Annotated in this window: 54 protein-coding genes, 1 tRNA gene and 2 pseudogenes (2 of these 57 running past the window's edge); 31 read left to right on the top strand and 26 right to left on the bottom strand. The window is 58.9% G+C overall.

Annotated elements, in window-relative coordinates:
* The 3 genes in view from IEQ42_RS09790 to IEQ42_RS09780 are tightly spaced (each overlapping or abutting the next) and all read right to left on the bottom strand, a layout consistent with a single transcriptional unit that may run on beyond the window.
* Positions 1 to 1542, bottom strand: partial view of a DUF4129 domain-containing protein gene (locus tag IEQ42_RS09790; protein ID WP_210703370.1) — the 5' portion only. The gene continues 6 nt to the left of window position 1, outside the view; 1542 of the gene's 1548 nt are visible here — the first part of the coding sequence; the start codon lies at positions 1540 to 1542; the stop codon falls past the left edge of the window.
* Positions 1529 to 2506, bottom strand: a complete 978-nt coding sequence (locus IEQ42_RS09785) for a stage II sporulation protein M (RefSeq protein ID WP_210703369.1) — start codon at positions 2504 to 2506, stop codon at positions 1529 to 1531. The genes IEQ42_RS09790 and IEQ42_RS09785 overlap by 14 nt, the downstream gene beginning before the upstream one ends.
* Entirely contained in the window at positions 2503 to 3216 is a 714-nt protein-coding gene (locus IEQ42_RS09780; RefSeq protein WP_210703368.1) for an RDD family protein, read from the bottom strand. Before IEQ42_RS09780 ends, IEQ42_RS09785 begins: the two co-directional genes overlap by 4 nt.
* A 181-nt stretch (positions 3217 to 3397) precedes the next feature.
* On the opposite strand from IEQ42_RS09780, the gene sbcB reads away from it, so the two are divergent.
* Positions 3398 to 4828, top strand: a complete 1431-nt coding sequence (sbcB, locus tag IEQ42_RS09775) for an exodeoxyribonuclease I (RefSeq protein WP_210703367.1) — start codon at positions 3398 to 3400, stop codon at positions 4826 to 4828.
* A gap of 97 nt (positions 4829 to 4925) precedes the next feature.
* On the opposite strand, the gene mvaT is transcribed toward sbcB, so the two are convergent.
* Positions 4926 to 5303 (bottom strand): histone-like nucleoid-structuring protein MvaT, encoded by a 378-nt coding sequence (gene mvaT, locus IEQ42_RS09770; protein ID WP_007933316.1) that lies wholly within the window; start codon positions 5301 to 5303, stop codon positions 4926 to 4928.
* A gap of 337 nt (positions 5304 to 5640) precedes the next feature.
* Here mvaT and purU point away from each other — a divergent pair, with 337 nt between their 5' ends.
* Together purU and IEQ42_RS09760 are read left to right on the top strand one after the other, a co-directional pair.
* Positions 5641 to 6489, top strand: coding sequence for a formyltetrahydrofolate deformylase (gene purU, locus IEQ42_RS09765; protein WP_042560661.1), 849 nt, complete (start codon positions 5641 to 5643; stop codon positions 6487 to 6489).
* A 102-nt stretch (positions 6490 to 6591) separates the two neighbouring features.
* Positions 6592 to 6768, top strand: coding sequence for a hypothetical protein (locus IEQ42_RS09760; RefSeq protein WP_210622681.1), 177 nt, complete (start codon positions 6592 to 6594; stop codon positions 6766 to 6768).
* Here IEQ42_RS09760 and IEQ42_RS09755 read toward each other — a convergent pair.
* The 5 genes and pseudogenes from IEQ42_RS09755 to IEQ42_RS27720 form a co-directional block, all read right to left on the bottom strand.
* Positions 6752 to 7750, bottom strand: a complete 999-nt coding sequence (locus IEQ42_RS09755; RefSeq protein WP_210703366.1) for a glucosaminyl phosphatidylglycerol flippase — start codon at positions 7748 to 7750, stop codon at positions 6752 to 6754. The genes IEQ42_RS09760 and IEQ42_RS09755 overlap by 17 nt on opposite strands.
* Entirely contained in the window at positions 7747 to 8523 is a 777-nt protein-coding gene (locus tag IEQ42_RS09750; protein WP_210703365.1) for an N-acetylglucosaminyl phosphatidylglycerol deacetylase, read from the bottom strand. The genes IEQ42_RS09755 and IEQ42_RS09750 overlap by 4 nt, the downstream gene beginning before the upstream one ends.
* Positions 8516 to 9637: an N-acetylglucosaminyl phosphatidylglycerol synthase gene (locus tag IEQ42_RS09745; protein WP_210703364.1), complete on the bottom strand. Its 1122-nt coding sequence runs from the start codon at positions 9635 to 9637 to the stop codon at positions 8516 to 8518. The genes IEQ42_RS09750 and IEQ42_RS09745 overlap by 8 nt, the downstream gene beginning before the upstream one ends.
* Positions 9638 to 9974: 337 nt before the next feature.
* Positions 9975 to 10739, bottom strand: coding sequence for a methyl-accepting chemotaxis protein (locus IEQ42_RS27725; RefSeq protein ID WP_390896373.1), 765 nt, complete (start codon positions 10737 to 10739; stop codon positions 9975 to 9977).
* 93 nt (positions 10740 to 10832) lie between these two features.
* A pseudogene (locus IEQ42_RS27720) lies at positions 10833 to 11864 on the bottom strand (HAMP domain-containing protein); the annotation flags it as partial.
* A 188-nt stretch (positions 11865 to 12052) separates the two neighbouring features.
* Here IEQ42_RS27720 and IEQ42_RS09735 point away from each other — a divergent pair.
* Positions 12053 to 13540 carry a helicase HerA-like domain-containing protein gene (locus IEQ42_RS09735; RefSeq protein WP_210703363.1) on the top strand — a complete coding sequence of 496 codons (1488 nt, stop codon included), beginning with the start codon at positions 12053 to 12055 and terminating at the stop codon, positions 13538 to 13540.
* A gap of 159 nt (positions 13541 to 13699) precedes the next feature.
* On the opposite strand, the gene IEQ42_RS09730 is transcribed toward IEQ42_RS09735, so the two are convergent.
* Positions 13700 to 14155, bottom strand: a complete 456-nt coding sequence (locus IEQ42_RS09730) for a DUF721 domain-containing protein (protein ID WP_042560657.1) — start codon at positions 14153 to 14155, stop codon at positions 13700 to 13702.
* 307 nt (positions 14156 to 14462) lie between these two features.
* Here IEQ42_RS09730 and secA point away from each other — a divergent pair, with 307 nt between their 5' ends.
* From secA to IEQ42_RS09710, 4 genes are all read left to right on the top strand, one after another.
* A complete protein-coding gene (gene secA / locus IEQ42_RS09725) occupies positions 14463 to 17198 on the top strand; it encodes a preprotein translocase subunit SecA (protein WP_210703362.1) in 2736 nt (911 codons plus the stop codon).
* Between the two features lie 122 nt (positions 17199 to 17320).
* Complete coding sequence (gene argJ / locus IEQ42_RS09720) at positions 17321 to 18538, top strand: bifunctional glutamate N-acetyltransferase/amino-acid acetyltransferase ArgJ (protein WP_210703361.1); 1218 nt, start codon at positions 17321 to 17323, stop codon at positions 18536 to 18538.
* A gap of 176 nt (positions 18539 to 18714) precedes the next feature.
* Positions 18715 to 19347 (top strand): glutathione S-transferase family protein, encoded by a 633-nt coding sequence (locus IEQ42_RS09715; RefSeq protein ID WP_210703360.1) that lies wholly within the window; start codon positions 18715 to 18717, stop codon positions 19345 to 19347.
* Positions 19344 to 20288, top strand: a complete 945-nt coding sequence (locus tag IEQ42_RS09710; RefSeq protein WP_210703359.1) for a Nudix family hydrolase — start codon at positions 19344 to 19346, stop codon at positions 20286 to 20288. The genes IEQ42_RS09715 and IEQ42_RS09710 overlap by 4 nt, the downstream gene beginning before the upstream one ends.
* Before the next feature lie 131 nt (positions 20289 to 20419).
* On the opposite strand, the gene IEQ42_RS09705 is transcribed toward IEQ42_RS09710, so the two are convergent.
* The 3 genes from IEQ42_RS09705 to IEQ42_RS09695 are packed head-to-tail and all read right to left on the bottom strand — an operon-like array spanning position 20420 to position 24006.
* A complete protein-coding gene (locus IEQ42_RS09705) occupies positions 20420 to 21004 on the bottom strand; it encodes a cob(I)yrinic acid a,c-diamide adenosyltransferase (protein WP_210703358.1) in 585 nt (194 codons plus the stop codon).
* 11 nt (positions 21005 to 21015) lie between these two features.
* On the bottom strand, positions 21016 to 23043 hold the full coding sequence (locus IEQ42_RS09700) for a HAMP domain-containing sensor histidine kinase (RefSeq protein WP_042560651.1): 2028 nt from the start codon (positions 23041 to 23043) through the stop codon (positions 21016 to 21018).
* Between the two features lie 45 nt (positions 23044 to 23088).
* Positions 23089 to 24006, bottom strand: coding sequence for a putative 2-dehydropantoate 2-reductase (locus tag IEQ42_RS09695; RefSeq protein WP_047302768.1), 918 nt, complete (start codon positions 24004 to 24006; stop codon positions 23089 to 23091).
* A gap of 139 nt (positions 24007 to 24145) precedes the next feature.
* Here IEQ42_RS09695 and IEQ42_RS09690 point away from each other — a divergent pair, with 139 nt between their 5' ends.
* Both IEQ42_RS09690 and IEQ42_RS09685 read left to right on the top strand, forming a co-directional pair.
* On the top strand, positions 24146 to 24631 hold the full coding sequence (locus IEQ42_RS09690) for a YajQ family cyclic di-GMP-binding protein (protein WP_042560649.1): 486 nt from the start codon (positions 24146 to 24148) through the stop codon (positions 24629 to 24631).
* Positions 24632 to 24783: 152 nt separating this feature from the next.
* Complete coding sequence (locus tag IEQ42_RS09685; RefSeq protein WP_210703357.1) at positions 24784 to 25626, top strand: mechanosensitive ion channel family protein; 843 nt, start codon at positions 24784 to 24786, stop codon at positions 25624 to 25626.
* Between the two features lie 228 nt (positions 25627 to 25854).
* Here IEQ42_RS09685 and IEQ42_RS09680 read toward each other — a convergent pair whose 3' ends face one another.
* Positions 25855 to 27126 carry an OprD family porin gene (locus tag IEQ42_RS09680; RefSeq protein WP_210703356.1) on the bottom strand — a complete coding sequence of 424 codons (1272 nt, stop codon included), beginning with the start codon at positions 27124 to 27126 and terminating at the stop codon, positions 25855 to 25857.
* A gap of 896 nt (positions 27127 to 28022) precedes the next feature.
* On the opposite strand from IEQ42_RS09680, the gene IEQ42_RS09675 reads away from it, so the two are divergent.
* Complete coding sequence (locus IEQ42_RS09675) at positions 28023 to 28448, top strand: HIT domain-containing protein (protein ID WP_047302764.1); 426 nt, start codon at positions 28023 to 28025, stop codon at positions 28446 to 28448.
* A 3-nt stretch (positions 28449 to 28451) separates the two neighbouring features.
* Positions 28452 to 28658, top strand: a complete 207-nt coding sequence (locus tag IEQ42_RS09670) for a SlyX family protein (RefSeq protein WP_042560646.1) — start codon at positions 28452 to 28454, stop codon at positions 28656 to 28658.
* Between the two features lie 71 nt (positions 28659 to 28729).
* On the opposite strand, the gene IEQ42_RS09665 is transcribed toward IEQ42_RS09670, so the two are convergent.
* Positions 28730 to 28951 carry a cold-shock protein gene (locus IEQ42_RS09665; RefSeq protein WP_210703477.1) on the bottom strand — a complete coding sequence of 74 codons (222 nt, stop codon included), beginning with the start codon at positions 28949 to 28951 and terminating at the stop codon, positions 28730 to 28732.
* 60 nt (positions 28952 to 29011) lie between these two features.
* Positions 29012 to 29332, bottom strand: a pseudogene (locus IEQ42_RS27530) (cold shock domain-containing protein membrane protein); the annotation flags it as partial.
* Positions 29333 to 29643: 311 nt separating this feature from the next.
* Here IEQ42_RS27530 and IEQ42_RS09660 point away from each other — a divergent pair.
* The 19 genes from IEQ42_RS09660 (at position 29644) to nadA (ending at position 44737) form a co-directional block, all read left to right on the top strand.
* Complete coding sequence (locus IEQ42_RS09660; RefSeq protein WP_042560644.1) at positions 29644 to 30114, top strand: Dps family protein; 471 nt, start codon at positions 29644 to 29646, stop codon at positions 30112 to 30114.
* A 181-nt stretch (positions 30115 to 30295) separates the two neighbouring features.
* Positions 30296 to 30634, top strand: coding sequence for a ribbon-helix-helix domain-containing protein (locus IEQ42_RS09655; protein ID WP_210703355.1), 339 nt, complete (start codon positions 30296 to 30298; stop codon positions 30632 to 30634).
* A 131-nt stretch (positions 30635 to 30765) separates the two neighbouring features.
* A complete protein-coding gene (locus IEQ42_RS09650; protein ID WP_042560642.1) occupies positions 30766 to 30987 on the top strand; it encodes an FmdB family zinc ribbon protein in 222 nt (73 codons plus the stop codon).
* 107 nt (positions 30988 to 31094) lie between these two features.
* Positions 31095 to 32870, top strand: a complete 1776-nt coding sequence (gene aspS, locus IEQ42_RS09645) for an aspartate--tRNA ligase (protein ID WP_210703354.1) — start codon at positions 31095 to 31097, stop codon at positions 32868 to 32870.
* Between the two features lie 133 nt (positions 32871 to 33003).
* On the top strand, positions 33004 to 33750 hold the full coding sequence (locus tag IEQ42_RS09640; protein ID WP_042560640.1) for a YebC/PmpR family DNA-binding transcriptional regulator: 747 nt from the start codon (positions 33004 to 33006) through the stop codon (positions 33748 to 33750).
* Between the two features lie 158 nt (positions 33751 to 33908).
* Positions 33909 to 34436: a crossover junction endodeoxyribonuclease RuvC gene (gene ruvC, locus IEQ42_RS09635; RefSeq protein WP_007912737.1), complete on the top strand. Its 528-nt coding sequence runs from the start codon at positions 33909 to 33911 to the stop codon at positions 34434 to 34436.
* A gap of 115 nt (positions 34437 to 34551) precedes the next feature.
* Positions 34552 to 35160, top strand: a complete 609-nt coding sequence (gene ruvA, locus IEQ42_RS09630; RefSeq protein WP_042560639.1) for a Holliday junction branch migration protein RuvA — start codon at positions 34552 to 34554, stop codon at positions 35158 to 35160.
* Positions 35161 to 36222, top strand: coding sequence for a Holliday junction branch migration DNA helicase RuvB (gene ruvB / locus IEQ42_RS09625; RefSeq protein ID WP_115146137.1), 1062 nt, complete (start codon positions 35161 to 35163; stop codon positions 36220 to 36222).
* Between the two features lie 127 nt (positions 36223 to 36349).
* A complete protein-coding gene (gene ybgC, locus IEQ42_RS09620; RefSeq protein WP_042560637.1) occupies positions 36350 to 36817 on the top strand; it encodes a tol-pal system-associated acyl-CoA thioesterase in 468 nt (155 codons plus the stop codon).
* A complete protein-coding gene (tolQ, locus tag IEQ42_RS09615; RefSeq protein ID WP_008080223.1) occupies positions 36807 to 37502 on the top strand; it encodes a protein TolQ in 696 nt (231 codons plus the stop codon). Before ybgC ends, tolQ begins: the two co-directional genes overlap by 11 nt.
* Positions 37503 to 37525: 23 nt before the next feature.
* Positions 37526 to 37978 (top strand): protein TolR, encoded by a 453-nt coding sequence (gene tolR / locus IEQ42_RS09610; RefSeq protein WP_161806672.1) that lies wholly within the window; start codon positions 37526 to 37528, stop codon positions 37976 to 37978.
* Positions 37978 to 39057: a cell envelope integrity protein TolA gene (tolA, locus tag IEQ42_RS09605; RefSeq protein ID WP_210703353.1), complete on the top strand. Its 1080-nt coding sequence runs from the start codon at positions 37978 to 37980 to the stop codon at positions 39055 to 39057. The genes tolR and tolA overlap by 1 nt, the downstream gene beginning before the upstream one ends.
* Positions 39058 to 39074: 17 nt before the next feature.
* The gene (gene tolB, locus IEQ42_RS09600; protein ID WP_210703476.1) at positions 39075 to 40355 is read left to right on the top strand and encodes a Tol-Pal system beta propeller repeat protein TolB; all 1281 of its coding nucleotides are present in this window, start codon (positions 39075 to 39077) and stop codon (positions 40353 to 40355) included.
* A 52-nt stretch (positions 40356 to 40407) separates the two neighbouring features.
* Entirely contained in the window at positions 40408 to 40905 is a 498-nt protein-coding gene (gene pal, locus IEQ42_RS09595; RefSeq protein ID WP_003178634.1) for a peptidoglycan-associated lipoprotein Pal, read from the top strand.
* 6 nt (positions 40906 to 40911) lie between these two features.
* Positions 40912 to 41748, top strand: coding sequence for a tol-pal system protein YbgF (gene ybgF, locus IEQ42_RS09590; protein ID WP_210703352.1), 837 nt, complete (start codon positions 40912 to 40914; stop codon positions 41746 to 41748).
* Positions 41749 to 41927: 179 nt separating this feature from the next.
* Complete coding sequence (gene queE / locus IEQ42_RS09585; RefSeq protein WP_210703351.1) at positions 41928 to 42575, top strand: 7-carboxy-7-deazaguanine synthase QueE; 648 nt, start codon at positions 41928 to 41930, stop codon at positions 42573 to 42575.
* 1 nt (position 42576) lies between these two features.
* Positions 42577 to 43269, top strand: a complete 693-nt coding sequence (gene queC, locus IEQ42_RS09580) for a 7-cyano-7-deazaguanine synthase QueC (RefSeq protein WP_042560633.1) — start codon at positions 42577 to 42579, stop codon at positions 43267 to 43269.
* Between the two features lie 62 nt (positions 43270 to 43331).
* Positions 43332 to 43407: transfer RNA gene (locus IEQ42_RS09575), tRNA-Lys, on the top strand.
* 271 nt (positions 43408 to 43678) lie between these two features.
* Positions 43679 to 44737, top strand: a complete 1059-nt coding sequence (gene nadA, locus IEQ42_RS09570) for a quinolinate synthase NadA (protein WP_210703350.1) — start codon at positions 43679 to 43681, stop codon at positions 44735 to 44737.
* Between the two features lie 134 nt (positions 44738 to 44871).
* Here the strand turns inward: nadA and IEQ42_RS09565 are convergent, their stop codons facing one another.
* The 10 genes from IEQ42_RS09565 to IEQ42_RS09520 all read right to left on the bottom strand — a co-directional run.
* Positions 44872 to 45360, bottom strand: a complete 489-nt coding sequence (locus IEQ42_RS09565; RefSeq protein WP_042560631.1) for an RDD family protein — start codon at positions 45358 to 45360, stop codon at positions 44872 to 44874.
* A 97-nt stretch (positions 45361 to 45457) separates the two neighbouring features.
* Positions 45458 to 45670, bottom strand: a complete 213-nt coding sequence (locus IEQ42_RS09560; protein ID WP_003227496.1) for a cold-shock protein — start codon at positions 45668 to 45670, stop codon at positions 45458 to 45460.
* A gap of 404 nt (positions 45671 to 46074) precedes the next feature.
* Positions 46075 to 47199 carry a glycine cleavage system aminomethyltransferase GcvT gene (gene gcvT / locus IEQ42_RS09555; protein WP_210703349.1) on the bottom strand — a complete coding sequence of 375 codons (1125 nt, stop codon included), beginning with the start codon at positions 47197 to 47199 and terminating at the stop codon, positions 46075 to 46077.
* A gap of 138 nt (positions 47200 to 47337) precedes the next feature.
* On the bottom strand, positions 47338 to 48714 hold the full coding sequence (locus tag IEQ42_RS09550; protein WP_210703348.1) for an L-serine ammonia-lyase: 1377 nt from the start codon (positions 48712 to 48714) through the stop codon (positions 47338 to 47340).
* Positions 48715 to 48919: 205 nt separating this feature from the next.
* Complete coding sequence (gcvP, locus tag IEQ42_RS09545) at positions 48920 to 51772, bottom strand: aminomethyl-transferring glycine dehydrogenase (protein WP_210703347.1); 2853 nt, start codon at positions 51770 to 51772, stop codon at positions 48920 to 48922.
* Between the two features lie 11 nt (positions 51773 to 51783).
* A complete protein-coding gene (gcvH, locus tag IEQ42_RS09540) occupies positions 51784 to 52167 on the bottom strand; it encodes a glycine cleavage system protein GcvH (RefSeq protein WP_042560627.1) in 384 nt (127 codons plus the stop codon).
* 429 nt (positions 52168 to 52596) lie between these two features.
* Positions 52597 to 54105, bottom strand: coding sequence for a sigma-54-dependent transcriptional regulator (locus tag IEQ42_RS09535; protein WP_150592874.1), 1509 nt, complete (start codon positions 54103 to 54105; stop codon positions 52597 to 52599).
* Between the two features lie 246 nt (positions 54106 to 54351).
* Positions 54352 to 54714, bottom strand: coding sequence for a DUF5064 family protein (locus IEQ42_RS09530; RefSeq protein ID WP_210703346.1), 363 nt, complete (start codon positions 54712 to 54714; stop codon positions 54352 to 54354).
* Between the two features lie 62 nt (positions 54715 to 54776).
* Positions 54777 to 55706, bottom strand: a complete 930-nt coding sequence (arcC, locus tag IEQ42_RS09525; RefSeq protein WP_210703345.1) for a carbamate kinase — start codon at positions 55704 to 55706, stop codon at positions 54777 to 54779.
* 192 nt (positions 55707 to 55898) lie between these two features.
* Positions 55899 to 56127 carry the final stretch of an ornithine carbamoyltransferase gene (locus IEQ42_RS09520; protein WP_042560622.1) on the bottom strand. It continues 782 nt past the right edge of the window, so 229 of the gene's 1011 nt are visible here — the last part of the coding sequence; the start codon falls outside the window, past its right edge; the stop codon is at positions 55899 to 55901.

The raw sequence follows: 56127 nt of genomic DNA, 5'->3' as shown, positions 1-56127 counted from the left end.
GGACGCTCCATGGCCGAATAACGCGCGCCAGCCATCGCACAATTCCTGTTGCAGGTGCACCGCCGGTTCGCGATGCCCGTAGGCCATGTTCTGCCAATGGGTGGTCAGGGTGCGGCTGAAAGCGAGCAGCTCCGGACGCTGGAGTTGTTCGACTCGCGCCAACACCTGATTTTCGGTGTCGGCAGCTTTCAGGGTCAGATCGAAGTCGTGGAGCAAGTGACTGAGCAGGCCACGATAGAGCAGGCTCAGGGCCGCGCGTGGCTGACTCTGCCAGAGTTGTTCGGCGTGGGCGGCAATATCGTCGGGCAAGGTGTCGCGGTTCAGATCCAGGCCGAAGGCTTGCTGCGGCGCGGGCCGTTTTGCCCGGGCGGGCAGGGCCGGCCGGCGGCTGACGAACGCTTGCAGAAACTCGCGGTAACGCCAGATCAGCCAGCCAAGCGCAGCGATCAATGTGCCCCACAGCAATACTTCGATGATCGTGGCCAAGGCGTTGAAGTGCTGGCCATCCAGCCAGCCCAGCAGGGTTTTGAGCCACTGCGGGGCTTCACCGGGTTGTTCTTCTTTGGCAGTGTTTGCCGGGTCATCGCCAAAGCGGTAACGGGTGACGGATTCCGGGTTCTTGAAGGGTGGTTGTTCGAGCAGTGCCTTGATGCTGTCGCGTGATGCCTGACTGGTCAGTGGCTGATTCAACAGCCGTGGAGCGTCCGGTGCATTAACAGGCTCGGCAGCCCAGACCGGTTGCACAGGTGGCAGCAGCAGACACACCGCCAGCAGCACGCCGAGCACGCTGCTGCTCAGCCGTTGGCGCAAGCGTCGGAACACCAGTTCAATGTCCCACGCTTCCAGTTGCGTGCGCCGGTTCAGATAAAGGCTGAACCCGCAGGCCACGTAGATCGGCTCCCAAACCACCAGCACCAGCGCATAAAAGACATTGGTCAGGTGCTCCAGCCAGCGCCATTCGTGATCCGCCGCGAGAATCAACGACTGCCAGTCCCAATCGGTTTCAATCTGCTGCGGCAACAGCAGGTAGAACAGCACCAACAGGCCGATCCACAGCGCCGTTTCCAGATGCACGCCGATGATGGTCAGCCACTGCGCGGCGCCGGCGTTGCGTTGCAGCAGCACCTGTAGACGTTGTTGCCGTGCACTGCCGTCCAGGCCTTCGAGTTGCACCACGGGCATCAGGAAACTGCGGCTGAAACTCAGCCGTCGCCACGTCAGGCTGGCCAGCAATTGTGGCTTGAGCAGGCGCGGCCACTCGCGCAGGGCTTGCTTGAGTGTGGGGGTTTCGCCGAACAGGGCTTTGGACAGAATGTACAGCGGCAGGCGTTCGTAGGCCGGCTTCAGCCACCAGAAGATAAACACCGCCAGGGATGGCGAGTCCCACAACAATACGCTGAGCAGGGCGAACAGCGGCAGGGTGACGATTGCCCAACTGGTCATCAACAGGCGCCGGTGTTGCTGGCTCATGAGCACGCCCAGATCCATGGCTTCCCATGTTGTGCGCGGGCGGATCACCACGGTGGCATCACTCAGGCGCATGACGGGTCCTTCCTGCGAACAGCAAATAGCTCGCGACCAATATCCACAGACCGCCGCCGACAAGGTATTTGGTGAGCGGCGCGACGCTGGTTTTCGACGACCAGTACGCTTCAATGAACGCTGCGATCAGTAGGAACAGCATGACCCCACAGATCAGCAGCACACTCTTGCGTGCGGCGCGTTTCAACGCTTCTGTGCGGGTCAGGCGCCCCGGTGCAATCAATGCCCAGCCCAGTTCCAGCCCCGCGGCGCCGGCCAGGGCGATGGCCGTCAGTTCGAAAGCGCCATGGGCGATGACGAATGACCAGAAAGTCTGGCCGAAACCGATTTCGCTCAGGTGCCCGGCCACGGCACCGATGACCAGACCGTTGTAGAACAGGAAAAACGCGCTGCCCACGCCCATCAGCAAACCGCTGGCGAACGTCTGAAAGGCAATGCCGATGTTGTGCATCACGTAGTAACCGAACATCACCCAGTCCTCGCTGGCAGCTCGCTCGGCCGGGCGCCCGAGGTGGCCGGCCACCGGGTCGTACATGCTTTGCATTTCACGCACTTGATCGGCGGGGATGAGGTTGTAAACCAACTCGGGGAACATGTAGACCAGCACGCCGACACCGATCAGGCTGCCAAAAAACAGCAGGCCGGCGACAAGCACGAAGGGCCATTCGCTGCGCACCAGCCGGGGGAAACCGGCGAGGATGAAGCCAATCAGGTTGGCGCCCAGTCGACTGCGATGCCGGTACAGCTGTTGATGGCCGCGCAACACCTGTTGTTGCAGAGTGTCGATGAGGAAACTGCTGTAGCCGCGTTCCTGCGCCAGCGCCAGGTGTTGGCAAAGGCGTCGATAAGCCTTGGGAAAACCCGCCACTTGCGAGGTTTCCTTGCCTCGTTCGAGGCGTTCAAGGGCCAGCGCAAAGCGCTCCCATTCGGCCTTGTGGCGACTTTCGAAAAGACTTTGCTTCATGTCGGGCCCAACAAACCGCGAGCGATCCCGTTGAGTTCGGCGACGGCTTTGGGGGCGGAAATATGCAGCGGCTGGGCCAGCAAACCGGCCAGCTCATTGACCCGCGCGGGTGACAGTTCACCTTGGCGTTCGGCAAACCCGAGCACAGCACGTTGCTCGCTCAGGGTGAGCGGCACAGGCGCACGGCGGGGTTCGGCGTCGGGTAATTGCGGGCGGGTCAGCGGGCGTTCGCTGTACACCACCAGCGTACCGGCGGCGATATCGCCCAGACGTTTGAAGGTCGGGTGTTGCAGGCAACTGATGGCGCCGAGGAAGTAGCCGAACGGCAGCAGGTCGACAAAACGCAGCAGGTTGCGCAGCAAGGAGGCCGACCAGCCGATGGGGGTGCCGTCGTCGTGCACCACCCGCAATCCCATCCATTGTTTACCCGGCGAGCGCCCCTGACGCAGCACTTCGAACAGCACCATGTACCACCAGCTGATCGCAAACAACAGCAGCGAGCCAAGGCCCATGCCGAGTCTGCCGAGCAACGCCAGCACAATAAACAGCACACCCATGATCAAGCCACGAATCCCCAGATCGATCGCGAAGGCGATGGCCCGCACCATCAACCCGGCAGGACGCAACGGCAAGTCGATACCCTCCGGCGTTTCGACCTGATACCGCGTATCCAGCGGTGCTTTCCTTGGCGGTGCTGTGGGTTCAAGCATGGGCTACCTGATGTTCGCCTGTTCGGGATGCAAGTGGGGTCGATGCTAGCAGCCTCTCGGGGGAAAACGACATAACTATGTATTGCACATCGCGTGTCGCCCGGTGGTTGAATGACGCGAGGCTGGCCGCGACCGCGGTTGAGCGCCTAGACTTCGCCGATCTTCAGTTCAGGAACCGCCCGTGACTTCCATCTTCTGGTACGACTACGAAACCACCGGCATCAATCCCCGTTGCGACCGGCCGCTGCAGGTTGCCGGGATTCGCACCGACCATGAACTCAACGAAATCGACGAGCCGGTCAATCTCTACTGCCAGCCCAGCGAAGACATCCTGCCGCACCCGGCCGCGTGCGCGATCACTGGCATTACCCCGAGCCAGCTCGCCGAAAAGGGTTTGAGCGAAGCCGATTTCATGACCCGGGTACACGCGCAACTGGCCGCTCCCGGCACGTGTGGCGCGGGTTACAACACCTTGCGTTTCGACGACGAGATGACCCGCTACAGCTTGTATCGCAATTTCTTCGACCCATATGCGCGCGAATGGCAGGGCGGCAACAGTCGCTGGGACTTGATCGACGTGGTGCGTGCCGCGTATGCCTTGCGTCCGGACGGGCTGGTCTGGCCCACCGATGACGAGGGGCGGGTGACCCTCAAGCTCGAGCGCCTGACGGCCGCCAACAACATTGATCACGGGCATGCCCACGAAGCCTTGTCGGACGTGCGTGCGACCATCGCGCTGGCGCGGTTGATCCGTGAAAAGCAGCCAAAGCTGTACGACTGGCTGTTCCAGTTGCGCAGCAAGCAAAAGGTCATGGATCAGATTCGCCTGTTACAGCCGATGGTGCATATCAGCGGACGCTTCTCCGCGGCGCGCAGTTATGTCGGCGTTGTATTGCCGCTGGCCTGGCACCCGAAAAACCGCAACGCCTTGATCGTCTGCGACTTGCACCTCGATCCGCAGGGCTTGCTTGATCTGGATGCGCAAACCCTGCGCCAGCGTTTGTACACCCGCCGTGACGATTTGCTGGAAGGCGAGTTGCCGGTGCCGCTCAAGTTGATTCATATAAACCGTTGCCCGGTGGTGGCACCGCTGACGGTATTGCGTGCGCAGGATCAGCAAAGGCTGGGCCTGGACATGGCGCTTTATCAGGAACGAACGCTGCGACTAACTGACGCACAACAAGTTTGGAAAGATAAAGTTGCGGCGATTTATGCCAGTGAAGATTTCACCCCGAGCGAGGATCCGGAACAACAGTTGTACGACGGATTTATCGGTGACCGCGACCGGCGTCTATGTGAGCAAGTCAGAGCGGCCGATCCTGCTCAATTGGCGCAAGAGCAATGGCCTTTCGATGATGAACGTTTGCCTGAATTACTCTTTCGATATCGAGCGCGTAATTTTCCAGAGACGTTGAATTCTGAAGAGCAGCAACGCTGGCAAATATTTTTGCGGCAGCGTTTGTCCGAGCCTGAATGGGGTGCACCCAATACCTTGAAATCTTTTACGGAGGCCGCAGAGCAATGGTTGCTAAGTGCGACACCGATGCAGAAAGAGGTGCTCAATGAATGGCAGAATTATGTCCAGGCATTACGCAAACGTTTGAATCTTTGAAATCGAACATGGCCGGGAGCAAATTCCAGGCATAAAAAAACGCCAGCATTCGCTGGCGTTTCTGTTTTCGCGGATTGCTCTGCGAAGGCGTTGCGGCTTAGCCCAGCAGGGTAGCCCAGCCTTCAACCACGTCACCGCCCCACTTGGCTTTCCACTCTTTCAGAGTTTTGTGGTTGCCACCTTTGGTTTCGATGACTTCGCCATTGTGCGGGTTTTTGTATTGTTTAACTTTGCGAGCACGCTTGGTGCCGGTAGTTTTTACTGCGCCGCCGCGTGGTGCTTTGGTTTTCGATTCCGGATCCAGCAGCGCGATGATGTCACGCAGGGATTTGGAGTATTCGCCCATCAGGGTGCGCAGTTTGCCTTCGAATTCCAGCTCGGTTTGCAGTTTGTCGTCTTGCGACAGGTTCTTCAAACGGGCTTGCAGCTCTTTGATTGCTTCTTCGGTGGCGCGATATTCGTTGATCAAGGACATGATTACTACCTTAGTAGAGTGCTGAATTGCAGGGGACAGTGGCGCAATAATAGTCAGGCTGTTTCATCAAGTAAACATTTAACCGGGTTTTTTATTTAAATGAGTTACAAGAATTAGCAGCAAATTGAATGTTCAGTTAAATAGTGTGATGCAGTCATCACAGATATTCACAGTGAACGGCACAAGAGGGGCCAATGGTGGGTGGGCAAGTTGACGGTGGTCCCGTGAAAAACGCCATGCTGCGGGGCGGGTCGCGCGTGCGCGTTCATCAATACTGCAGTTTTCCTGCGCAGTCGCTAGAATGGCGGCCTTTGCGAAGTTCTGGAGTTACCCCCTCATGCGCACTTTTCGGCTGGTGATTTCTTGCCCGGACCGCGTTGGCATCGTTGCCAAAGTCAGTAATTTTCTGGCATCCCACAACGGCTGGATCACCGAAGCGAGCCACCACTCCGACAATCAGGTTGGCTGGTTCTTCATGCGTCACGAGATCCGTGCCGATTCGCTGCCGTTCGGTATTGAAGTATTGCGCGAGAAGTTTGCGCCAATCGCCGAAGAGTTCTCGATGGACTGGCGCATCACCGATACCGAGCAGAAAAAACGCGTGGTGTTGATGGCCAGCCGCGAATCCCACTGCCTGGCTGACCTGCTGCACCGCTGGCACAGCGATGAGCTGGATTGCGAAATATCCTGCGTGATTTCCAACCACGATGACCTGCGCAGCATGGTCGAGTGGCACGGCATTCCTTATTACCATGTTCCGGTCAATCCGCAGGACAAGGAACCGGCCTTCGCCGAAGTGTCGCGTCTGGTCAAACAGCACGACGCCGAAGTTGTCGTACTGGCGCGCTACATGCAAATCCTGCCGCCGGCGCTGTGCCGCGAATATGCGCACCAGGTCATCAACATTCACCACAGCTTCCTGCCGTCGTTCGTCGGCGCCAAGCCTTATCACCAGGCGTCCCTGCGTGGCGTGAAGCTGATCGGCGCGACCTGTCATTACGTGACCGAAGAGCTGGACGCGGGCCCGATCATCGAGCAGGACGTTGTGCGCGTCAGCCACAGCGACAGCATCGAAGACATGGTGCGTTTCGGTCGTGACGTCGAGAAGATGGTTCTGGCGCGCGGTCTGCGTTATCACCTCGAAGATCGAGTGCTGGTGCACGGCAACAAGACTGTGGTGTTCTGATCGAACTCACGGATGCTTGAAAAAGGAAGGGCCTGGGCGTTCAATCGTCCAGGCCCTTTTTTGTATAAACCCCTTTGCCGTTTTTTGATCCGAGGAAAAGCCATGAGCGATCCACTGGACAAAGCCACTTCCAAAGCCCCCGCTACTGTGGGCGAGGGTTGTTTGAGTCGCTATGACCCGGATGACATGAGCCCGGAGGATGGCACCGAGTTTCCCGGTGCGGCCGAGTTGTGGGAACAACTTATAGATGAACAGGATGAGGCTAAGAAGCCTGCCTGACTTTCATCAGTTTTCTCAGCAGCGGTCGCCCAAGCATCAGCAGAAACACCGGCCCACCCACTACCAGATAGAAGTAAAACGTCACCACTCGCCAGATCAGAATCGCCGCCGCTGCTGTCGATTTGCCGACCATGGGTGCCAGCAGCGCCGCCGAGGTCAACTCCGCAGCGCCCGCGCCACCGGGCAACAGGCTGAACTGCCCGGCGCCCAGCGAAAGCATCTGCACCAGAAAACTCCAGGCCCACTGCAAATCCGCTCCCAGGCCGCGCAATGCCAGATACAGCACGCTGTAGCGCAGCAGCCAATGCACACAGGTCAGGGCGAAGACTTTGCTCAAGGTTTGCCATGGCAATTTCAGCGTATCGATAAACGCAGCGAGAAAATGCAGCAGCTTGCGTGCCCAGCGACGACGGGTGTTGGGTTGCACGTTCATGCGTGCCAGCACCCGGCCGCTCAGGCGAATCAGCCGGCGATGGTAGCGCGCCAGCAGCACGCAACTGCACAACCCGCCGAACAGCGACACGGCGCTGATAACCAGTAGCCATTCCATACGGTCGCTGAGGTGCTGAAACAGTGCGTAAATCAGAATTCCGCTCAGGGCGCAGAGAAAAAACAGCAGATCGCTGAGTTGATCCATGGCAAACACCGCACTGCCACGGGCCGGCCGTACGCCGCAGCGGGCCAACAGCGCCATGATCGTCAGCGGCCCGCCGCTGCCGCCGGGTGTCGCGCAATAGGCGAACTCGGCCGCCATGACCACGCCCAGGCTTTTCAGCGGCGTGACGCGGTCGCGTTGATCGCCCAGCAACAACCGCAGGCGCAAGGTGTTGATGCCCCAGCACAGCAGAATCATGCCGAACATGATCAGCAGCCACTTCAGGGGAAAGCTTTGCAGGCGCGCCCAGATTTCACTGCCACCGAGCAGCAGTGGAATCAGCACCGCAGCGAGCAGTCCGATCAGCAACACAATGCCGCGGTTCATGCGGCGCGTTCCAGTTGGCCGCGCTGTTGGGCCAGCCAGTTGATTTTGGTCATCGGTACTCGTCCATCCGTCAGTAGCCGTTCGAGGGTATTGCGCCAATATTCGCGGGAGAACCCGTGGCGCATGTCCACCGGGTGCAATCCTAGCCGAATCACCGGCGCTTGGCGCCAGCGCTGTTCACGTTGGTCGCTGAGGATTTTTGACAGGCCACGACGCCAGGCGCTGCGGGCACTCCAGACCAGACCCGGTGCGTCGATCGGGGTGAAATCCGGCAAACGATACAGATGCTGCGGATCACTGGTGTAGCGCAACGGCAACTCGCGCAGCGCCAGGCGTGTGCCTTCGCTCATCAACCAGGCCGGGGCGACGAAGCCGTGCAATGGCCAGTCGTAGCGCTGGAACATCTCAATGCCGGCGCGAAGACGGGCGAGGGCGGCCTCGTGGGACAATCGATAGAACTCGCCCTCATGGGTATAGACGCGGCGCATGAACCAGTCTCTTGGTGTGCGCGGTCGAGGCTCCTGGTCATCATGGAAAAAACCGTGAAGGGCCAATTCATCGCCACGGGCGACGCGCTTGCTCAGCAACTGCCGAAAATCCGCGTGCGCATCGAGATTGTCGTGGCGATGAAAGTCCGGCACTACCAGCCAGGTCATCGGCACGTTGCCGAGTGCATCGACCGCCTCGACAAACGGTTGGTAATCCGCCCAGGTCGATGGCGCCACATCATGCAACACCAGCAGCACAGCGGGTCGGTTCATGAGATCAGCCATTAGCCACCCGCGGAATCGCGTGGCCGAGGACCGCGTGGTAGTGACTCAGCAGGCTGTCGACCACCGTGTCCCAGGCGTAATGGTGTTCGACATGTTGGCGCGCCTGAGCGCCAAGTTTGATAACGCCGCGACTGAACAATTCGCGCACGGCATTGGCCATCGCCTGCGGGTTATTCGGTGCACAGAGCAGGCCGCACGAATCGGAGACGATTTCTTCAAACGCCCCGGCCGCCACCGCCACGACCGGAATGCCGCAAGCCATGGCCTCAAGGATCACCAGGCCGAAAGTTTCCTGATCACCGGCGTGCAGCAGCGCATCGGCACTGGCCATCAGTCGTGCAACGGTTGGTGCCGTGCAGAATTCATTGATGACACTGACGTTATCCGGCACCACAGCAGGCATCGACGAACCGACCAACAACAAGTGATAGCGCGGGCCGAGGCGTTGCATGCATTTGAGCAGCACCGGCAGGTTTTTCTCTTTCGAACCACGCCCGGCGAAGATCAGCAGGCGCGTGTCTTCGTCGATCCCCAATTCGGCGCGCAGGCCTGAATCACGGACGGCAGGGTTGAAGGTTTGCAGATCGACACCCAGCGGTTGCACAAAGACGTTGCGCACACCGAGGCCGGTGAGTTTGTCAGCCATGACCTGACTGGGCGCGAGAACCCGGTCAAAGTTGCCGTAGAGCTTGGTGACGTAAGCCTCGATGTTCGGCGTGACCCAATGGCCCATGCGGTTACTGACCAATAGCGGCAGGTCGGAATGATAAAAGCCGATCACCGGCACATCCAGTTGTCGCCGGGCATCCAGAGCGGCCCACGCCGTGAGGTACGGATCGCCGACTTCGATCAGATCCGGCTGCAAATCCTGAAGGACATTTCGCCACGGGGCCAGGCGTACCGGGAAGCGATAACCCTTGCCGAAGGGCAGGGCAGGGGCGGGTACCTTGTAGACGCCATCGTGTTCGCCGAATTTTGCGCCGGGAATCAGCAAGCTGTGGCGAATCCCGGATTTGATGCCCAGCCGACGGTGCTTGGCATCCAGATAAGTGCGTACGCCGCCGCTGGCCGGGGCGTAGAACATGGTGATGTCGGCAATGTGCACGGTGATCATCCCTCCGCTGTTGTTCTCCCTTGGTTGACCTTTATGAAGAATAGATGTTCTGTCGGGATTTTTGCGCTGGAACGAAGAGCACCCTCACTAACCCTCTCCCGGAGGGAGAGGGGACTGATCGAGGTGTCTGGGGGTGCTGTGTCGACCTGAAGCTCAGAGTTGAACTCAGGAAGCCCCCTCTCCCGGAGGGAGAGGGGACCTGATCGAAGTGTTTGGGGTTGCTGTGTCGACCTGAGATGCCGAGTTGAACTCAGATTTGAAAAGCTTGAAGATCGGCTCCCTTTCCCCTCGCCCCCTCTGGGGGAGAGGGTTGGGGTGAGGGGGTAAGCTCTTGATCTTAAATGCGGAAACTTCCCACCAATTGCGTCAACCGCGAAGCCTGCTGCTCCAGATCCGAACACGCGCGCAGCGTTGCGTGCAGGTTCTCCACGCCTTCCTGGTTCAGCGTGTTGATCTCGGTGATGTCGACGTTGATCGACTCGACCACCGCCGTCTGCTCCTCGGTCGCGGTCGCCACCGACTGGTTCATCCCGTCGATCTCGCCAATCCGTTGAGTCACGCTGTTCAGACGCTCTCCGGCAAGGTTGGCGATTTCGACGCTGTCCTGGCTGTGACGCTGGCTCTCACTCATGGTGCTCACCGATTCCCGCGCGCCGACTTGCAGCTCTTCGATCATGGTCTGCACTTGCTGCGCCGATTCCTGAGTGCGGTGCGCCAGATTACGCACTTCGTCCGCCACCACGGCAAAACCACGACCGGCCTCACCGGCACGCGCCGCTTCAATGGCCGCGTTGAGCGCCAGCAGGTTGGTTTGCTGGGAAATGCTGGTGATCACTTCGAGAATCTGCCCGATGTTCACTGTTTTGCTGTTGAGCGACTCGATGTTGCTGCTCGACGCACTGAGCATGCTCGACAGTTGATTCATCGCCTTGATGCTGCGATCCACCACTTGCTGGCCGTCTTCGGCGAGGCCGCGGGCGTCGCTGGCCTGATTCGAGGCCTGGGCGGCATTGCGGGCGATCTCCTGCGCGGCGGCGCCAAGCTGATTGATCGCGGCGGCGACACTGCTGGTGCGCGAAGCCTGCTGATCGGAGTTATACATCGACGAATTAGACGCAGCGACCACGCGCAGGGCGACTTCGTTGACTTGGCCGGTGGCCGACGACACTTCGCGAATCGAACCGTGGATCCGCTCGACGAAGCGGTTGAACGCCGTACCCAGCACACCAAATTCATCGTTATTGACGATGGTCAGGCGCTTGGTCAGGTCACCTTCGCCATCGGCGATGTCTTCCATGGCGCGGGTCATGACGTGCAAAGGCTGAATCAGGATGCGGATCAACATGCCGAGCAGGGCGAGGATGATGCCGACGGCGATGATGGTCGCAATGACGGCAGAGGTGCGGAATTCGCTGAGCATCGCGAAGGCCTGGTCCTTGTCCACCGACAGGCCGATGTACCAGTTCACCGACGGCAAGCCTTTGATCGGCGCGAAGGTAACGATGCGGGTTTTGCCATCGACGGTGACTTCACTGAAATCGCTGCTGATGCGCGGGGTGTCCTGTGGATACGCTTCCTTGAGTGATTTCATCACCAGGGCTTTGTCCGGGTGCACCAGAATCTTGCCGTCGGCGCTGACCAGGAACACATAACCCATGCCGTCGAAATCCCGGGCGGCGAGGGTGTCGACCAGGGATTGCAGGCTCAGGTCGCCGCCGACCACGCCGACGCTCTGGCCGGATTTTTTCGAGGCGGTGGCGACGGAGATGATCAACTGACCGGTGGCTGCGTCGATGTACGGTTCGGTCAAGGTCGAGGTGCTGCTGCTCTCGGCACCTTTATACCAAGGGCGAACCCGCGGATCGAAACCGTCGGGCATCTTCACGTCCGGGCGGATGGTGAAGTGGCCAGTGGCATCGCCTAGGTAGGTGGCCATGAACGTCGACGTCAGGGTTTTCTGTTCCAGCAGACTGGCGACGTTGGCGGGTTCGGGGTTGATGGCAATGTTCTGGGCGGCGTTCTCGACCAGCATAATGCGGCCGCTGAGCCAGGTCTGGATGCTGCCGGCAGTGACTTCGCCCATCTCGTTTAGATAGTTGTCCAGGTCTTCACGAATCGCGTTGCGCTGTAGCCAGTCGTTGTAAAGCGTAAACGAGGCAAAAGCGGCGATGACGATGAGGGCGGCGGCAAGCAAAATTTTATGGCTGAAGCGCAGATTTTTGTTCATGGCTTGGGGTTCCGCTAAGGTCTTAATGTCCTGGGCGTGCTTTTATAAAGACGCGCAATATGGGCAAGGGTGAATAAAAGCTGATATTTCCGTCTCTCCTTAGGGAAATGTCCTGCCGACTTTTCAGTCAGGTCTACGCCTTTATCTATCGGCCATCGCGAATTAAAGATTAACCATTGGGTGACAAAATGCCTGACTCATCGCAACTCGTAATCGGCGCCGATCTCGCCGGGCAACCGATCGCACAGGCCATGCGCCTGGCAAACCGTCACGGTCTCATCGCCGGCGCCACCGGTACCGGTAAAACCGTGACCTTGCAGCGCCTGGCCGAAGCCTTCAGCGACGCCGGCGTCGCTGTATTTGCTGCCGACATCAAGGGCGACCTGTGCGGCCTCGGTGCTGCCGGAAACCCTCAGGGCAAGGTCGCCGAACGCATCGCCGGCATGCCTTGGCTCAATCATCAGCCGCAGGCTTATCCGGTGACGTTGTGGGATATTCACGGCGAGTCCGGTCATCCATTGCGCACCACGTTGAGCGAAATGGGCCCGCTGTTGATCGGCAGTCTGTTGGAACTCACCGACAGTCAGCAGTCGGCGTTGTATGCCGCATTCAAGGTCGCGGATCGCGAAGGGCTGTTGCTGCTGGATCTGAAGGATCTGAAAGCGCTGCTCAACCACCTCAAGGACAACCCGCAGTTGTTGGGCGAAGACGCGGCGCTGATGACCACCGGTTCCAGTCAGGCGCTGTTGCGCCGCCTGGCAACCCTGGAACAGCAGGGCGCCGAAGCCCTGTTCGGCGAGCCGGCGCTGCAGCTCGAAGACATCCTGCAACCGGCCGCCGATGGCCGTGGGCGCATTCATCTGCTGGATGCAAGTCGTCTGGTGCACGAGGCGCCGAAGGTGTACGCCACGTTCCTGTTGTGGCTGCTGGCCGAATTGTTCGAGCAGTTGCCGGAGCGCGGCGATGCCGACAAACCGCTGCTGGCGCTGTTTTTCGATGAGGCGCATTTGCTGTTCGGCGACACTCCCAAGGCGTTGCAGGAGCGGCTGGAGCAAGTGGTACGGTTGATCCGTTCCAAGGGCGTGGGTGTGTATTTCGTCACTCAATCGCCAGCCGACTTGCCGGACGACGTGCTGGCGCAGTTGGGCCTGCGCGTTCAGCACGGCTTGCGCGCGTTTACCGCCAAAGAGCAGAAATCCCTGCGCGCGGTGGCGGACGGCTTCCGGCCCAATCCGGCATTCGACAGTCTGTCGGTGCTGACTGAGCTGGGGATCGGCGAGGCGCTGGTCGGCACACTGACGGAAAAAGGCACGCCGGAAGTGGTTCAGCGCGTGCTGGTGGCGCCACCGCAGTCGCGGATCGGGCCGCTGACGGAAACCGAGCGCACGGTGCTGATTGCCGGGTCACCGTTCAAAGGGCGCTATGACAAACCGATCGATCGCGAGTCGGCCTATGAAATCCTCATGGGGCGTAAAGGCCTGGCGCCGGAGGCAGAGGCACCAGTGGGCAAATCTGCCGCCGAGGAACCAAGCCTGGCTGATCGTGCCGGAGAATTTCTCGGCACGGCGGCGGGCCAGGCCTTGAAGTCAGCCATGCGCCAGGCAGCCAATAACCTGGGCAAACAACTGGTGCGCGGCCTGATGGGCTCGCTGCTCGGCGGCAGCAAGCGCCGCTGACCCCAGCGGTGTGGCTGCAGGACTGGATGGATGCGGATCCAAATGTGGGAGCGAGCCTGCTCGCGAAAGCGGTGTGTCATTCAGCTCTAGGGTGTCTGACACGACCTCTTCGCGAGCAGGCTCGCGCCCACATTGAATTGGAATCAGCTTTGGAAAATGTCAGGTTTTGTCTTTCGCGTGTGCCGCCAACCGCTCCAGTGCAGCGCGCAAGCCCGGGTCACTAATCCCGTCTGCCGTGGCCTGAATGGTCGCCGCCGCGTTCGTCGACAGATCCATCGTGTGCCCGGTCGCCCCGCGCTGAACCGTCGGCGGCTGCACCTTGAACAGAATCCGCGTCAGGCTGGCGAACTCATCGAACATCTGCAATTGCCGTTGCAGGCGTTTTTGCTGATAACGCAGGCGCGTGGCCCAGTGGCCATCGGTCACGATCAACAGCAGATTGCCTTCACGCCACGACGCTACATGGCAATGTTCGCGGGCGGCGGGTTGCAGTTGGCTTTCGAGCAGGCGTTGCAGATGACCCAGTCGATGGGCATGGCCGAGGATGGCTTTGAGCGGCTTGGCTTCGCGTAGCAAAACGGCGGGTGCTTTGGCCGTAAGAGGGCGAAATGCCATGATCGAACACCTGAAGTAACAGAAGCGCCATGGTAGCAGAAAGCACCGAAATCACTCGCCCATTGCTTTTGACCCTGCTTTACCCATTAAATCAACGACTAACTTCTTTCCCGTGTGGGTTGAAGTTGAGCAAAACGCCCCTATTTTAAGTGAGCCCCGTCAAAGCGCAGTGCCAGCATCGTGGAACATCGCCACTTTCCTCACCACCGTTTCCGGGTAGAATGCTCGTTCGCATGCGGCCATGAGGGCTGCTCGGGCGACTCACGGGGCCGCCCTCCATCCCTTTAGTGTGGAAGATCCTGCCGATATGTTTGCGCCTTTGTTAAAGAAACTTTTTGGAAGCAAGAACGAGCGTGAAGTCAAACGCATGCTCAAGACGGTACAGAACGTCAATGCCTTCGAAGAGCAAATGGTAGCCCTTTCGGACGATCAATTGCGCGCCAAGACTGAAGAGTTCAAGGCCCGCATCGCCAAAGGGGAAACCCTCGACAAGCTGTTGCCAGAAGCCTTTGCGGTTGCCCGCGAAGCCGGCAAGCGTGTCATGGGTATGCGCCACTTCGACGTGCAACTCGTCGGTGGCATGACCTTGCACGAAGGCAAGATTGCCGAAATGCGTACCGGTGAGGGTAAAACCCTCGTGGCGACCCTGGGTGTTTACCTCAACGCACTGTCCGGCAAGGGCGTGCACGTTGTGACGGTGAACGACTACCTGGCGCGTCGTGACGCCAACTGGATGCGCCCGCTGTATGAATTCCTCGGCCTGACTGTCGGCGTCGTGACGCCGTTCCAGCCACCGGAAGAGAAGCGCCAGGCTTACGCTGCGGACATCACCTACGGCACCAACAACGAATTCGGTTTCGACTACCTGCGCGACAACATGGCGTTCAGCATGGAAGAAAAATTCCAGCGCGAACTCAATTTTGCCGTGATCGACGAAGTCGACTCCATCCTCATCGACGAAGCACGTACCCCGCTGATCATTTCCGGTCAGGCCGAGGACAGCTCCAAGCTGTACACCGAGATCAACAAACTGATCCCGCAGCTGGAACTGCACGTTGAGGAAGTCGAAGGGGAAGTCACCAAGGCTGGCCACTACACCGTTGACGAGAAGACCCGTCAGGTCGAACTCAACGAAGCCGGTCACCAGTTCATCGAAGACATGCTCACCCGCGTCGGCCTGCTGGCTGAAGGCGAGAGCCTGTACTCGGCACATAACCTGGGCCTGTTGACCCACGTTTATGCCGGTCTCCGTGCGCACAAGCTGTTCAATCGCAACATTGAATACATCGTGCAGGACGGTCAGGTCGTACTGGTCGACGAACACACCGGTCGTACCATGCCGGGCCGTCGTTTGTCCGAAGGTCTGCACCAGGCCATCGAAGCCAAAGAAGGCTTGAACATTCAGGCCGAGAGCCAGACCCTGGCATCGACCACGTTCCAGAACTACTTCCGTCTTTACACCAAGCTGTCCGGCATGACCGGTACCGCTGACACCGAAGCGTTCGAATTCCACCAGATCTATGGTCTGGAAGTGATGGTCATTCCGCCGAACAAGCCGTTGGCGCGTAAGGACTTCAACGACCTAGTGTTCCTGACTGCCGAAGAGAAGTACGCGGCAATCGTTACCGACATCAAGGAAAGCATGGCTGCCGGTCGTCCGGTGCTGGTGGGTACTGCGACCATCGAAACTTCGGAGCACATGTCCGCATTGCTCGTGAAGGAAGGCATCGAACACAAGGTTCTGAACGCCAAGTTCCACGAAAAAGAAGCCGAGATCATCGCGCAGGCCGGTCGTCCGGGCGCACTGACCATCGCGACCAACATGGCCGGTCGTGGTACCGACATCCTGTTGGGCGGCAACTGGGAAGTTGAAGTGGCGTCGCTGGAAGATCCGACGCCTGAGCAGATCGCCCAGATCAAGGCCGACTGGCAGAAGCGTCACCAACAAGTGCTGGAATCCGGCGGCTTGCAGGTGATCGCGTCCGAGCGTCACGAATCCCGTCGTATCGACAACCAGCTGCGTGGCCGTGCCGGTCGTCAGGGTGATGCCGGTTCCAGCCGCTTCTACCTGTCGCTGGAAGACAGCCTGATGCGCATCTTCGCCTCTGACCGGGTGAAGAACTTCATGAAAGCCCTGGGCATGCAGCCGGGCGAAGCGATCGAGCACCGCATGGTGACCAACGCGATCGAGAAGGCGCAGCGCAAGGTTGAAGGCCGTAACTTCGACATTCGCAAGCAACTGCTCGAGTTCGATGACGTCAACAACGAACAGCGTAAAGTGATCTATCACATGCGTAACACGTTGTTGGCCGCTGACAACATTGGCGAGACCATCGCTGACTTCCGTCAGGACGTACTCAACGCTACCGTCAGCGCGCACATTCCGCCGCAATCGCTGCCAGAGCAGTGGGACGTCGCCGGTCTGGAAGCTTCGCTGCAGAGCGACTTCGGTGTGGCGCTGCCGATCCAGCAGTGGCTCGACGAAGACGATCACCTGTACGAAGAAACCCTGCGCGAGAAGCTCATGACCGAGCTGATGGCCGCGTACAACGAGAAAGAAGATCAGGCCGGTGCCGAGGCACTGCGCTCCTTCGAGAAGCAAATCGTTCTGCGCGTGCTGGATGATCTGTGGAAAGACCACCTGTCGACCATGGATCACCTGCGTCACGGCATCCACCTGCGTGGCTATGCCCAGAAGAACCCGAAGCAGGAATACAAGCGCGAGTCGTTCACGCTGTTCTCCGAGCTGCTCGATTCGATCAAGCGCGACTCGATCCGTGTGCTGTCGCACGTTCAGGTCCGCCGCGAAGATCCGGAAGCCGAAGAGCAACGTCTGCGTCAGGAGGCCGAAGCACTGGCCGCCCGCATGCAGTTCGAACACGCCGAAGCGCCAGGTCTGGAGCAACCGGAATTGCTCGCTGAAGAGGTCGATGTGGCCCTCGCCACCGCCCCGGTTCGCAACGAGCAGAAGCTGGGCCGCAACGAACTGTGCTACTGCGGTTCGGGCAAGAAATTCAAGCATTGCCACGGGCAGATCCAGTAAAACCCGTTTCAACCGCTGAAATATCCCGCGCCGCGACCGGCTCCTGCCGTCGCGGCGTTTTGCCATTCAAACCACTGCCTGCAAATGGGCGGTGCAGACATCATTGAGTAAGGAGCGCATTCATGGCTGTTGGTCTTGGTCCTTTGCCAACGTTGCACCCGGTTGCCGGTTTTGAACTCGGTATTGCCTCGGCCGGCATCAAGCGCCCCGGGCGCAAAGATGTCGTGGTGATGCGCTGCGCCGAAGGTTCGACGGTGGCGGGCGTGTTCACCTTGAACGCCTTTTGTGCAGCGCCGGTGATCCTGGCGAAGAAGCGCGTACAGAACGATGTGCGCTACTTGCTGACCAACACCGGTAACGCCAACGCCGGTACCGGTGAGCCGGGCCTGGCCGCCGCCGAGCGCACCTGCGCGAAGCTCGCTGAGCTGACCGGCGTCGATGCAAACCAGATTCTGCCGTACTCCACCGGTGTCATCGGCGAGCCACTGCCGGTCGAGAAGATCGAAGGTGCACTGCAAGCCGCACTGGACGATCTGTCGGAAAACAACTGGGAAGCGGCCGCCACCGGGATCATGACCACAGATACGTTGCCCAAGGGCGCCAGCCGCCAGTTCCAGCATGACGGCGTGACCGTCACCGTCACCGGCATCAGCAAAGGCGCGGGCATGATCCGCCCGAACATGGCGACCATGCTGGGCTACATCGCTACCGACGCCAAAGTTTCCCGTGACGTTTTGCAAAACCTGATGCTCGACGGCGCCAACAAGTCGTTCAACCGCATCACCATCGACGGCGACACTTCGACCAACGACTGCTGCATGCTGATTGCCACCGGCAAGGCTGCACTGCCGCAAATCACCCGTGCCGAAGGCGAACTGTTCGCCAAGTTGAAGCAGGCTGTATTTGAAGTGTGCATGGACGTGGCCCAGGCCATCGTGCGTGACGGCGAAGGCGCCACCAAGTTCGTGACCGTTGAAGTGAACGGCGGCGGCAATCACCAGGAATGCCTGGACGTTGGCTACACTGTGGCGCACTCGCCGCTGATCAAGACCGCGCTGTTCGCCTCTGACCCGAACTGGGGCCGTATTCTGGCGGCTGTCGGTCGTGCCGGCGTGCCGGATCTGAACGTGAGCAAGATCGACGTGTTCCTCGGCGAAGTGTGCATCGCCAGCCGTGGCGCCCGCGCCGCGACCTACACTGAAGCGCAGGGTTCGGCGGTGATGCAGCAGGAAGAGATCACCATCCGCATCGAACTGGGTCGCGGCGATTGCAGCGAAACCATCTGGACCACCGACCTGTCGCACGAATATGTGAAGATCAACGCCGAGTACCGGACCTGATCCAGTCTGAGACCGAGTCGCTCCATTGGCGAGCAGGCGCGTTCCGACACTGATCTCGGGTGCTCACAAAAGTTGTGGGCACCGGTGAACTCTGTGGGAGCGCGCCGGCTCGCGAAGGTGGCGGTCCAGACCCAACTGATCCCAAGGTTTTTCCACTGACGAAAAGGCGCCACACCATGTCCCTGCACCTGATCATCGGCGACAAACTGCTTTCCTCCTGGTCGTTGCGCGCCGCGTTGGCGCTTGAGCTGACCGGCGCCCCCTACACCGAAGAGTTGATCAAACTCGGCAAGCCTGACACCCGTGCGCTTTTGCTCAAGCATTCGCCGACCGCCAAGGTACCGCTGCTGAAAACCGCCCACGGCACTGTTGCCGATTCGCTGGCGATTGCCGAATACCTGGCCGAGCAGTTTCCTTCCGAGCAACTCTGGCCAACCGATATCGCCGCCCGGGCCCAGGCCCGATCAGCCTGTGCGCAGATGCACAGCGGCTTCTTCGCCATGCGCAACCACATGCCGTTCAACCTGAGCCACGACGCGCCGCTGAATCCGGTGCCGCCAGAGGTCAAGGTCGATATCGAGCGCATGCTCGCGTTGTGGGCAGAATGCCGTGCCGTCGCCACCGAGTCCGGGCCGTACCTGTTTGGCCGGGTGAGCCTGGCCGATGCGTTTTTTGCGCCGATCGCCGTGCGCCTGCGCACCTATCAGGTGAAACTGCCGGACGCCGACGAAGCCTATGTTGAAACCGTCTACCAATGGCCCGCCTTCAAGGCGTGGCAAAAGGCTGGACTGGAGGAATTGAATCCGTGAAACGCGTACACGTCGCCGCCGCTGTCATTCGTGATAGCAGTGGCAAAATCCTTATCGCCCGCCGTGCCGACACCCAGCATCAGGGTGGTTTGTGGGAGTTTCCCGGCGGCAAGGTCGAGGCCGACGAATCGGTCGAAACCGCGCTGGCCCGAGAGCTGCAAGAAGAATTGGGCATCACCGTAGGTGCCGCTCGGCCGTTGATCAAGGTGCGTCACGATTACCCGGACAAACAGGTGTTGCTGGATGTCTGGGAAGTGTCGGGTTTCAGCGGCGAGCCGCACGGTGCCGAAGGCCAGCCATTGGCCTGGGTGACGACGAAGGAGCTGGCGAACTACGAGTTCCCTGCCGCCAACCAGCCGATCGTCGCAGCGGCACGCTTGCCTGCCGAATACCTGATCACACCGGAAGATCTGGAAACCCCGGCCTTGCTGCGCGGGATTCAGAAAGCGATTGCCGGCGGGATCAAATTGATCCAGCTGCGCGCCCCCAATGGCTATGACCCGAAGTACCGCGATCTGGCGGTGGACGCCGCGGGGCTGTGTGCGGGCAAGGCGCAGTTGATGATCAAGGGACCATTCGAATGGCTCGGTGATTTTCCGTCTGCCGGGTGGCACATCACGTCTGCGCAGTTGCGTAAATACGCGGCGGCGGGGCGTCCGTTGCCGGCGCAGCGCTGGCTCGCGGCGTCTTGCCATAACGCCGAAGAACTGGCGCTGGCCGAGCAGATGGGTGTGGATTTCGTGACCTTGTCGCCGGTGCAGCCGACCTTGACACATCCTGATGCGCAGCCACTGGGCTGGGAGCAGGCTTCGACGCTGATCGAGGGCTTCAGCAAACCCGTGTTTTTGTTGGGGGGAGTTGGCCCGGCGGAGCGCGAGAAGGCCTGGGGTGTTGGCGCGCAGGGTGTGGCCGGGATTCGGGCGTTCTGGCCTGAGGCTTGATTATGTAGAGCGGCCACCGGCCTCATCGCTGGCAGGCCAGCTCCCACAGAGATTTGTGTCGTTCACAGGTGATGTGCACACCAATGGAACCTGTGGGAGCTGGCTTGCCAGCGATGACTTCCTGTCAGACGCTATATATCTGAAGGCTTTACCGCCGGCTGCCACAAAATTTCCGCAATCCCCTGTCGCCGCGCAATCACCCGTGCCGCGACAAACAACAAATCCGACAGCCGATTGATATAAGCCAACCCAACCCCGGCCAAGGGTTCTTCGGCATTCAAATGCTGACACCGCCGCTCGGCACTCCTTGCCAGACTCCGGCACACATGTGCCTGAGCAATCAGCATCGAACCGCCCGGCAAGATGAAATTCTCCAGCGGCCCCAACTCTTCGTTCCAGACATCAATCGCCGCTTCCAGCCGTTCGATTTCCGCCTCGTTCAGTGCCTGATACTGCGGCATCGCCAACTCGCCCCCGAGGTCGAACAGCCGATGCTGACAAGGTGCCAACACCTCGATCAGCTCGTTCAAGCCTGGATACGTCTCACGCTCGGCCATCAAACCGGCCAGTAACACGCCGACCTGACTGTTCAGCGTATCGACCTCGCCAATGGCCTCGATGCGTGGGTGATCCTTGGGCACGCGGCGGCCATCGCCCAGGCCGGTTTCGCCTTTGTCGCCGGTGCGGGTGTAGATTTTCGACAGGCGAAAGCCCATGGGTTACCTCGTTAATTGATGGGTTGAGCCGCGATAGGCAGCGGTTGGGCCAGCGGCAGACGCAAGGTGAAACACGTTCCTTGCCCCGGCGCAGACTGCACTTCCATCTGCCCTTTGTGGTTATTGGTGATGATGAAGTACGACACCGACAAGCCGAGCCCTGTGCCCTGGCCGATTTCCTTGGTAGTGAAAAACGGTTCGAAGGTGCGCTTGCGCACGTTCTCGCTCATGCCGATGCCGTTGTCCTCGACCTGAATCTCGGCCCACGGCGGATTGAGCCGGGTGCGCAGGATGATCCGCCCTGGCTCGCTGTCCTCTTCGCGCTGATGAATGGCTTGCGCGGCGTTTTTCAACAGGTTGAGCAGCACTTGCTCCAGCTCGTTGGCGGTACCCGGCACCGGGCCGAGCGCCGGGTCGAACTGGCGGATGATCGCCTGACCCTTGAAGTCAAAACCGATGGCCAGATCGAAGTCGTTACCGGCGATTTCCACCGCTTGATCAATCAGGGCCGGCAGATCGCACGGTGCCATCTGACGAGTGCTGCGGCGACTGAAGCTGAGCATGTGGGTGACGATTTTCGCTGCTCGCGCGCCCGCCTGTTGAATACCATCGAGCAGTTTCGGGACTTCCCGGCCTTGCAGGTAGCGGTTTACCGTGTCCAGCTCAATGCCCAGTTGCTCGGCGGTTTCGAGGTTCTTTGGCAGGTCTGTCGACAGGCGCCGACGGATGTTTTGCACGTTGTGCAGGATCGCACCGAGCGGGTTGTTGATTTCATGGGCCATGCCCGCTGCGAGGCCGCCGACCGAGAGCATTTTTTCTGACTGCACCATCATTTCTTCCAGCGACAGGCGCTGGGTGATGTCGTCGATACGGATCACCACGCCACGCCCGGTACCGCCCATCAGCGGGTAGAAGGTCAGCGCGTAATGTTTGGGCTCATCGTCCTTGAACCATGTCACCCGTTCGATCTTCGCCACGGTGTGCTGCTCGACCGTCTGCTTGAGCTGCGGCAAAAACGGTTTCAGCGGTTCGAACGCGAGGAAGATCGGCTGGTTCAGCGCTTCGTCCAGGCGTGTGCCGGAGAGGGCGCTGGCTTCCTGGTTCCATTGGGTGACGTAGAGCTGCTCGTCGAGCGCAATCAGCGCCGAAGGCATCGAGTCGATGATGCTGTTGAGGTAATTCTGGAAACCGGTGAGTTTCTTTTCGATTTTGCTGCGCACCTGAACTTCCAGCTCAAGCTTGCGGTTGGTGTGGCGGGTTTCCTCGGCCAGCCCCTGCGCCTGATCGTAAGCGGCTTGCGAGTCATCGCGGGCGCGTTTGAGCTGCTGTTCGCGGGCTTCGATACGCGACAGCATGGTGTTGAACGCTTCGGCGAGACTGCCGATTTCGTCATGGTTGCCGCGTGAGGCACGCAACGCGTAGTTCTCTTCGCGGGTGACCTGACGCGACAGCTCTTCCAGTTGATGGATAGGGCGAGTGATCAGCCGTTTGATCTGCCGGGCAATCACCAGCCACAACAGCACGCTGAAAATCAGGATGCCGAGGCTGGCAGTGAGCGTGCCGGTGTAGAACGCCATCGGCAGTTCGCTGCTGGCTACCAGCAGCAGATGACCCGGCTCGGTGCCAGGGCGGGGCAGGGTAATCACCTGGTTGGTACGAAATTCAGTGAGTTGCCAGGCTTCGATGTGCCGGTAACGTTCCGGCAGGTGGAGTTTGTCGCCGTGTTGCAATTGCGCCAGCCGTTCGCCTTTGCCGTCATACAGGGCGGCGGCGCGCAGTGGTGAATAACTGTCGAGTTCCTTGAGCAGGCGTTCGGCGCTTTGCGGTGATTGCAGGGCTTCACTCACCAGGCTCGGGTTGGCGATCAGGCGGCCGATGGTCTGCAAGGCCTGCGGGGCCATGCTCTCTTGGGAGATGTAATAGGCGGCGCTGATAAAAGTCAGGTTGGCGACCAGCAACACAGTGGTCAACAGCACCAGCAGGGCGGCCAGGAGTTTCTGGCCGACCGGAAGGTTTTCGAGGCGCTGGCGCAATGGCATCGGGTTTTTCGCAGCAAAGGAACAAGTCGCCAGCGTAGCCGCTGCTCAGTCGCTGGGCAATCCGAGGCTGCGCAGATGAGCGATCAGGCGTTGCTGCAATTGATTGAGGTGCGGCAGGTTCAATTGGTGGCGTGCGGCGACTTTGCAGGCGTGGCCCAATAGATAGCTGATCTCCGTGCGGCGCTGATTGGCGACATCTTGATACATCGATGAGTAATTGGCCGCGGTGGCCTGGATCACCCGTTCGACTTCCTGTTGCAGGTTTTCCGCCGCCGCAGGTTGGCCACAGCGCTGCAGCAGTTCGGCGAGCTCGGCGCAGAGCGTAGCGACTTCGCAATGATGCGCCTGTAAGCCACCGTTGCGGCAGTTGTGCAACACCGTCAGCGGATTGATCGCGCAGTTGAGCGCCAGTTTGCGCCACAGCCGTGTGAGGATGTCGGTGCTCCACTCGTGGGGGATTTTCGCCGCCTCAAGATCATCCAGCCAGATCGGCGCCACCGGATGAGCGGCATCACCGAGCCAGGTAAAACCGTGGCCGGCGAACACCACACGCCAGTCGCCATCGCGGAACGCCCCTTCGGTACTTGAAGCGCTGATGCAGCGTGCATGCGGTACTCGCGCGGCGACAGCGTCCTGACTACCGAGGCCATTTTGCAGCAGAATAATTTCCGCATCGGGCGTCAAGCGTGGGGCGAGGCGGGCCACTGCGTTTTCGGCGTCGTAGGCCTTGCAGGCCACCAGCAGGCGACGGATCGGTTCGGGATTGTCCGGGGTTTCGCCGGGAACTGCGTAGGTGTTGGCTTGTCCGTTTTCTACGAGGGTTAACCCGTCGGCTGCGTTATAGCTGTGCAAACGCGTCACGTCGCGCACGATCAGCCTCACTGGCAGGCCGGCACGAGCCAGCCGCGTAGCCCAGAGTGTGCCGAGACTGCCGGCGCCGAGAATGTGCCAAGGGGTAGACATCAGTTTTTTGCTCGATTGGGGACAGGCATGCGCGGCTCGCGTGTCGACAGGAAAAGACCCGTTATAATGAGCCCGATTTTAACCGCAAGCCAAGCGCGCTCCATCCACATAGAGCGCGCCTTTTTATTGGAGAAATTACATGCCGTCGTTCGACGTGGTATCCGAACTGGACAAACACGAACTCACCAACGCGGTCGAGAACGCCGTGAAGGAACTCGATCGTCGTTATGACCTGAAAGGTAAAGGCAGTTTCGAGTTCAAGGAAAAGGACCTGACTGTCAGTCTGACCGCTGAAGCCGGATTCCAGCTGGAAGCGATGATCGAAATCCTCAAGTTGGCCCTGGTCAAGCGCAAGATCGACGTGCAGTGCCTTGAAGTCAAGGATGAGTACGCCTCGGGCAAGCTGATGAAGCAGGACGCCGTGCTCAAGGAAGGCATCGACAAGGAACTGGCGAAGAAGATCGTCGGCCACATCAAGGACGCCAAACTCAAGGTGCAGGCTGCCATTCAGGGCGAGCAGGTGCGTGTCACCGGCAAGAAGCGCGACGACCTGCAAGAAGCCATCGCGGCCTTGCGTGCCAAGGAGTTCGGCATGCCGCTGCAGTTCAACAACTTCCGCGACTAAGCGTTATCCGTGGAAACGGTGGGAGCCAGCCTGCTCGCTAAAGTCGCTGTGTCAGTCAATTCATTGCTGAATGACACAGCGCTTTCGCGAGCAGGCTCGCTCCCACATTTATTTGTGCACATCCCGGGTAGCCGGAAATCAGGAGATAGAACATGGATTTGAATGCTGAAGTAGACCACCTGGTCAAGGCATCCCAGGCGTGGATCCCGATGATCATGGAATACGGCAGCCGCGTGCTGCTGGCAGTGATTACCCTGGGGATCGGCTGGTGGCTGATCAACAAGGTCACGCAAAAACTCGGTGGTTTGCTGGCCCTGCGTAACGCTGACCTGGCACTGCAAGGCTTTATCAGCAGCCTGGCCAACATCATTCTCAAGGTGCTGCTGATCGTCAGCGTGGCTTCGATGATCGGTGTCGAAACCACCTCGTTCGTTGCCGCGATCGGTGCTGCGGGTCTGGCCATCGGTCTGGCGTTGCAGGGCAGCCTGGCGAACTTCGCCGGCGGCGTGCTGATTCTGCTGTTCCGCCCGTTCCGCATCGGCGACTGGATCGAGGCGCAAGGCGTGGCGGGTACCGTCGACAGCATCCAGATTTTCCATACCGTCCTGCGTACCGGCGACAATAAGACCGTCATCATGCCCAACGGCAACCTGTCGAACGGCATCATCACCAATACCAACCGTCAGCCAACCCGCAAGGTTGTGTTCGATGTGGGCGTGGATTACGAAGCCGATCTGCAAACGGCCCGTCAGGTACTGCTGGATCTGGCCAAGGATGAACGTGTTATGCAGGACCCGGCGCCGCAGGCAGTGGTCTCGACACTGGGCGACAGTTCGATCACGGTGTCCCTGCGTGTTTGGGTTAAAACTGCAGACTATTGGGATGTGATGTTCATGTTAAATGAACTGTCCCGCGATCGTTTAAAAGCTGCAGGCATTGATATTCCGTTTCCGCAGCGAGTTATTCGTGTGGTTCAGGAAGGGGCACCGCAGTAAGCGATCGATTATTTGCCCTGACGGTCAAGTAAGGCAATTAAACCCAAGAGCTGCAAAGTCTCTTGGGTTTTTTATTGTTCGCAATAAGCCCGCTCCGGTCGACATAATTAGCTTGCTATTCAAATATGCTTAGGCCGCTATTGAATAAGCAAAAAAAACCGCCCACCTGTCAGGGTGAGCGGTTCTAATTAGAGCAGAGCTCTACAGTACTGCTGAACTACATCCGGATTACAAGATGCTCAGCGGATACTCAACGATCAGACGCAGATCGTTGTTGTCACCACCGTTATAAGCGGTGTTGGAGCGGTACCAGGCGCTACGCAGGCGGAAGGACAGGTCTTTTGCCGGGCCATTCTGCATTACGTACTTGGTTTCGAAGTCCAGCTCGTGTTCCTTGCCTTCTTCAGCACCGGTAGAGATGTTGTCGCCTTTGATGTAACGGGTCATGAAGCTCAGGCCCGGTACGCCGTAGGTTTTCATGTTCAGGTCGTAGCGACCCTGCCACGAACGCTCGTCTGCACCGTTGAAGTCGGAGTACTGCACGGAGTTGGCGAGGAAAATGGTGCCGCCGCCGTCTACGCCATATACGTAACCGGTATCACCGGTCGAACGCTGGTGAGCGAGGGTGAATTTGTGGGCGCCGATGCTGTAAGCGGCAGCCAGGGACCAGATGCGGTTGTCGATATCACCCGACAGTTCCTGACCTTGGCTCTTGCTCTTGTACCCGTTGAAGTCGAAGTTCAACGACTGTTCATCGTTGATCGGCAGGGTGTAATTGGCGTTGAGGTACTGCTTCTTGAAGTGGTCATCCACGTCGGAAGCCGCAACACCGGCGACGAAGTTGTCGGTGAACTGGTAGGTGGCACCACCGATATTGGCAGACGGCAGGCCGCCGTCTGCGATGGTGTCATGGCCCATGCCGGTCTGGGAGCTCATCGCGGTGAAGCGACCAGCGCTCAGCTCAAGGCCAGGGATTTCCTTGGATACGAGCAAGGTACCGGTGGTGGCTTCAGGCAGCAAACGGCTGTCGTCAGTGGAGAATACCGGGCTGGCGACGAATTGGTCGCCATACTTCAAGACAGTATTGGACAGGCGGAATTTAACTGCGCCACCCGCTTTGGACTGAGTGTCCTCAGGTGTGCCATCGCTATCGGCAGCGAACAGGCCGTTGCCTGTACGACCGCGGCCGCTGTCGAGTTTGATCGAGCCCAGACCGAAAGCGTCAACACCAACACCGATGGTGCCTTGAGTGAAGCCGGATTCGAAGATGGCGTGCATGCCAATACCGGTTTCTTCGCGGTAGCCTTGGCGCTCACCCGATGGGCTGGTTTTCAAGTTTTCATTCTTGAAATCACGGTTCATATACAGCATGCGGGTCTTTACATTGAAGGTACTGTCTTCAACGAAGCCTTTGGATTCATCCTGGGCGGACGCCATTGCGAACTGCGAGGTGCCTGCTGAAACAGCCAGTGCGATCATGCTCCACTTCATCACGCGCATCGTGATTTGCTCCTTTGGTTTTTAGAAGAGTACTGCCGTCCCACCTGTTTTATTATCTGGGCGGTTCTTTCTTTTTGTGTCGGCGCAAACTTATATCACGCCGACATTGTTGGCGATACTTGCTAATCGAACCTTTCGCCTTCTTTACGACGCTGTCGCAGATGGCTTGGTAGATGTCGCAAATTCACAGTACCGATGCAATCGGACCGACAACTTTTTCGCTGTTTTTCTAGCCTTTTGCATCGCTAAAAAAGAGTCCCTGGCAAAACACTTGAATCTCCATCGGGCAACCCTGCCACTGTTTTTATCGGGCTTAAGGCTCCCACATCCCGTGGTGCGCTTATAGTCCATATGAGTACGCTTGCAACAAGCGTGCACAAACTGCAATTTCGGTGCGGTTATTTTTCAACGCGCTTGTCTTTACCTGTAAAAGCCTCATAAATACTGGGCGCCAAGCCGCTTTTTGTAAGGGCTTGACGCGATTGTTCGTATGGTGTTGCCACGCCGTAATCGGCGCACGACAACCAAAAACGTTACCGGTTCACCCCGCCAGTGAGTATTCGGCGGATGCCCGACGCACTGAGCGTAGACCCACTGTGCGGTTTTGGTGCAAAAAATTTACGCGCTGTACCTTATTCATACAGATCTGGCTGCGGGCGATCGTGAGCACGTCACGGTTTTTCGGTCATTTCAGCGGATTGGTCATCTGGTCGGGTTCCGTGCTGGTGCAGCAAATCAAAAAATGTCACATGTCGGGGCGTCCGGAGAAATGGCCAGGGCACAGTCCTCGTGAAGGCGAGCGCATTCGCAGGTATGCTGCGGTTCTGTCGCTTGGTGCGCTGCCTTTCGGGTGGCTCGCCAAGCTGAATTATGTAGATCAGCCGGGAGTGCGCGCAGTGTTTGCTTTAGATTCACGACTACAACAGGACACACTGGCCATCGGCGACTTTCCGCTTTGCCGTCTGTTGCTGTCCAACGACGCCAACTACCCCTGGTTCATCCTGGTGCCACGCCGCAACGATATCAGCGAGTTGTTTCAGTTGGATGTCGCCGATCAGCAACAGCTCTGGCTGGAAACCACCGCGCTGGCCGAGTTGCTCAAAGACTTGTTCGATGCCGACAAAATGAACGTCGCTACGCTGGGTAACGTGGTCAGCCAGATGCACATGCATGTGATCGTGCGCAAACGCGACGACGCGGCGTGGCCTGCGCCGGTATGGGGCAAGCATCCGGCAAAGCCTTATGACAGCGAGCAGGTGGCCGCCATTCGCGCGCAGTTGCGTGTGGTACTGACCGAAGATTTCACCTTTTTGGAGGGCTGAGTCATGACCCTGGAAGAACGCGTTAACGATCTGGAAAGCCGTCTGGCGTTTCAGGACGACACTATCCAGACGTTGAACGACATCCTGGTGGCGCAGCAGCGGGTGGTCGAGCGCCTGCAATTGCAAATGGCTGCGTTGCTCAAGCGTCAGGAAGAAATGGTCGGACAGTTCGAATCCTTCGAGGAAGAAGCACCTCCGCCACATTATTAAGGTGCGGTCTTTTCATCAGGCGTAAAAAAACCGCGAACAGCACGCTGCTCGCGGTTTTTTTATGCCTTGGATCAGCGGCGCGGCAGCGCAGCGATCACGTCCTCGGCTTGCAGGCCTTTGTCCCGGTTTATCACCGAGAACTCCACGCGCTGGCCTTCAACCAGAACGCGGTGGCCTTCGCCACGGATCGCGCGAAAGTGCACGAAAATGTCATCACCGGAATCCCGGGAGATAAAGCCGAAGCCTTTGGAAGTGTTGAACCACTTGACGGTGCCGGTATCGCGGTTGGTCATGTCGTAGGTGGTTGGCGTGGCTGCCGGTGAAGATCGATAAAAGCTGACGGCCAGGTGCAGGACCACGGCAACCAGGGCAATCACCAGGCTGAACAACACGGCTGGCTGGCCGGCGATGACAGGCATCGGCGCGATCAGGGTCAAGGTTTGCAGGACGACAGTCAGCACCAGAAGAGCGCTGACCAGATTTTGCAGATGCTGGCGCGGGCCTTTGTTCCAGTAAGGAATCACCGGGGCAATGACCAGGTTCAGCAGGCCGAAAAAGGCCAGGTAAAGTGCATCGGGTTGTTGCAGGTAGGGAACGGCTTCGGATTTCAAGCTAGGTATGAACGACAGCAGCAATGCCGCTGCGCCCATTAGCAGGTGGACGATTTTCAACATTTTGATTGGCTCACGTTATTAACGGCTCACAAGGAAGAGCTGAAGGCGCACGGTTCGCTTCGGGACAAAATAAGAGGCGGTGGACACGGACGCAGCATCAGCCTATGCGCAAATCCCCGGAAAATGGGACATAGCGACACACTGCCTATTTAACAGCAAAGCCTGCAGCTACTCAAATCAGGCCGGCCAGCGGCAGCACAGTGGGCGATTTGTCGCAGTGCGAGTATCGATTCGGGGCTGCGAGGGATCGACAGCCTTGCTAGAGTGGGGCGGTACCTTGGATGAATTCAAATCGCCGTTAGGGGGAAAACATGGCAATCGATATCGGTATCAGTGAAGAAGACCGCAAGTCCATCGTCGAGGGGCTGTCGCGTCTGCTGTCGGACACCTACGTGCTGTATCTGAAAACCCATAACTTCCACTGGAACGTCACAGGTCCGATGTTCCGAACGCTGCACTTGATGTTTGAAGAGCAATACAACGAGTTGGCACTGGCCGTCGATTCAATCGCCGAGCGCATTCGCGCCCTTGGTTTCCCGGCTCCAGGCGCTTATGCCACGTATGCGCGGCTTTCCTCTATCAAGGAGGAGGAGGGGGTGCCCAGCGCCGAGGACATGATCAAGCAACTGGTCGCCGGTCAGGAAGCCGTGACCCGCACCGCGCGCGGCATTTTCCCGCTGCTCGACAAGGTCAGCGATGAGCCGACGGCCGACCTGCTGACCCAGCGCATGCAGGTTCATGAAAAAACCGCGTGGATGTTGCGCGCATTGCTCGAAGCCTGACCCAAATGCGCGGGCAGGCCTTGGGGATGCCCGCGCTGTCCACAGTCTTACTTCTATCGTTGGCTTATCCTACGGGGACGGTCAATTAGTCATCTGGATATAACTTTGCGTCTGCGCTTTTATGAAGTCACAGGATGTGACTTTGAAAAACCCGCAGAGATGGCAAAGGAGTGTCACCGATATGATAGAGGGAGACAGGCGAGGCGACAGGATTGTCGGCTTGCAGCATGAATTGAAGTTCGATCCGTTCGTCAACGAATTCGACATGTCATTGGTACAGCCGCTGTCCCGATCCGTGCGTTTGAACGGATACGCGACGTGCCTGCGGCTGGAGCAGGTGTACTGGAACATCCTCGGCGCCATGGCCAAAGACAACCGCTGTTCGATCAGCTCACTGTTATCGCACGTTGACCGTGAGGTGCATCTGCGTCACGGCGGGGTGAAAAATTTCAGTGCGTTGGTACGAGTGGTGTGTGTCATGAACGGGATCAAACTCGCTGAGTCAGCGAAATCGCTCTGACACAGCGGTTGCAAAGGAGGTTGCGGCCTGTGCAGTCTTACGGCTGCACAGGCCGCATTTAATGGATATAATCCCGCTCTTTCGCCGCAAAGCCCTGCGCGCGGTGGCAATCTGATCGCCGAGACACCTCCATGCCGATGTACGATTATCAATGTGCTTCCTGTGGTCATCAGTTGGAAGCCATTCAAAAGATCAGCGATGCACCGCTGGTCGACTGCCCTGCCTGCCAGGCGCCAGAGCTCAAGAAACAGCTGTCGATGCCCGGCTTTCGCCTCAGCGGCAGCGGTTGGTACGAAACCGATTTCAAGACCGGAACCAAGAAGAACCTGGCCGGTAGCGACAAATCTGACTAGGGTTCAGGCCCAGGTCGAACGACACGCGTGAGTTTCCCCGCGTCGCACAAGCTTGAGCGCGACGGGATCTCCACCGAATTTCGAATTACGAGAAGCGAACCACTACCATGATGCGCAGCCACTATTGCGGCCAACTGAACGAAAGCCTGGAAGGTCAGGAAATTACCCTTTGCGGATGGGTTCACCGTCGCCGCGACCACGGCGGGGTGATTTTCCTCGATATCCGTGATCGTGACGGTCTGGCCCAGGTGGTGTTCGATCCGGATCGCGCCGAGAGCTTCGCCGCCGCCGATCGCGTGCGCAGCGAGTACGTCGTGAAGATCACCGGTAAGGTGCGTCTGCGTCCGGCCGGTGCAACCAACGCCAACATGGCGTCGGGCATGATCGAAGTGCTGGGTTACGAACTGGAAGTGCTGAACGAGTCGGAAACCCCGCCGTTCCCGCTCAACGAATACTCCGACGTTGGCGAAGAAACCCGCCTGCGCTATCGCTTCCTCGACCTGCGTCGTCCGGAAATGGCCGAGAAGCTGCGTCTGCGTTCGCGCATGACCACCAGCATCCGTCGCTTCCTCGACGAAAACGGCTTCCTCGACGTTGAAACGCCGATCCTGACCCGTGCAACTCCGGAAGGCGCACGCGACTACCTCGTGCCAAGCCGTACTCACGCCGGTTCGTTCTTCGCGCTGCCGCAATCGCCGCAGCTGTTCAAGCAACTGTTGATGGTGGCCGGCTTCGACCGTTACTACCAGATCGCCAAGTGCTTCCGCGACGAAGACCTGCGTGCCGACCGTCAGCCGGAATTCACCCAGATCGACATCGAGACCAGCTTCCTCGATGAAAAAGAGATCATGGGCCTCACCGAGCAAATGATCCGCAACCTGTTCAAGGAAGTGCTGGGTCTGGAATTCGGCGAATTCCCGCACATGACTTTCGAAGAGGCCATGCGCCGCTACGGTTCCGACAAGCCAGACCTGCGTAACCCGCTGGAACTGGTCGACGTTGCCGATCAACTCAAGGAAGTCGATTTCAAGGTCTTCAGCGGCCCGGCCAACGATCCGAAATGCCGTATCGCCGCACTGCGCGTTCCAGGCGGGGCGAGCATGCCGCGCAAGCAGATCGACGACTACACCAAGTTCGTCGGCATCTACGGTGCCAAGGGCCTGGCGTACATCAAGGTCAACGAGCGCGCTGCCGGTGTTGAAGGTCTGCAATCGCCGATCGTGAAAAACATCCCGGAAGACAAGCTGAACGTGATCCTCGATCGCGTTGGCGCAGTCGATGGCGACATCGTGTTCTTCGGCGCCGACAAGGCCAAGATCGTCAGCGAAGCGCTGGGCGCACTGCGCATCAAGCTCGGTCACGACTTGAAGCTGCTGACCTGCGAGTGGGCGCCAATGTGGGTCGTCGACTTCCCGATGTTCGAAGAAAACGACGACGGCAGCTTCTCTGCGCTGCACCACCCGTTCACCGCGCCGAAATGCACGCCGCAAGAGCTCGAAGCCAACCCGGCCGCTGCTCTGTCCCGCGCGTACGACATGGTGCTGAACGGTACTGAGCTGGGTGGCGGTTCGATCCGTATCCACCGCAAGGAAATGCAGCAGTCGGTATTCCGTCTGTTGGGCATCGACGAAGCGGAACAGGAAGAGAAATTCGGCTTCCTGCTCGACGCCCTGAAGTACGGTGCACCGCCGCACGGTGGCCTGGCCTTCGGTCTGGACCGTCTGGTGATGCTGATGACCGGCGCCCAGTCGATCCGTGAAGTGATCGCCTTCCCGAAAACCCAGAGCGCTGCCGACGTCATGACGCAAGCACCGGGTGTGGTGGATGCCAAGGCATTGCGCGAATTGCACATTCGTTTGCGCGAAACGCCAAAGGCTGAGTAAGACGGGCCTGAAGGCGCATCTTCGGATGCGCCTTTTTTCTTTCTTATCGTTTGAAAGCTGTTCAAGATTTTTTGTTTGCCGGTCGCTGCAAGAGCAGGGCGGGCAACGTTTCAAAGAGAATTCGGAGCGAGTTATGGCGGGTCATTCCAAGTGGGCGAACATCAAGCACCGCAAAGAACGTCAGGATGCCAAGAAAGGCAAAATCTTTACCAAGTGGATTCGTGAGCTGACCGTCGCTGCCCGTCAGGGTGGTGGTGATCCGGGGTCCAACCCGCGTTTGCGTCTGGCCCTGGACAAGGCCCTCGGTGCGAACATGAGCCGCGATATCATCGATCGCGCGGTTGCTCGTGGTGCCGGTGCCGCCGACACCGACGACATGGTCGAGCTGAGTTACGAAGGTTACGGCCCGGGCGGCGTGGCGGTGATGGTCGAGTGCATGACCGACAACCGCAATCGCACCGCAGCGGCTGTGCGCCATGCGTTCAGCAAGTGCGGCGGTAACCTGGGCACCGACGGTTCGGTAGCGTACCTGTTCGAGCGCAAGGGCCAGATTTCCTTCGCCCCGGGCGTTGATGAGGACGCACTGATCGAAGCGGCGATGGAAGCCGACGCCGATGACGTGGTTACGAACGAAGATGGTTCGATTGACGTGTTCACTTCGTTCGCCGGTTTCTATTCCGTGCGTAACGCGTTGGAAGCTGCCGGTTTCAAGGGTGATGACGCGGAAATCGTCATGCTGCCTACCACCAGCGCCGAACTGGACCTGGACGGCGCGGAGAAGGTGCTCAAGCTGATCGACATGCTTGAAGACCTGGACGATGTGCAGAACGTTTATTCCAACGCGGATATTCCAGAAGACGTCGCTGCTCAGCTCGGTTAAGAGCGACTAGGCTTTCATGTGGGAGCTGGCTTGCCAGCGATGGCGTCGGCACATCAGAAAATGATGTGGTCTGACATTCCGTCATCGCTGGCAAGCCAGCTCCCACATTTGTTATTTGTTGTACCGAATTTCGTGCTTTTTCCGAACCCGCAGGCGTTATGACTTTAATTCTTGGTATCGACCCCGGTTCGCGCATCACCGGTTACGGCATTGTTCGCGATACCGGACGTGGCGGCTGCATTTACGTCGCCTCTGGCTGTATCCGCACCGGCGCCGGCGAGCTGCATGAACGATTGCAAATCGTCTATCGCGGCGTGCGTGAAATCATTCAGACCTACGGCCCGGTCACCATGGGCATCGAAAAAGTGTTCATGGCGAAAAACGCCGACTCGGCGCTCAAACTCGGGCAGGCCCGTGGCGCGGCGATTGTTGCCGGTGCCGAAGAAAGTCTGGAAATTGCCGAGTACACGGCCACCCAGGTCAAACAAGCCGTGGTCGGCACGGGCGCGGCCAATAAAGAGCAGGTGCAAATGATGGTCATGCACATGCTGAAGTTGACCAGCAAACCGCAAATCGATGCGTCGGACGCCCTGGCCATTGCCATTTGCCACGCTCACACTCGTTCCAGTCTGCTGCCGCATGGCCTGGGAGCGGCACGCAGTCGTGGCGGGCGCCTGCGTCTCTGATAGCATCAGCAATCAAATTTTCCGGAATGCGGGTTTCGCGCCTGGGTCGTCGGCCTGCAGCACGCCTTCCGTCAGTCGCCAGCCCACGGCTGGCCAACGCTCAAGGATCTGAAACGTGATTGGACGCTTGCGCGGCACCCTGGCTGAGAAACAGCCGCCGCACCTGATTCTCGATGTAAATGGCCTCGGGTATGAGCTGGAAGTGCCCATGACCACCCTCTATCGCCTGCCGCCGGTCGGTGAACCACTGACCCTGCACACGCACTTGGTCGTGCGCGAAGACGCGCAGTTACTCTATGGTTTCGCCGGCAAGCGTGAGCGAGACTTTTTTCGCGAGTTGATCCGTCTCAATGGTGTCGGGCCGAAATTGGCCCTGGCATTGATGTCGAGTCTGGAAGTCGATGAACTGGTCCGCTGTGTGCAGTCTCAGGACACGTCGGCGCTGACCAAGGTGCCGGGCGTCGGCAAGAAAACCGCCGAGCGTTTGCTCGTCGAGCTGAAGGATCGCTTCAAGGCCTGGGAAACCTCGCCGGCCATGTTCGCCCTGGTGCCAAACCAGCCGGACGGCCCGGCGCCGGTCAATACCGCCGAGAACGATGCGGTCAGCGCGTTGATTTCCCTGGGTTACAAGCCCCAGGAAGCGAGCAAGGCAATTTCGGCCATCAAGGACAAGAACTTGAGCAGTGAAGACATGATCCGCCGCGCCCTGAAGGGAATGATTTAAGTGATTGAAGCTGATCGTCTGATCGCCGCTGCGCACATTCCGCGCGAGCGCGAAGAAGTCCAGGACCGCGCCATTCGCCCGGTCAGTCTGGCTGACTACATTGGTCAGCCGACGGTGCGCGAGCAGATGGAACTGTTCATCCAGGCTGCTCGTGGCCGTAGCGAATCGCTTGATCACACGTTGATCTTCGGCCCGCCGGGTCTGGGTAAAACCACGCTGGCCAACATCATCGCCCAGGAAATGGGCGTGTCGATCAAGAGCACCTCGGGCCCGGTCCTGGAGCGTCCGGGTGATCTGGCGGCATTGCTGACCAATCTTGAGCCGCATGACGTGCTGTTTATCGATGAAATCCATCGTCTGTCGCCGATCGTCGAAGAAGTCTTGTACCCGGCGATGGAAGATTTCCAGCTCGACATCATGATCGGTGAAGGGCCGGCAGCACGCTCGATCAAACTCGACCTGCCGCCGTTCACCCTGGTCGGTGCGACGACTCGTGCAGGCATGCTGACCAACCCGTTGCGTGACCGCTTCGGTATCGTCCAGCGTCTTGAGTTCTACAGCACCGCGGATCTGTCGACGATTGTCAGTCGTTCGGCGAATATTCTTGGCCTGCCCCTGGACCCGGAGGGCGCCTTCGAAATCGCTCGACGTGCCCGTGGCACACCGCGAATTGCCAACCGACTCCTGCGCCGTGTGCGCGATTTCGCTGAAGTACGCGCCAAGGGCCACATCACCAAAGCCGTGGCGGATCTGGCGTTGAACCTGCTGGATGTCGACGAGCATGGTTTCGATCATCAGGATCGGCGCCTGTTGTTGACCATGATCGAGAAGTTCGATGGTGGGCCCGTCGGTATCGACAGTCTTGCAGCGGCCATCAGTGAAGAACGCCACACGATTGAAGACGTGCTGGAGCCGTATCTGATCCAGCAGGGCTACATCATGCGCACGCCACGGGGCAGGGTGGTGACGCGGCATGCGTATCTGCATTTCGGTTTAAACATTCCGTCACGAATGGGTGAGACGCCCGTGGTAGACGAGTTTCTCGATGCCGTGGACGATTAATACACATTTGTTGTCGATTTATTCAGGGTTTGTACTGTCAGAGGACGGTACTTTTGCGGTAAAGCCCTGAAACAACGAAAAACAGTTGTCTGGCCGGATTGGCAATATGAGGAGTAAGCACTAGAGTATGCGCGCGCAAAACGGGCTTGAGCCGTTCGCACATCGTTGTCGCGTTTATTACGAGGACACCGATGCGGGCGGCATCGTGTATTACGTTAATTACCTCAAGTTTATGGAACGGGCTCGAACCGAGCGGCTCCGCGAACTGGGCTTTGCCCAATCGCAGCTTGCCGGGGAGGACCTGTTGTTTGTCGTGCATTCCAGCGAAGCGCGTTACCACGCGCCGGCGCGACTGGACGACGAGCTTCTGGTAAGTGCTGAAGTAATCGAATTGAACCGTGCCAGCCTGCGTTTCAAACAGCAGGTCAGGCGGGCAACGGATAATGTGCTGCTCTGTGAAGGGCAGTTTTTGGTGGCCTGTGTGCGCACTAACAGTTTGAAACCCCGGGCCCTTCCCGAAGACTTGCGGGCGGCTTTCGCCGACGCGGTCGGCCCGGGTAAACACTCAAAGCAGGAGATAAAGCGTGGAAGCTAACGTCGTCGACCATTCCTCCATGTGGAGCCTGGTCAGCAATGCCAGCATCGTGGTGCAGTTGGTAATGTTGACTCTGGTGGCCGCATCGGTGACCTCATGGATCATGATCTTTCAGCGCAGCAACCTGCTGCGTGCCGGTCGACGCGCCCTGGAGAGCTTTGAAGAGCGCTTCTGGTCGGGTATTGATTTGTCCAAACTGTACCGTCAGGCCGGCAGCAACCCTGATCCGGATTCGGGCGTCGAGCAAATCTTCCGCGCCGGTTTCAAAGAGTTCTCCCGTCTGCGCCAGCAGCCAGGTGTCGATCCTGAGGCGGTGATGGAAGGCGTGGCCCGTGCCATGCGTGTGGCCATCTCCCGCGAAGAAGAGAAACTGGAGCAAAGCCTGCCGTTCCTCGCCACTGTTGGCTCGGTCAGCCCATACATTGGTCTGTTCGGTACCGTATGGGGCATCATGAACTCCTTCCGCGGTCTGGCCAGCGCCCAGCAAGCGACCCTGGCCACCGTGGCTCCGGGTATCGCCGAAGCACTGATCGCCACGGCGATCGGCCTGTTTGCGGCAATCCCTGCAGTAATCGCTTACAACCGTTTTGCTGCTCGCAGCGAAACCCTGCTGGGCCGTTACTACACCTTCGCCGATGAATTCCAGGCGATCCTGCACCGCAAAGTGCACACCAGCGAAGAATAAGCAGGTAATTTCCAATGGCTTTAATCGCTCGAGCTCGCAAAAAGCGCAAGCCGGTCGCCGAGATGAACGTGGTGCCTTACATCGACGTGATGCTGGTACTGCTGGTCATTTTCATGGTGACCGCGCCGATGCTCAATCAGGGCGTGAAAGTTGATCTGCCCAAGGTTTCCAGCGAAGCCTTGCCGCAGGACAACAACACCCAGGTCCTGACCATTTCGATCAAGGCTGACAAGACCTATTACTGGAACCTTGGCAGCGAAGTCGACACCGAGAAGCAACAGGACAGGGCCATGACCCTGCCGCAGATGACCGACGCGGTGACCAAGATCATTCGCGCCGGTACCGAAGGCGGCAAGCGTACCCAGGTCTTCATCCGCGGCGACAAAACCGTCGACTATGGTTCCGTCATGGGCGCCATGGGCGGATTGCAGAAAGCCGGGGTCGGTAACGTTGGTTTGATTACCGAGGCCCCCTGATGCAGCCACTGCGAGAGCCGTCTGCCTCGGAAAGCTACTTCTGGCCTAGTGTTCTGGCGATTGTCCTGCACGTGCTGGTGTTCGGCATGCTGTTCGTCAGTTTCGCCTTTACACCAGAGCTGCCGCCGGCCAAGCCGATTGTCCAGGCGACCCTGTACCAGCTGAAATCGAAAAGTCAGGCAACCACCCAGACCAATCAGAAGATTGCGGGTGAGGCGAAGAAATCCGCCGCGCGCCAGACTGAAGTCGAGCAGATGGAACAGAAAAAGGTCGAGCAGGAAGCGGTGAAAGCTGCGGAACAAAAGAAAGAAGAAGCGGCTCAAAAGGCCGAGGAAGCCAAGAAGGCCGACGAGTCGAAAAAAGCGGACGAGGCGAAAAAGGCTGATGAAGCCAAAAAAGCCGATGACGCGAAGAAGACCGCCGAAGCCAAGAAGGCAGAAGAGAAACAATTGGCTGATATAGCCAAGAAGAAATCTGAAGAAGAAGCCAAAAAGGCTGCTGAAGAAGAGGCCAAGAAAGCGGCCGCTGAAGAAGCGAAGAAAAAGATCGTCGAAGACGCGAAGAAGAAAGCCGCCGAAGACGCCAAGAAGAAGTCTGCAGCTGAAGAGGCGAAGAAGAAAATCGCCGACGAAGCGAAGAAGAAAGCTGCTGCCGATGCTGCGAAGAAGAAAGCGCAGGAAGCGGCACGTAAATCTACCGAAGACAAAAAGGCTCAGGCCTTGGCAGATTTGCTTTCCGACACGCCGCAGCGTCAGCAGGCCTTGGCCGATGAACAGGGTGACGAAGTCGCGGGCAGTTTCGATGACCTGATTCGTGCGCGGGCAGCGGAAGGCTGGGCTCGTCCACCTTCGGCACGCAAAGGCATGACGGTCGTGTTGCAAATCGGCATGTTGCCGGACGGTACGGTGACTTCGGTCAGCGTGTCCAAATCCAGTGGCGATGGTCCGTTCGATGCTTCGGCAGTAGCGGCGGTCAAGAATATTGGACGTTTGACAGAAATGCAGGGAATGAAGCCGAGCGATTTCGCTCCGTATCGTTCATTCAAGATGACATTCACACCTGAGGATCTAGCCTTGTGAGAAACCTTCTTCGAGGAATGCTGGTCGTGATCTGCTGCATGGCAGGGATCGCGATGGCTGATGAAAAGAACATTCTGGTCACCAGCGGCAGCGATCGGGCTACTCCGATCGCTGTTGTACCGTTCGGTTTGCAGGGCGGCGCCGTCCTGCCGGACGACATGGCTGAAATTATTGGTAACGATTTGCGTAACTCGGGCTACTACTCGCCGATTCCAAAGCAAAACATGATCAGCCAGCCAAGCCAGGCGAGCGAAATCATCTTCCGTGACTGGAAGGCGGTAGGTGCTCAATACATGATGGTCGGCAGCATCGCACCAGCGGGCGGTCGTCTGCAGGTGCAATGGGCACTGTTCAACGTGGCCACCGAGCAGAAAGTGGCTGACGGCAGTGTTTCCGGTACCACCGAGCAGTTGCGCGATATGGCGCACTACATCTCTGACCAGTCGTTCGAGAAACTCACCGGTATCCAGGGCGCGTTTTCGACCCGCCTGCTGTACGTGACGGCTGAACGCTTCTCCGAGAAGAACACCCGTTACACCTTGCAGCGTTCGGACTATGACGGTGCTCGCGCCGTGACTCTGTTGCAATCGCGCGAGCCGATCCTGTCGCCGCGTTTCGCACCGGATGGCAAGCGTATCGCTTACGTGTCGTTCGAGCAGAAGCGTCCACGTATTTTCATGCAGAACATCGACACGGGGCGTCGTGAGCAGATCACCAACTTCGAAGGCCTGAACGGCGCACCGGCCTGGTCGCCGAATGGTGATCGTCTGGCGTTCGTGTTGTCTAAGGACGGTAACCCGGATATCTACGTGATGAACCTGGCTTCGCGTCAGATCAATCGTGTAACGGCGGGCCCAGGCATCAACACCGAACCGTACTGGGGCAAGGATGGTTCGACCATCTACTTCACCTCGGATCGCGGCGGCAAGCCACAAATCTACAAAACCAGCGCCAGCGGCGGTGGTGCCGAGCGTGTGACGTTCGTAGGTAACTACAACGCCAACCCGAAACTGTCGGCAGATGAAAAGACGCTGGTGATGATCCATCGCCAGGATGGTTTCACCAATTTCAAGGTGGCCGCCCAGGATTTGCAGCGAGGTAGTGTAAAGATTCTCACTGATAGCACTCTGGACGAGTCGCCTACTGTTGCGCCCAACGGCACCATGGTAATCTACGCCACCCGCCAACAGGGCCGGGGAGTCTTGATGCTCGTGTCCATTAATGGACGCGTTAGGCTCCCGCTTCCTACCGCTCAAGGCGAAGTCAGAGAACCGTCCTGGTCCCCTTACCTGAAGTGAGCGGGCGCTACACGTTTTACTTAACACACTGGGGTTCATTAGGAGTTTCACGATGGAAATGCTGAAGTTTGGTAAATTTGCTGCGCTGGCTCTGGCCATGGCTGTAGCTGTAGGTTGCTCGTCCAAAGGCGGCGACAACGCCGGTGAAGGCGCTGTTGATCCAAACGCTGGTTACGGCGCAAACACTGGTGCCGTTGACGGTTCCCTGAGCGAAGAAGCTGCTCTGCGCGCAATCACCACCTTCTACTTCGAATACGACAGCTCGGACCTGAAGCCAGAAGCCATGCGCGCTCTGGACGTTCACGCCAAAGACCTGAAAGCAAACGGCGCTCGCGTTGTTCTGGAAGGCAACACCGACGAACGTGGTACTCGTGAGTACAACATGGCACTGGGCGAGCGTCGTGCGAAAGCCGTTCAACGCTACCTGGTACTGCAAGGTGTTTCCCCAGCTCAGCTGGAACTGGTTTCCTACGGCGAAGAGCGTCCAGTTGCTACCGGCAACGACGAGCAGTCCTGGGCTCAAAACCGTCGCGTCGAACTGCGTAAGTAATTCGATATGCGAACGTGCCGTCGTGCTGTAACTGTTCTGGCTCTCAGTCTCGCACCGCTTGCGGTGTGGGCTGCGGTTCCTGTGGTCGATGACAACTCCGGTTATAACAATAGCGGGAGCAGTTATCCGCCTGCGGGTTACGGTACGAACGGCGCCTATGCCGGGGGAGCGGCTTCGGCCCCTGCCTCGGCACAAGGCATGCTGTTTAACCAACTGCAACAGATGCAGGATCAGATATCGCGCCAGCAAGGTGTGATTGAAGAACTGCAGAACCAAGTTTCGCGTATGAAGCAAGAATCCCTGGAGCGATACCAGGATCTTGATCGACGCATAGGATCCGGTGTTGCTCCTGCCGCGACTCCTGAGAATTCTTCTGCCGGTGGCGATGCAAGTGCTGCTGCCGGTGCTGCCGCTGGCGCCGGGGCGGCTGCCGCCCAGGCACCTGCTGCGGGTAGCGAGCCGGCTGATCCGGCCAAGGAAAAGCTGTATTACGATGCCGCTTTCGACCTGATCAAAGCCAAGGATTTCGACAAGGCCAGCCTGGCTTTCTCGGCATTCCTGCGCAAATACCCGAACAGCCAATACGCGGGCAACGCCCAGTACTGGTTGGGCGAAGTGAACCTGGCCAAGGGCGATCTGCAAGGTGCAGGTCAGGCTTTCGCCAAGGTTTCGCAGCTGTATCCCAAGCACAACAAGGTGCCGGATTCGCTGTACAAGCTGGCTGACGTAGAGCGCCGCCTCGGTCACACCGACAAGGTAAAAGGCATTCTGCAGCAGGTGGTGGCCCAATATCCGGGTACGTCCGCCGCTCAGTTGGCCCAGCGCGATTTGCAGCGCATGTAAGCCTGAGCTTTTCGGATACATCATCCGTTTAGAAGAAACCCGCGCCTGTCGCGGGTTTTTTCGTTAGAATTCACGCCCTTTTTCTGAAACACGCTTCTTGTGGTCCGCGCGTTGGCGCGATTACCTGAAGTGCCTGACGGAGGCGGACAGCCTGTTTAGCTGTTACGCCCGTGGCGACTATGCAAGACACATTGAGAATCACCGAAGTTTTCTACTCTTTGCAGGGGGAAACGCGGACTGCCGGGCTGCCCACTGTTTTTGTGCGCCTGACCGGTTGCCCTTTGCGTTGCCAATACTGCGACAGTGCCTACGCGTTCAGCGGCGGCACCGTCCGCACGCTCGACGATATCCTCGAACAAGTGGCCGGATTTCGTCCGCGTTACGTCTGTGTCACCGGCGGTGAGCCGCTGGCGCAGCCGAACGCCATTCCCTTGCTCAAACAGCTGTGTGATGCCGGTTATGAGGTCTCGCTGGAAACCAGCGGTGCTCTCGATATTTCGGCGGTCGACCCGCGCGTCAGTCGCGTGGTTGACCTGAAGACACCGGGCTCGAAAGAAGCCCATCGCAACCTTTACGAAAATATCGAACTGCTGAAGCCCAACGATCAGGTGAAGTTTGTCATCTGCTCGCGGGAAGACTACGACTGGGCGGTGTCCAAACTGATCCAGTACGGGCTCGACCGGCGTGCCGGCGAAGTTCTGTTTTCTCCAAGTCACCATGACCTCAACGCAAGGGAACTGGCGGATTGGGTGGTGGCGGACAACCTGCCAGTGCGGTTGCAACTGCAGCTGCATAAATATCTATGGAATGATGAGCCGGGGCGCTGAAATGACTGAACAACTGAACACAACCGAAAAACGTGCGGTGATCCTGCTGTCCGGTGGTCTGGACTCGGCAACGGTCGTGGCCATGGCCCGCGCTGAAGGGTACGCCTGCTACACCATGAGTTTCGATTACGGCCAGCGCTCCCATGCTGAATTGCATGCCGCTGCGCGCGTCGCTCGCGACCTGGGTGTGGTCGAGCACAAGGTGATCGGCATCAACCTGAATGGCATGGGCGGCTCGGCACTGACCGACACCAGCATTGATATCCCTGAAGAGCTGGGTGAGGGCATCCCGGTCACTTACGTGCCGGCACGCAACACGGTGTTCCTGTCTCTGGCGTTGGGTTGGGCTGAAGTGCTCGGCGCTCGCGACATCTTCATCGGTGTGAACGCGGTGGACTACTCCGGCTATCCGGATTGCCGTCCCGAGTTCATCGAGTCGTTCGAGCGCATGGCCAATCTGGCGACCAAGGCCGGCGTCGAGGGTGATGGTTTCCGCATCCAGGCGCCGTTGCAGAACCTGAGCAAGGCGCAGATCGTCCAGGCGGGCGTGAAGCTGGGCGTTGATTACGGGCTGACTGTTTCCTGCTATCAGGCCGATGATGAAGGCCGTGCCTGTGGTAAATGCGATAGCTGCCGCCTGCGCGCAGAAGGCTTTGCAGCGGCCGGCGTGAGCGATCCAACACCTTATTTTTGATTATTTTCAAAAAGGTGTTGAATAGTCCTTAAAAATCAGTATTATACGCGCCACCACACAGCGGGTCGTTAGCTCAGTTGGTAGAGCAGTTGGCTTTTAACCAATTGGTCGTAGGTTCGAATCCCACACGACCCACCATTTTTGGCGGTTTAGAAAATCCGGAAGGCCCACGCAAGTGAGGATTTCCGGGTTTTTTTTTGCCTGTGATTTGGACGTGCGTTGTTCCAGTGCAAGTTGCGCTGACGCAGGTCAGAATCATCTTTTGTATCCCCGGGATATTCTGTAGCCTTGCGCAGCTTCAACGCTGTCCGTGCCTGATAAAACTCACTCTCCCGGCGGTACCCTCAAGCGGTCCGGAGCCGGGTGTATACTCGACTTTCGCGCGAAAGCGCCTGCAGGTCTTGCGAACATGACGCAGATTTCCGAACGCCTTCTGGTTCAAGCCCACCTCGACGCCAAACAGCCCAAACCGCTGACTGCCGAGGAAGAGGCTTATTACCGTTCCGCCATCGCCGCAGAGCTCAAGGCTCAGGACGCGGTGCTGGTTGCCCACTTCTATTGCGATCCTGTGATTCAGGCCTTGGCCGAAGAAACCGGTGGCTGTGTATCCGACTCTCTGGAAATGGCCCGCTTCGGCAATGCCCATCCGGCCAAGACCGTGGTAGTCGCCGGCGTAAAGTTCATGGGTGAGACCGCCAAAATTCTCAACCCGGAAAAACGCGTGCTGATGCCAACCCTGGAAGCGACTTGCTCGCTGGACCTGGGCTGCCCGGTTGACGAATTCTCGGCGTTCTGCGATCAGCACCCGGAGCGCACGGTGGTGGTCTACGCCAACACCTCCGCTGCCGTCAAAGCCCGGGCCGACTGGGTGGTGACGTCGAGTTGTGCACTGGAAATCGTCGAAAGCCTGATGGACAACGGCGAGACCATCATCTGGGGGCCTGACAAGCATCTGGGCACCTACATTCAGCGCAAGACCGGCGCGGATATGTTGCTGTGGGACGGAGCCTGCATCGTCCACGAGGAGTTCAAGTCCAAGCAGCTTGAAGACATGAAGGCCTTGTACCCGGACGCCGCCATTCTGGTGCACCCCGAATCGCCGACTGCCGTGATCGAACTGGCAGATGCCGTGGGCTCCACCAGTCAATTGATCGCCGCGGCGCAGTCCCTGCCGAACAAGACCCTGATCGTTGCCACCGACCGCGGCATCTTCTACAAGATGCAGCAGCTGTGCCCGGACAAAGTCTTCATCGAGGCGCCAACCGCCGGTAACGGCGCCGCGTGCCGCAGTTGCGCACATTGCCCGTGGATGGCCATGAATACCCTTGAGCGTACGCTCAAGAGCTTGAAGGAAGGGATGAACGAGATCTTTGTTGATCCGGCGTTGATTCCGCAGGCGATTCGACCTTTGAAGCGGATGCTGGATTTCACCCAGGCGGCGCGGATGAAGCTGGCCGGTAACGCCTGAGATCTATAAGCAATACACAAAACCTGTGGGAGCGAGCCCGCTCGCGAAAGCGGTGTGTCAGTCAATGTTCAAGTCGACTGACACACCGCTTTCGCGAGCAGGCTCGCTCCCACATTGGTTTGTGGTGTGAAGAGTTACTTGGTCTTCTTCGGAACCCGCACCACGCAGGTGTCCGAATAGATGTCATGCCACGTGCGCTTCTGCTTGTCGTACAGCGACCAGAAGAAACCCAGCCCCACGCACAACCACGACGCAATCGACACCATAAACCGCAGCAACGCCTGCCACAGGCTGATTGCGGTGCCATTGGCGTTCTGCACGCGAATGCCCCACACCTGCATGCCCAGCGTCTGCCCACCATGGGTCCAGAACTTGGCGAAGAATCCAAACAATACCAATAGCAGCACGGTCGAGTACAACGGATCACCGTCGAGCTGTCCGGCGTCGGTCATCACCCGCAGGCGTTCTTCACCGATGATCAAACCCTGGATGAGCTTGTAAACGAAGCCGGTCACGATCAGCAGGGCGGTGCACAACAGAAAGTCGTAGAACATCGCGGCCAGACGACGGCCGAGGCCAACGGCTGGAAAATCGCCCTGGGGAGTGAGCAGGTTTTTCGACATGGCAGCCTCTGGACGCTTTAAGGAATTGCCATTTTACGGATTCGCGCGCACAAAAAAGCCCCTGATATCAATATCAGGGGCTTTTTCGTTACACAGATCAGGCCTCTGCTTGTACTTCGTCAGCCTGCATGCCTTTTTGGCCTTGCACTGCAACGAAGGTCACTTTCTGGCCTTCTTTCAGGCTCTTGAAGCCGTTGCCCTGAATGGCGCGGAAATGCACGAACAGATCCGGACCGCTTTCTGGAGTGATAAAACCAAAACCTTTCTCGTCGTTAAACCACTTGACGGTACCGCTCTGACGTGTGGACATTTCTTATTTCCTTTGACGCAATAAATTAATGACAGCCTCTTTCTCATGAAAGAGTACTGGGGCTGGTTGCAGGAGAGTAAGAAGACGTCGAACGGGATGTAGCTAACTTGTAGGCTACTGCCCAGGTCACGATTCCAAGCTGACCCATGCAAACACAGTGGGGAAACTCTACGCCAACTACCGGAGAAAAAACAAGCCCCTTGCAGGCCCGGTTTTGCTGCGCTTGATGGCACTTGGTCAATCCACTAGTGCAGGCTTAGACGATTAGCTTGTTCAAATGTTTTCGAACGTTATAAGTAAAGTTCATATTCGAATCGGTTGTTAGAAACTGCACTGTTTTATGGCGATTGCGTTACACATTAGTGCACGCATAACGCAATCGCGTTACTTATAGAAACAGTCAATCAACCACGGTAGTAGCGTTGTGGAACAAATGGCATTTTGCTTACAAGCATTTGCACCTTTTTCCCACGAACGATTGCCCACACTGGCGTATCGAGAGTGACGTAAGCACTGTCGAGGTAACCCATTGCCAATGGCCCGCCCAGCGTCGGACCGAAGCCGCCACTGCATACGCTACCGATGATGTCGCCGGCTTCGTTGACGATTTCCGCGCCTTCGCGCACCGGCGTGCGTTCCTGCGGCAGCAGGCCGACGCGTTTGCGTGCGACGCCATTTTGTTGTTGGGCGAAGATAGGTTCTGCCCCCGGGAAACCGCCGGCCCGTGCGCCATCGGCGCGGCGTGGCTTGGACATGGCCCACAGCAGGCTGGCTTCGATGGGCGTGGTTTCGGTGTTCATGTCGTGGCCGTACAGGCACAGGCCGGCCTCCAGGCGCAACGAATCGCGAGCGCCGAGGCCGATGGCCGCTACTTCAGGTTCGGCGAGCAGGGCGCGGGCGAGTTTTTCTGCGTCGGCGGCCGGCACCGAGATTTCGAAACCGTCTTCACCGGTGTAACCGGAACGGCTGACGAAGCAATCCACGCCGAGTAGCTGCACGCGGTTGAATTGCATGAAGGTCATCTTCGCCACTTCCGGAGCAAGACGCGCCAGTGCTGTTACCGCCGCAGGACCTTGCAGCGCGAGCAGTGCGCGCTCCTCGAACAGCGCCGTAATGGTGCACTGATCGCCAATGTGTTTCTGCAGATGCGCCAGGTCCTGATCCTTGCACGCGGCGTTAACCACCAGGAACAGTTCATCATTGCCGAGGTTGGCAACCATCAGGTCATCGAGAATGCCGCCTTGCTCGTTGGTGAACATCGCGTAACGCTGCATGCCCACCGGCAGGTCGATGATGTCTACCGGCACCAGGGTTTCCAGGGCTTTGGCGGCATTCGCGCCGGTCAGGTGGATCTGGCCCATGTGCGAGACATCGAACAGCCCGGCCTGCTCGCGGGTGTGCTGGTGCTCTTTCATCACACCGAGGGGGTATTGCACCGGCATGTCGTAGCCGGCGAACGGCACCATACGGGCGCCGAGTTCGATGTGCAGGGCGTGCAGCGGGGTTTTCGACAGTTGTTCGGTGGACATGCGTGGCTCCTTGAATAACGGGTCAGGATCAAAAGCCCCTCACCCCAGCCCTCTCCCGGAGGGAGGGGGGCTAAGTACGACCCTCTCCCAAAGGAAGAGGGCATCAAATTCACTTTCTCCTGACGGAGACGACATCAATCAGCATTCGATAATGTTGACCGCCAGACCGCCGCGGGCGGTCTCTTTGTATTTGCTTTTCATGTCAGCGCCGGTCTGGCGCATGGTGCGGATGACCTTGTCGAGAGAGACGAAGTGTTGTCCGTCACCCCGCAGTGCCATGCGCACCGCATTGATCGCTTTCACCGAGCCCATGGCGTTGCGCTCGATGCACGGCACTTGAACCAGCCCTCCAATCGGGTCACAGGTCAGGCCGAGGTTGTGTTCCATACCGATTTCCGCCGCGTTTTCGACTTGCTGCACGCTGCCGCCGAGGACTTCACACAACGCACCCGCCGCCATCGAACAAGCCACGCCGACCTCGCCCTGACAACCGACTTCGGCGCCGGAGATCGAGGCGTTTTCCTTGTACAGAATGCCGATCGCTGCCGCCGTGAGCAGAAAACGCACAACGCCGTCGTCATTTGCACCGGGAATAAAGCGAATGTAGTAATGCAGCACCGCCGGGATGATTCCCGCTGCGCCGTTGGTAGGTGCGGTCACCACGCGCCCGCCATTGGCGTTTTCTTCGTTGACGGCCAGCGCGTAGAGGTTGACCCAGTCGAGTACCGACAGCGGATCACGCAGCGCGGATTCCGGGTTTTTGCACAGCTGCCGATGCAGCGCCGCAGCACGGCGTTTGACCTTCAACCCTCCCGGCAAAATGCCCTCGTTGCGGCAGCCGGCGTCCACGCAATCCTGCATTACTTGCCAGATTTTCAGCAGGCCGGCGCGGGTTTCCGCCTCCGGGCGCCACGCGCTTTCGTTGGTCAGCATCACCTGGCTGATCGACAGGCCATACGTACTGCAATGAGCGAGCAAGTCCTTGGCGCTTTTGAAGGGGAACGTCAGTGGGGTGACATCTTCGACAATGCGGTCAGCGCCGGCCGCGTCCTCGTCGACAACAAAACCTCCGCCGACCGAGTAGTACTCGCGGCTGCGGATCTGAATCCCCGCCGCGTCGAACGCACGGAAGATCATGCCGTTGGGGTGATAGGCCAGCGGCTTGCGGATCATCGCCAGGTGCTCTTTCTCGTTGAACGCAATGCTGTGTTCGCCAAGCAGGTTCAGGCGGGCGTTGCTGCGAATTTCTTGCAAACGCGCGGCGACGGTTTCGGTATCAACGGTGTCGGGATGTTCACCTTCGAGGCCTAGCAACACGGCTTTGTCGCTGCCGTGCCCTTTACCGGTGGCGCCGAGAGAACCGTACAACTCGACGCGAACGCTGGCGGTAGCAGTCTGCAGGTTTTCACGACGCAAACCCTCAGCGAAACGCGCAGCTGCGCGCATCGGGCCGACGGTGTGGGAGCTGGAGGGGCCGATGCCAATCTTGAACAGGTCGAACACGCTTAACGACATGAGTGGTTCTCCGGTTTCTTGTTATAGGAATTGGCGAAACATCAGGCTTGGTACATCCCCCTGTGGGAGCTGGCTTGCCAGCGATGGCGGTGTGCCAGGCAACAAAGATGGAGACTGATCCACCCTCATCGCTGGCAAGCCAGCTCCCACAGGGATTTGTGGTGTTCTTGAAAGTGGGGGCAGGTAAGCCTGCCCCCTGATTCTATTAAGCGTAGCTTTCGATCGACGGGCAGGCGCAGACCAGGTTGCGGTCGCCGAACACGTTGTCGACGCGACCGACCGGTGGCCAGTATTTGCCTTCGATCAACGAGGCCACCGGGTAAACGGCTTGCTCGCGGCTGTACGGGTGAGTCCACTCGCCGACCAGTTCCGCTGCGGTGTGCGGAGCGTTTTTCAGCGGGTTGTCTTCCTTGTCCAGCGTGCCGTTTTCCACAGCGCGGATTTCTTCGCGGATGCGGATCATGGCGTCGCAGAAGCGGTCCAGTTCTTCCCTGGATTCGCTTTCGGTCGGCTCGATCATCAGCGTGCCAGCCACCGGGAACGACATGGTCGGGGCGTGGAAGCCGAAGTCGATCAGACGCTTGGCGACGTCATCAACGCTGATGCCGCTGCTGTCTTTCAGCGGACGCAGGTCGAGGATGCATTCGTGCGCCACCAGACCGTTGCTGTCGGTGTACAGCACTGGGTAGTGCTCTTCGAGGCGACGGGAAATGTAGTTGGCATTGAGGATCGCCAGTTGCGAAGCGCGCTTCAGACCGGCGCCGCCCATCATGCGGATGTACATCCAGGTGATCGGCAAAATGCTTGCGCTGCCGAACGGTGCCGCGCAGACCGCGCCTTCCTTGCGTTCCATCTGGCCGTGGCCTGGCAGGAATGGCGTCAGGTGCGACTTGACGCCGATCGGGCCGACGCCCGGGCCGCCACCGCCGTGGGGAATGCAGAAGGTTTTGTGCAGGTTCAGGTGCGACACGTCGCCGCCGAACTTGCCTGGCGCGCAGAGGCCGACCATCGCGTTCATGTTGGCGCCGTCGATGTACACCTGGCCGCCGTTGTCATGAATGATCCCGCAGATTTCGCGGATGCCTTCTTCGAACACGCCGTGGGTCGACGGGTAAGTGATCATCAGCGCGGCGAGGTGATCGCGGTGCTCGATGGCTTTGGCGCGCAGGTCTTCGATGTCGACGTTGCCACGAGCATCGCAAGCGGTCACGACCACGCGCATGCCGGCCATGTTGGCAGTAGCAGGGTTGGTGCCGTGAGCGGATGACGGGATCAGGCAGATGTCGCGACGGTCATCGCCACGGCTCTGGTGATAGGCGCGGATCGCCAGCAGACCTGCGTATTCACCTTGCGAACCGGCGTTCGGTTGCAGCGAGATCGAGTCGTAACCGGTGGCGGCGCAGAGCATCGCTTCCAGTTCATCGGTCAGTTGCTGATAACCGGCACTTTGTGCGGCTGGCGCGAACGGGTGCAGGGCGCCGAACTCGGCCCAGGTCACCGGGATCATTTCGCTGGCGGCGTTGAGTTTCATGGTGCACGAGCCCAGCGGGATCATGGTGCGATCCAGTGCCAGATCCTTGTCCGCCAGTTTGCGCAGGTAGCGCATCAGCTCGGTTTCGGAGTGATAACGGTTGAACACCGGGTGGCTGAGGATCGGCGACTGGCGTACCAGCGCAGCAGGAATGGTGCTCTGCACGGTGGCGGCGAGGGCGGCGAAGTCCGGCAGGGTTTTGCCGTCGGCGAAGACGCTCCACAGGGTTTCGATATCAGCCTGAGCGGTGGTTTCGTCAACCGACAGACCCAGACGCTGGGCGTCAATGACGCGCAGGTTGATCTGCTGGGCGTGAGCCTTGTCGTGCAGCGCAGCGGTTTGCGCGCCGGTAGCCACTGTCAGGGTGTCGAAGAAGCTCTCCTGCTCGACATTCAGACCCAGCGCAGTCAGGCCCTTGGCCAGAATCGCGGTCAGGTGATGGATGCGGTTGGCGATCTGGGTCAGGCCTTTCGGGCCGTGATACACGGCGTACATGCTGGCGATGTTGGCCAGCAGCACTTGCGCGGTGCAGATGTTGGACGTGGCTTTCTCGCGGCGGATGTGTTGCTCGCGGGTCTGCATCGCCAGGCGCAGGGCAGGCTTGCCGAAACGGTCAACCGAAACGCCGACCAGACGGCCCGGCATGTCGCGCTTGAACGCATCTTTGGTGGAGAAGTAAGCCGCGTGCGGGCCACCAAAGCCCAGCGGCACGCCGAAGCGTTGTGCGGAACCGATGGCAACGTCAGCGCCGAACTCGCCCGGGGCGGTCAGCAGAGTCAGGGCGAGCAGGTCGGCGGCTACGGCAACCAAGGCGTTGGCGGCGTGGAAGCGCTCGGTCAGTTCGCGGTAGTCGAACACATCACCGTTGCTGGCCGGGTATTGCAGCAATGCGCCGAAGAATGGCGTTACATCGGTCAATGCGTGCTCATCGCCCACGACCACTTCAATGCCCAGCGGCTCGGCACGGGTGCGCAGCACGTCGAGGGTTTGCGGGTGGCTGTGGATCGAGGCGAAGAATTGGTGGCTGCCCTTGTTCTTGCTCAGGCGTTTGCAGAAGGTCATCGCTTCGGCAGCGGCAGTCGCTTCGTCGAGCAGGGAGGCGTTGGCGATCGGCAGGCCGGTGAGGTCGCTGATCAGGGTCTGGAAGTTCAGCAGCGCTTCGAGACGGCCCTGGGAAATTTCTGGCTGGTACGGGGTGTAAGCGGTGTACCAGGCCGGGTTCTCCAGAAGGTTGCGCAGGATCGGCGACGGCGTGTGGCAGTTGTAATAGCCCTGGCCGATGTAGGTCTTGAACAGCTGGTTCTTGCCGGCGATGCCCTTGATCATGGCCAGTGCATCGGCCTCGCTCAGGCCATCGTCCATGCCCAGCACGCTGGTGCCCTTGATGCTTTCCGGGATGACGCTGGCGCTCAGGGCTTCGAGCGAATCGAAGCCAAGGCTGTTGAGCATGGCTTGCTCGTCACCGGCGCGCGGGCCGATGTGACGGGCGATGAATTCGTTGGCGGTGCCCAGGTTTACTTGTGTCATGTCGGTTCTCCTCAGGCTTCGGCTTGGGCTTTGATCAGACGGTCGTAAGCGTCTTGATCAAGCAATTTGCCGACAGCGGCGGCGTCGCTTGGTTTGAAGCGGAAGAACCAGCCTTGGCCCAGTGGATCTTCGTTGACCAGCTCAGGGCTGTCTTCCAGCGCCGGGTTCACTTCCAGCACGTCGCCGTCGAGGGGCATGTACACGCCGCTGGCAGCTTTCACCGATTCGACGGTGGCGGCTTCGGCGCCTTTTTCGTAAGCCTGCAGTTCAGGCAGTTGCACGAATACCACGTCGCCCAAGGCGTTCTGCGCGAAAGCGGTGATGCCGACAGTAACGCTACCGTCAGCTTCGGCGCGCAGCCATTCGTGATCTTCAGTAAAACGCAACTCGCTCATGGAAACTCCTCAGGGACCAGACTCGTCTGGTGGACGCGGTGGAAGGCTTGGGCCGGGAAGCCCTTATTTATGAGGAATTAATTAGCAAGATCGCGGCCAATGTAAATTTATATATATAAAACAATGACTTATTGATTTTTGATGGTGGGGCTGAGGACGTGCGCGTAGCGAAATCGCTACAGCATGAGGCGAAGAAAAAAGCTGAGCGGGATCAAAGCCTTGCACAGCGGTGACGGGAGGAGGGTGTAGCGATATCGTTCCGCTGTAGCGCTTTCAGTACAGATGGAGGTCGTTTTTGAACGGATTTCGAATCCGTCACATTCCCTGTGGGAGCTGGCTTGCCAGCGATTGCGGTGGATCAGTCACCCTCAATCGTGGCCATGCCGACGTCATCGCTGGCAAGCCAGCTCCCACAGGTATGCGGTGTTCTCAGGATTTGTTAGGGATGCCGTACTTGCGTAAACGATGGGCGATGGCGGTGTGCGACGTTTGCAGGCGGCTGGCCAGTTGGCGGGTCGAGGGGTAGCTGGCGTAGAGTTTTTCCAGCAACGATTTCTCGAAGCCTTCGACCGCTTGTTCAAGGCTGTCGACGTCACTGTCGGCCTGGCGCGCAACGGACGTACCGGCGATGTCGAGGTCGCCGATGTCGACCAGGCTGCTTTCGCAGATCGCGGCAGCGCGGAAGATCACGTTCTGCAACTGCCGCACGTTGCCCGGCCAGCGATTGCCCAGCAGTGCCGGGTAAGTGCCGGGTGCGAGGCGACAGACCGGGCGCTGAATCTGCGCACAGGCCTGCTGCATGAAATAACGCGCCAGCAACAGAATGTCCTGACCGCGTTCGCGCAGCGGCGGCACTTCAACATTGAGCACGTTAAGGCGGTAGAACAGGTCTTCGCGAAACGAACCTTCGCTGACCATTTTTTCCAGGTCGCGGTGGGTCGCGCTGAGAATTCGCACGTTGACCTTCACCTCGCGGTCACCGCCGACCCGACGGAAGCTGCCATCGTTGAGAAAACGCAGCAACTTGGCCTGCAAGTACGGTGACATCTCGCCGATCTCGTCGAGAAATACCGTGCCTTGGTTGGCCAGTTCCATCAACCCCGGTTTGCCGCCGCGCGCCGCGCCAGTGAAGGCGCCGGGGGCGTAGCCGAACAGTTCGCTCTCGGCGAGGTTCTCCGGCAGCGCCGCGCAGTTCAGTGCCAGGAATGGCGCGCTGTGCCGCGCACTGATCGCATGGCAGGCACGGGCGACCAGTTCTTTACCGGTGCCGGTTTCGCCTTGAATCAGCAGGGGCGCATCAAGGGCGGCAACGCGCTGCGCACGAGCCTTGAGGGTGCGGATCGCCGGGGATTCGCCGAGCAGCGCGTCGAAACCTTCAGCGTGGTCGTGGTGCAACGCCGAGAGCTGTTCGCCGATGCGGTTCGGTTGATACAGCGTGAGCAGGGCGCCAGCGTCGGTGATCGGCGTAGCGTCGAGCAACAGCGTCTGGCCGTTGACGGTGATCTCGCGCAGCGGCAGGCGAAAACCGTGCTCGAGCAGGGTTTCCAGCAGACCGGGATCGTTGAACAGCTCAGAGACGCCTTCGCCCGCCGGCTCACGCCCGTACAACGCGATCAATGCCGGGTTGGCCAGCAGCACTTTGCCCGCACTGTCGAGGGCCAGCACCGGGTCGGTCATCGCCGCGAGCAACGCATCGAGTTGCAAGTGCCGACGCTGGCCGGGGAGGATGTCGACTACCGTTACCGCTTCCACGCCGAGCACGCGAAACAGCGCATCCTTGAGTTCTTCGAGCACTTGCGGGCTCAGGGTCGGGGCGTCGATGTAGACGTTCGGCGGGATCATCTCCACGGCATCCAGATTAAGGTTGCGCCCACCGAGAATGGCCAGTACTTCCTGGGTGATGCCGACGCGGTCGATGAAGCTGACGTGGATACGCATGGGACGGTTTCGGGTTCTGGAGTGCGGAGGGGGGCAAGTATGCCTTAAATCAAAAGCACCCTCACCCCAGCCCTCTCCCGGAGGGAGAGGGAGCCGACCGAGATGTCTGGCGCTACGCGTCGACCTGGTAAATCGAGTCGATTATGGATTCAGTAATGCAGCATCAGGTCGGCGTAATACCGCAATATCCCCCAATCAGTCCCCTCTCCCTTTGGGAGAGGGTTAGGGTGAGGGGCTTTTTAAGGTTTACTCAAAACGCTCAAGATTCACCGGATCGCCGGATTTCATATCCAGCTGCTTGCGGATGTCTTCGAACATCATGTCGTAATGCTTGTGAACCGAGCCGATCTGGCTGTGCGTCTTCGGAATGCCGTACTTCTCGGCGATTTTCGTCACATTGTTGGCAAAGTTGTAGGCCTCTTCTTTGGGCAGGAAGAAGGTCTCTTTCATGTCCTTGCCCTGAAGGTTGCCATGCATCGTGAACTGGATGCCTCTGCCTTTTTGAGGATCGGTGAACACCTCGTAGTCGAGGTGCACGTTGTAACTGACGTCGTCCGGGGTCAACGCGTGCCGCTCAATGTGCAAGTGACCAGGTTCAAACTGGGCCATGGATTTCTCCTTTCAAGGCATGGGAGAAGGGCAGACCCTGGGCCTGCCCCCGGCGTTTCTGATTATCGATAGGTGATACCGGGTTTCGCCGTGCTGATCCGCGTACCGGCGCTGCCCTGGACAATCGCTTCGATGTCCGCCAGCGAACCGATCACCGCGACCTTGCCAGTATGGCGCGCGAATTCGCAGGCTGCCTGAACCTTTGGTCCCATGGAGCCCGCGGCGAAGCCCAGGCGTTCGAGTTCATCCGGGTGGGCCTCGGCGATGGCTTTCTGCGTCGGCTTGCCGTAATCGATGAACGCGGCGTTGACGTCAGTGGCAATCACCAGCAAATCCGCCTCCAGCTGTTCTGCCAGCAGCGACGAGCACAAGTCCTTGTCGATCACCGCTTCGATGCCCTTGAGGTTGCGGTTTTCGTCGTACATGGTCGGAATCCCGCCGCCACCGGCGCAGATGACGATGCTGCCCTTGTCCAGCAGCCACTTGATCGGACGGATTTCGAAGATGCGTTTTGGTCGTGGACTGGCGACCACACGGCGGAACTTGTCGCCGTCCGCAGCGATGGCCCAGCCTTTTTCGGCGGCAAGTTTTTCTGCCTCGGCTTTCTCGTAGACCGGGCCGATCGGTTTGGTCGGGTTCTTGAAGGCCGGGTCATTGGCGTCGACTTCGACCTGGGTGAGCAGGGTGGCGAACGGTACTTCGAAGTCCAGCAGGTTGCCCAGTTCCTGTTCGATGATGTAGCCGATCATGCCTTCGGTTTCGGCACCGAGCACGTCCAGCGGGTAAGGGCTGACGGAGGTATAGGCCGCGGCTTGCAGCGATAGCAGGCCGACTTGCGGGCCATTGCCGTGGGCGATGACCAGTTGGTTGCCGGGATGGATCTTGGCGATTTGCTCGGTGGCGATGCGGATGTTGGCGCGCTGGTTGTCAGCGGTCATCGGCTCACCACGGCGGAGCAGGGCGTTACCGCCCAACGCTACGACGATACGCATGGTGCATGTCCTTCTAGAGCGGAGGAATGGCAAACGACTCGGTCACACTGTCGCAACCGCGATTCACTGTGGGAGCGAGCCTGCTCGCGAAGGCGTCAGATCAGTCGACATCGCTGTTGAATGACCCACCGCTTTCGCGAGCAGGCTCGCTCCCACATTTGGAACCGGTTCCTTCAGTGGGAGCTATTTCAGTTAGATATCCGCCAACGCCGACACGATAATCGCCTTGATCGTGTGCATGCGGTTTTCCGCTTGCTCGAAGGCGATGTTGGCCGGGGATTCGAAGACTTCTTCCGTTACTTCGACGCCATTGGCCAGGTGCGGATAGCGCGCGGCGATGTCTTTACCCACCTTGGTTTCGCTGTTGTGGAACGCCGGCAGGCAGTGCATGAATTTCACCCGTGGATTACCGGAGGCTTTC

Source organism: Pseudomonas iridis, assembly GCF_017980685.1.
GTDB lineage: Bacteria > Pseudomonadota > Gammaproteobacteria > Pseudomonadales > Pseudomonadaceae > Aquipseudomonas > Aquipseudomonas iridis.
This window is presented reverse-complemented; position numbering and strand designations above follow the sequence as displayed.

What these genes read in the sequence shown, in the direction of transcription:
- queE (WP_210703351.1), top strand. Translation starts at nt 41,928, where the DNA reads ATGCAAGACACATTGAGAATCACCGAAGTTTTCTACTCTTTGCAGGGG.
- IEQ42_RS09550 (WP_210703348.1), bottom strand. Translation starts at nt 48,714, where the DNA reads ATGTCGTTAAGCGTGTTCGACCTGTTCAAGATTGGCATCGGCCCCTCC.
- secA (WP_210703362.1), top strand. Translation starts at nt 14,463, where the DNA reads ATGTTTGCGCCTTTGTTAAAGAAACTTTTTGGAAGCAAGAACGAGCGT.
- gcvP (WP_210703347.1), bottom strand. Translation starts at nt 51,772, where the DNA reads ATGACACAAGTAAACCTGGGCACCGCCAACGAATTCATCGCCCGTCAC.
- nadA (WP_210703350.1), top strand. Translation starts at nt 43,679, where the DNA reads ATGACGCAGATTTCCGAACGCCTTCTGGTTCAAGCCCACCTCGACGCC.
- IEQ42_RS09660 (WP_042560644.1), top strand. Translation starts at nt 29,644, where the DNA reads ATGGCAATCGATATCGGTATCAGTGAAGAAGACCGCAAGTCCATCGTC.
- IEQ42_RS09780 (WP_210703368.1), bottom strand. Translation starts at nt 3,216, where the DNA reads ATGCTTGAACCCACAGCACCGCCAAGGAAAGCACCGCTGGATACGCGG.
- IEQ42_RS09565 (WP_042560631.1), bottom strand. Translation starts at nt 45,360, where the DNA reads ATGTCGAAAAACCTGCTCACTCCCCAGGGCGATTTTCCAGCCGTTGGC.
- IEQ42_RS09745 (WP_210703364.1), bottom strand. Translation starts at nt 9,637, where the DNA reads ATGATCACCGTGCACATTGCCGACATCACCATGTTCTACGCCCCGGCC.
- IEQ42_RS09640 (WP_042560640.1), top strand. Translation starts at nt 33,004, where the DNA reads ATGGCGGGTCATTCCAAGTGGGCGAACATCAAGCACCGCAAAGAACGT.
- IEQ42_RS27725 (WP_390896373.1), bottom strand. Translation starts at nt 10,739, where the DNA reads ATGTATAACTCCGATCAGCAGGCTTCGCGCACCAGCAGTGTCGCCGCC.
- IEQ42_RS09735 (WP_210703363.1), top strand. Translation starts at nt 12,053, where the DNA reads ATGCCTGACTCATCGCAACTCGTAATCGGCGCCGATCTCGCCGGGCAA.
- IEQ42_RS09750 (WP_210703365.1), bottom strand. Translation starts at nt 8,523, where the DNA reads ATGGCTGATCTCATGAACCGACCCGCTGTGCTGCTGGTGTTGCATGAT.
- IEQ42_RS09655 (WP_210703355.1), top strand. Translation starts at nt 30,296, where the DNA reads ATGATAGAGGGAGACAGGCGAGGCGACAGGATTGTCGGCTTGCAGCAT.
- purU (WP_042560661.1), top strand. Translation starts at nt 5,641, where the DNA reads ATGCGCACTTTTCGGCTGGTGATTTCTTGCCCGGACCGCGTTGGCATC.
- ybgC (WP_042560637.1), top strand. Translation starts at nt 36,350, where the DNA reads ATGCGCGCGCAAAACGGGCTTGAGCCGTTCGCACATCGTTGTCGCGTT.
- IEQ42_RS09530 (WP_210703346.1), bottom strand. Translation starts at nt 54,714, where the DNA reads ATGGCCCAGTTTGAACCTGGTCACTTGCACATTGAGCGGCACGCGTTG.
- queC (WP_042560633.1), top strand. Translation starts at nt 42,577, where the DNA reads ATGACTGAACAACTGAACACAACCGAAAAACGTGCGGTGATCCTGCTG.
- IEQ42_RS09755 (WP_210703366.1), bottom strand. Translation starts at nt 7,750, where the DNA reads ATGAACCGCGGCATTGTGTTGCTGATCGGACTGCTCGCTGCGGTGCTG.
- IEQ42_RS09685 (WP_210703357.1), top strand. Translation starts at nt 24,784, where the DNA reads ATGGATTTGAATGCTGAAGTAGACCACCTGGTCAAGGCATCCCAGGCG.
- IEQ42_RS09700 (WP_042560651.1), bottom strand. Translation starts at nt 23,043, where the DNA reads ATGCCATTGCGCCAGCGCCTCGAAAACCTTCCGGTCGGCCAGAAACTC.
- IEQ42_RS09560 (WP_003227496.1), bottom strand. Translation starts at nt 45,670, where the DNA reads ATGTCCACACGTCAGAGCGGTACCGTCAAGTGGTTTAACGACGAGAAA.
- arcC (WP_210703345.1), bottom strand. Translation starts at nt 55,706, where the DNA reads ATGCGTATCGTCGTAGCGTTGGGCGGTAACGCCCTGCTCCGCCGTGGT.
- IEQ42_RS09535 (WP_150592874.1), bottom strand. Translation starts at nt 54,105, where the DNA reads ATGCGTATCCACGTCAGCTTCATCGACCGCGTCGGCATCACCCAGGAA.
- IEQ42_RS09695 (WP_047302768.1), bottom strand. Translation starts at nt 24,006, where the DNA reads ATGTCTACCCCTTGGCACATTCTCGGCGCCGGCAGTCTCGGCACACTC.
- tolB (WP_210703476.1), top strand. Translation starts at nt 39,075, where the DNA reads ATGCTGGTCGTGATCTGCTGCATGGCAGGGATCGCGATGGCTGATGAA.
- IEQ42_RS09650 (WP_042560642.1), top strand. Translation starts at nt 30,766, where the DNA reads ATGCCGATGTACGATTATCAATGTGCTTCCTGTGGTCATCAGTTGGAA.
- IEQ42_RS09730 (WP_042560657.1), bottom strand. Translation starts at nt 14,155, where the DNA reads ATGGCATTTCGCCCTCTTACGGCCAAAGCACCCGCCGTTTTGCTACGC.
- argJ (WP_210703361.1), top strand. Translation starts at nt 17,321, where the DNA reads ATGGCTGTTGGTCTTGGTCCTTTGCCAACGTTGCACCCGGTTGCCGGT.
- aspS (WP_210703354.1), top strand. Translation starts at nt 31,095, where the DNA reads ATGATGCGCAGCCACTATTGCGGCCAACTGAACGAAAGCCTGGAAGGT.
- tolA (WP_210703353.1), top strand. Translation starts at nt 37,978, where the DNA reads ATGCAGCCACTGCGAGAGCCGTCTGCCTCGGAAAGCTACTTCTGGCCT.
- IEQ42_RS09690 (WP_042560649.1), top strand. Translation starts at nt 24,146, where the DNA reads ATGCCGTCGTTCGACGTGGTATCCGAACTGGACAAACACGAACTCACC.
- pal (WP_003178634.1), top strand. Translation starts at nt 40,408, where the DNA reads ATGGAAATGCTGAAGTTTGGTAAATTTGCTGCGCTGGCTCTGGCCATG.
- mvaT (WP_007933316.1), bottom strand. Translation starts at nt 5,303, where the DNA reads ATGTCCTTGATCAACGAATATCGCGCCACCGAAGAAGCAATCAAAGAG.
- IEQ42_RS09670 (WP_042560646.1), top strand. Translation starts at nt 28,452, where the DNA reads ATGACCCTGGAAGAACGCGTTAACGATCTGGAAAGCCGTCTGGCGTTT.
- IEQ42_RS09680 (WP_210703356.1), bottom strand. Translation starts at nt 27,126, where the DNA reads ATGCGCGTGATGAAGTGGAGCATGATCGCACTGGCTGTTTCAGCAGGC.
- gcvH (WP_042560627.1), bottom strand. Translation starts at nt 52,167, where the DNA reads ATGAGCGAGTTGCGTTTTACTGAAGATCACGAATGGCTGCGCGCCGAA.
- ybgF (WP_210703352.1), top strand. Translation starts at nt 40,912, where the DNA reads ATGCGAACGTGCCGTCGTGCTGTAACTGTTCTGGCTCTCAGTCTCGCA.
- IEQ42_RS09665 (WP_210703477.1), bottom strand. Translation starts at nt 28,951, where the DNA reads ATGACCAACCGCGATACCGGCACCGTCAAGTGGTTCAACACTTCCAAA.
- IEQ42_RS09785 (WP_210703369.1), bottom strand. Translation starts at nt 2,506, where the DNA reads ATGAAGCAAAGTCTTTTCGAAAGTCGCCACAAGGCCGAATGGGAGCGC.
- ruvC (WP_007912737.1), top strand. Translation starts at nt 33,909, where the DNA reads ATGACTTTAATTCTTGGTATCGACCCCGGTTCGCGCATCACCGGTTAC.
- IEQ42_RS09715 (WP_210703360.1), top strand. Translation starts at nt 18,715, where the DNA reads ATGTCCCTGCACCTGATCATCGGCGACAAACTGCTTTCCTCCTGGTCG.
- IEQ42_RS09705 (WP_210703358.1), bottom strand. Translation starts at nt 21,004, where the DNA reads ATGGGCTTTCGCCTGTCGAAAATCTACACCCGCACCGGCGACAAAGGC.
- gcvT (WP_210703349.1), bottom strand. Translation starts at nt 47,199, where the DNA reads ATGTCCACCGAACAACTGTCGAAAACCCCGCTGCACGCCCTGCACATC.
- IEQ42_RS09760 (WP_210622681.1), top strand. Translation starts at nt 6,592, where the DNA reads ATGAGCGATCCACTGGACAAAGCCACTTCCAAAGCCCCCGCTACTGTG.